We start from the raw sequence: 57,671 nt of genomic DNA, 5'->3' as shown, positions 1-57,671 counted from the left end.
ATCAACCACCTGGAAGGTGAGCTGCTGATTTTTAAGCACATCCTTCATCACGGTTTCAATACTGGCGTTTTGCAATTCAACATTAATTTTTTTATCAATGTTAACCTGGTCCAGCCGGTAAAAAACCGTGTACTTGCTGCTTTTTTCAATCTGCTTAAACATCTGTTTAACAGATATATTGTTTACATTAAAGTTGTAAACGTTTTGCGAAAAAGCAGCTGCGTGTATTTGCATTATTCCCGTCAAGAGTAAAACAGTTACAAGCTTCATAATTTTAATCGTTTTTTGCCACGCACGCGCAGCCATTACAGATTTTCTGTCAAAATTTATCATAAATTTGTTTGTTAATCAGTTAATACGATGCTTCCCCAAGCGTAGGGTATTAGCTATTGATTTTATTGAGGGCCCGGAGTGTTAGCGCACACCGGGTTCTATTTTGAAAGAGAGAGCGTTAGTTTATCGCCATAGGTTATTTTGTTTTTAAAGGGTTAACAGATTAGTTTTTATTGTTTTTTGTGATGTTTATTGTATTGCCTGCAATAGTGTAATTAATGGCTGTATTACCTTTTATAAGGTTTAAAACTTTATCTATACTGGATATACTTTTAAAACTGCCCGAATAGCGGATGTTTTGCAATTCGGCATCGTCCATAATAATTTTTACATTGTACCTGCGTTCCAATACTTTAGATATCTCGTCGAGCGTATTGCCATCAAATACCAGCAAATCATCCTTCCAGCCATCGTAGCGGTCCATTTTTGCCGAATCAACCTGCGATACTTGTATCTCGTTTAGGTTTTTCAATTCTTTATCATCTTGCTTTACCGCGTATTTTTCAGCACTGGGATAATATATCCTGAGCACCTGGTGCGGCTTAACATAGATGCGGTTCATCTCGCGCGTGTTGTTATCTATGTTACCTTCAACCGCTACCTCGCCCTTTACAACCGTGGTTTCAAAAAAGGAGTCGTTAGCATAAGCTTTCAGGTTAAATTTTGTGCCGATATCCCTGATGGTATAATTTTTAGTGTTAACCAAAAACGGGATAGTTTTGCTGCCAGGAGCAATGTCGAAAAAAGCCTCGCCCTCCAGATAAACAGTCCGGTTTGTTTTATTAAAGTCTGTATTATATTTAAGCTTGCTGCCCGCATTTAGCCAAACGGTGGTGCCATCGCTTAAAACTATTTTTTTTACGCCCCCATTATTAACAAATACCTGCCTTGTACTCTGCACATTTTTTGAATAATGGCTTACAAGCACTGCTGTCAGTAAACCAAACAGGGCTACGGCTGCAGCCACCTTACTCCATACAGCAAGCACCCGGTATTTTGGTACATGCGGAATAGTTGCTGCCGAAAATTTGGCGAATGCTTTCTCCTCATTAATAACATCGGGCTGCAGGTACAACATGTTTTGCCAGGTTTCATATAGCTGGGCAAAGTACTGCTCATTCTCGGGGTGTGCATTAATCCATTCCTTCACCTGCCCCACCTCTTTTTCATCGGCTTCGCGGGTTATATATTTTACCAGTAACAGTTTTATTTCCTCGTTGTCCATTCGTGTTCTTATTAGCAAGACAACTGAAAAACCGCGCACCCTCAAGCGGAGTTAAAATATTTTTTATTAAATTCGGATAAAGGCAAAATTTCACCCTGCTAATTGCGAATTATATTCGCGATACAAAATATTTGCAGGCATATTCATCAATATTTCCATATTAAATTTGATGCTTTCAAAATTTAATCGTTAACTTGTTAAAGTTTTTTAAAAAGTATTTCTTTTTACCCACGCTATGAATAAATGATTACCTCAAAAACCAACACGTCAATAACAAAACTAACACAGGGCGACGCCGGCGCGTTTGAAGTTTTATTTAAACTTCATTATACCCGCCTTACGCTTTTCGCCAATCGTTTTGTGAATGATTTGCCGGTGGCCGAGGAGATAGTAGCCGAAATATTTACCGATTTGTGGGAGAAAGGTCATGAGGTTACGTTTTCAACATCGGTAAGCTCATACTTGTATAAAATGGCGCAAAACCGCTGCCTCAATTATTTGAAGCACCAGAAAATAGAAAATCTTTACGTTGACTACCTGCAAAAAAACAACCTGCTTGATGAAGTACGAAGCGCAGTTGAAAACGGGTACGAAGAAAAAGAACTGGCCCATCAAATAAAAGCAGCCATAAACACCCTCCCCGAAAAATGCCGTGAAATTTTTGTATTGAGTCGCTTTAGCGATATGAAGTATAAGGAAATTGCCAGCAAACTCAACATTTCGCCCAAAACGGTTGAACGCCAGGTGAGCATTGCCTTAGAGAAGTTAAGGCAAACCCTGAAGCATGTGAGTTATTTGTTAATGTTTTAGTAATGATAGTGGGATTGATGGATATGAATTGATCCGTTGTCAATTTTGTATACAAGGCAATGTTCTAAATTTATCCGTCGACACCACAAACCCGCTAAATTATGCTTTAACGGCTCTGGTTTGCCAGAACCTTCAAATGGAGTTCTTTCTATATCTTTTACTAAAGCATTTATTTTTCTTAAAATGGATTTATCGGTAGTCTGCCAATATAGATAATCTTCCCAGGCCTGATCGGAAAAACCGATTCTCACTCTTCAATCAGTTTTCTTTCGGTACCTAAACCATTTTCCAAATCCTCTATGCTTTTCATCAGCCGGGCAGAATTTGCAGGACTTTTAAGCAAGTAAAATGTTTCTTCCATGCTTTCATAATCAGCTTTAGAAATAACTACAACATCCTCTGCATTCGTACTTTTAACCACTAAGGGTTTATGATCATTGCGAACTTTATCCAGATAGAATTTAAGTTGTTGCCTGAAGGTTGTATATGTGGTAACTTCCATTTGCTTAATTTTAAATAAAGATATCCTGCTTTTATCCGTCAGTAAAACATTATTTAGGTTCGGTTACCCCAATCATCACCCCAAAGTTCCCATCTGTTTGCCCCCAGTTTTTTTCGGGCAAATAAGCCCTCGAAACAAAACCATCCAGATATAAGGCATTTTTACAGCCCATATTTTTAAAATACGCTGCAAAATCATAAAAATTAACGGGCACTTTAGAAATTACGAAAACAACTTCGCCGGTTGGTAAAATACCAACGCCATTCCTGATATTCAGGTTTGCTGACCCCGCTTTAAATGATGGATGAATTTGCCCACCTATCACCAGCATCGGCCCTGATTGGGTGGCGTATTTAATATCACCATGATCTTTAAACGAGGCTGTGCTACAAATAACCGCCGTATTGGTTGTTGTAAGATAGAAAACCCCGTTGGGCTTCAGGTAAAAATTGCCATTACCCGATGATGTATCTAAGGGCGATAATGTTTTTCTATTTTCGATGTACAGCCCTTGTGGCGATCCATCCGGTTTGTACATCCCTGCGTTCATGGCAAATACCAGCTTACGCTTATTATTATCAAGCCAAAGCTTCAGGTTTTGGATACTGCCGAAATTCGAATTTCCATCGTCCTTCCAATAAAGTTTCAGTTCGTGTTTTTTGGGGTTTACCCAATAGCTAAGAAAACGGTCTTCATCCTGATGTGTCCGTGTAAAAGCCAGTGCTGCCACTGCAACAAGCAGGGCAAAAACTGTGAATAGAAAACCCCTGCTCTTTTTCATTTCAATAGGCATTAGTTTCTATCCACAATATATCGATATTTTATTTGATGTCCATTTCCTTTTTCAAAAACTGGCCGGTAAAGCTTTCCTTCACTTTGCATAAACCTTCGGGGGTACCGCTGAAAAGAATTTTACCGCCGCCAGAGCCACCTTCGGGGCCCAGATCGATAACATGGTCAACAACTTTAATTACATCCAGGTTATGCTCAATTACTAAAACAGTATTGCCTTTATCAACCAGTTGATAAAGCACGCCTAACAGCACGTTAATATCCTCAAAATGCAAACCTGTGGTAGGCTCATCTAAAATGTAAAAGGTATTACCGGTATCTTTTTTTGATAGCTCGGTAGCCAGCTTAACACGTTGAGCCTCGCCACCAGATAGCGTGGTTGACGCCTGGCCCAAAGTAATGTAACCTAAACCAACATCATTCAAGGTTTTTACCTTGCGGTATATGGATGGGATATGTTCAAAAAATGGCGTAGCATCTTCAATGCTCATATCCAGCACATCGCTGATGGATTTGCCACGATAGCGAACCTCCAGCGTTTCGCGGTTGTACCGGCGACCACCACATTCTTCGCATGGTACCTGCACATCAGGTAAAAAATTCATCTCGATAACCTTCATGCCTGCGCCCTGGCAGGTTTCGCAGCGGCCACCTTTTACGTTAAATGAGAAGCGGCCCGGCTTGTATCCCCTGATCCGCGACTCTGGCAAGGCTACATAAAGGTTCCGAATATCTGAAAACACACCGGTATAGGTAGCCGGGTTCGATCGCGGTGTACGGCCGATAGGCGTTTGATCTATTTCGATCACTTTATCGATATTCTCCAGCCCCTCAATTTTTTCGTAAGGCAACGGATGTTTCTTGGCCCTGAAAAAATGATGATTTAAAATAGGATATAACGTTTCGGTAATTAGGCTTGATTTACCGCTTCCGGATACCCCTGTAACACCAATTAATTTACCTAACGGAAAATCAACAGAAACCTTTTTTAAATTATGGCCGGTTGCCTTTTTAAGGCTTAGTGTTTTTCCGTTACCCTCTCTCCTTTTTTCAGGAATAGCGATAGAACGTTCGCCATTGATATAGGATGTAGTGAGTGTATGCTCTTTCATCAGCTGTGCAGGTGTTCCCTGCGCAACAATCTGCCCGCCGTGTACGCCCGCTGCCGGGCCCATGTCAATAACATGGTCGGCTTCCAGTATCATATCTTTATCGTGCTCAACCACCAAAACGGTATTACCCAGGTCGCGCAGGTTTTTAAGTGCGTTTATAAGTCGCTCGTTATCGCGTTGATGCAGGCCGATGCTCGGCTCATCTAAAATGTACATAACGTTCATCAACTGCGAGCCTATCTGTGTAGCCAATCGGATTCGCTGTGCTTCACCACCCGAAAGCGTTTTGGCCGTCCTATCCAGCGTTAAATAACTCAAACCCACATCAAGCAGGAATACAATACGTGCACGGATCTCTTTCAGGATCTCTTTGGCGATAACATTCTGGCGTTCGCTCAGCCTGTCTTCCAGGCCGTTAAACCATTCCTGCAGGTGATTGATATCCATGCAGGCCAGCTCGAATATATTTTTGTTATCTACCTTAAAATGCAGCGATTCTTTTTTTAATCTCGCACCATCACAAACCGGGCAGGTTTTAAGTACGCGATAATTTTCCATATCGTCCATCCCTTCGTCATTCCGGCGTTCCTGCTGCTCTTCCAGCATACGCACAATGCCGTCAAAAGTGATGGTATAACTTTGAACGTTCCATTTATTGTACTCAACAGAAACACTGATGGTATCTGGCGCTCCGTTAAGGATAATATCCAAATGATCGCGGCTTAACTTTTCTATAGGGGTAGTTAATGAAAACTCATACTTTTTAGCCAAGGCCTTCAGCACCTGGAAAATCCAGGTCTCCCGGTATTCACCTATCGGCGCGAGGCCACCATTCATAATGGTTAGCTTAGGATTAGGGATAACCGATGCTTCATCAACCTCAAAAATGTATCCTAAACCATTACATTTTTCGCAGGCACCATAAGGCGAGTTGAACGAGAACGTATTTGGCTGCGGCTCATCGTACGAGATACCCGAAACCGGATCCATCAAATACTTACTATAATAGGCTACGTTACCATCCTTATCACCCACGCGAATAATGCCTTTGGCTATTTTAAGCGCCGTTTGCACCGATGTGTATAAACGCTTGCTGTCTTTTTCTGTCACCACCAGCCTGTCAACCACAATATCAATATCATGAATCTTGTACCTGTCTACCTGCATCTTTGGCTCTACATCGGCCATGGCACCATCAATCCATACTTTAAGGTAACCTTGCTTACGGATAGATTCAAAAAGCTCGCGGTAATGACCCTTACGGGCCTTTACAACGGGGGCCAAGATGTTCACGGGCTGACCGTCGAATTTTTCGGTAATGGTTTTCAGGATCTGGTCTTCGCTCATCCGCTCCATTTTCTCACCTGTTGTGTAAGAATAGGCGTCCCCGGTACGGGCGAAAAGCAAACGCATAAAATCGTAAATCTCGGTAATAGTACCCACTGTTGATCGCGGGTTTTTGCTGGTTGTTTTTTGCTCAATAGCAATAACCGGGCTTAGGCCCGATACTTTATCAACATCCGGCCGCTCCATACCGCCCATAAACTGGCGCGAGTAGGCCGAAAATGTTTCCATATAACGGCGCTGCCCTTCGGCATAAATGGTATCAAATGCCAATGACGATTTGCCGCTGCCACTTAAACCGGTAATTACCACCAGCTGGTTGCGCGGAAAAGAAACATCAATATTTTTTAAATTATGTACCCTGGCCCCGTAAACTTCAACTTCGCTTTGTTCGCCCAGGTCGATGGTTTTTTCAATCATATGTATTTTTAAAAACAATACAGTTTGGCCGGTTAAAAAAAGCCCGCCAACTATACTAATATTTTTCGCAAATATATGTAAAAAGCTGATGCTTTATAAGATATGTAACAACCCGAAACGTTATTTGACTTAAAAATAACAGCCCTATTGTAACCGTAATTTTTTAAACTTGTTTTAATAGAGAGCTTAAGGCAGAAAGCCTAAAACAGAAAGCTCAATGATCAATTTACTATGGCATTTAGCTGTATATTATTGGATGGCAAAACATAAAAAAGCCGATCCTCCATCCAGGAAGATCGGCTTTCAAGTGCTCCGTAAAATTTTACTTTTTGAATTATTGAGTGTCTGAATTATTGATTAGAACGCTAAGCGATCCAATCCTTCATTAAATCATAATTAATTAAAGGCTAACAGTTGTGTTGTGGGTGGGATGACAATGTAATCCTTATACCCAAACTTTTTAGGCTGTTCGATAATTGCTTTCATGGCAATAAGCTTATAGATGTATGAACCGGTTTCGCGGTTCAGGCTCATGCGAAAGTAATTATCCTCGTTTTGCTTATTAATGGCGCGTTCCATTTTAATGGAGCCATTGTTGTAAGCTGCGGCAGCCAGTGTCCAGCTGTTAAACTCGGCGTATAGTTCTTTGATATACTTGCAGGCAGCGATTGTCGATTTGCGTACATTTTGACGCTCATCAACACCATGGCCAACCTTTAAGCCATAGGTACGCGCAGTGCCGGCCATAAACTGCCATAAGCCAGATGCTCCTTTTGAAGAAGTGCCGCTTTTAAGGCCCGATTCAACAAGCGGGATGTATTTAAAATCATCCGGAATACCGTAAAACTTTAAAATTGGCTCAATAATAGGGAACAGCACTTCGGCCTTGCGGTGCAGCAAGGTTGACTGAACACTTTTAAAAGAATGTTGGCTAAGCGATTTGTTGAGTTTTTTGGTAACCCTTGCATCGTTAACAGGTAAAGCTTCGTCGGCAAAATTATAGGCAGCCGTAGTGCTTTTAATAAAAATAAATTTCGAGGTCCGATGGCTTAATTTGGCCGGTTTTGCAACCGTTTCGGTAATCGTTGTACCGTAAATATTAAGCTTTGAAATGAGGGCCAGCACCAGGATTACGGAGCACGTAAGTAAGTGTTTTTTAATCATTTCTTTTTTTATCATTAACTATACATTAGGTAAAATGTGCTGCAAAGATATGTCATACAAATCACATAATCAAATACTTAGGATTTTGCCAACTTTTTTAGCATGGGTTTTCGGTTCAAAAACCGTGTTTAAAACCGTTTAAACCGTGATTTTGTTTGCCAACATTTTTTTATTTTTTTTGATTAAACTGTGCCAAAAAAGCGTAACTTTGACCCTCACGCTGCGAAAGCGCTAAACAAAAAAATATGGTATTTAAGAGACCAACAGGTAGTCGCGATGACAGGCCAGGAAAATCAACTGGCAGAAGCTCAAGAGGCGACGAAAAGCCAAAAAGACCGGCAACCGCAAAAGGCAAAGCCACTCCGGACGGAGAAAAGAAGAAACTATCCAGACCGGATAAACCATTCCAAAGCAACAGGTTCAGTGATGATAAGCCCAAAAGCAATTTCAGGGACAGCGCATCATCTGGCGACAAAAAATCGTCGGGCAGGTCAAAGCCGTATTCCGGCAGACCATCTGCAGGTGACGACAGGCCTAAAAGTAACTTTAGAGACGGTGCTTCATCTGGCGATAAAAAAACTTTTTCGCCACGCAGTAAGCCCTACTCCGGCAGGCCAACAGGTGGTGATTTTGAAGACAGGCCAAAAAGAAGCTTCGGCGCAGGCTCATCGGCCAGCGGCGAAAGAAAACCATACTCTGGCCGTCCAACTTCCGGCGAAGGTGAAGAAAGACCCAAAAGAAACTTTGGCGGCAGCAGTGCCGGCGAAAAGAAACCATACTCTTCTCCACTTACACGTACATCAAATACCGATTTTGGCGATAAACCCAAAAGAAGCTTTGGGACGGGTGCAGAAAGATCAACAGATAAAAAATTTGGCGAAAGGCCCGAAGGCGGATTTAAAAAACGCGAAGGCGGTTTTTCAAAAGATAAACCGGCTTACAATGCCGACAAGCCACAACGTAAACCTACTTACGACAAGATAACCAAAGATACCAGCGCGCCCGAAAGGACCATGCGTGGCCGTAAAAAACCAGCCGAAACCAAAACTAAGGATGATGGGCTGATCCGCCTTAACCGTTATATATCAAATGCAGGCATCTGCTCTCGCCGTAAGGCCGATGAACTGATCATTGCAGGTGTGGTATCGGTAAATGGTGTAGTGGTTGACGAATTAGGTGCCAAAATTGATCCCCGTAAGGATGAGATCAAATATAACGGCGAAACACTGCGTCGCGAAAAAATGGTTTACGTATTATTAAATAAACCAAAGGATTACATTACCACCACCGAAGACCCACAAGAGCGCCGTACTGTAATGCACCTGGTTGAAAAAGCAACCAAAGAGCGCATTTATCCAATTGGCCGTTTAGACAGGAACACCACCGGGTTATTATTAATGACCAACGATGGCGACCTTGCCGATAAATTATCGCACCCGCGCAGCAACATCAGCAAACTATACCAGGTTGAATTAAATAAAGCTTTATCTCAAGGCGATCTGAACAAGATTACTTATGGTATCGAGCTGGAAGATGGTTTAATTAAACCCGATTCGGTATCGTACGTTGCCGGTGCATCAAAAAGAGAAGTGGGCATCCAGATTCACAGCGGAAAAAACCGTGTGGTACGCCGCATTTTTGAAAGCCTTGGTTACGAAGTTGTAAAACTGGATAGGGTGGTTTACGCCAACCTCACCAAAAAAGACCTTCCACGCGGCCGTTATCGCCATTTAGAAGAAAGCGAGATCATCCAGCTTAAACACCTGATAAAATAATATAAAACGCCCCGCTAAACATCGGGGCGTTTTTTTGTCTATTTTGTTAACTTGCGCTCCATAATCAATTTGTACCCACATGAAAAAAGTTCTTTTGATCATAGCGATGCTATCGCCTTTGTTTAATTACGCCCAGGATAAAAAGCCAATTCCCAAATCATTTGACCTGGTTGTAGGTACGTATACAACAGGTACCAGTAAGGGTATTATGGTTTACCGTTTTTATACCCAGAGTGGCAAACTTGCTTATTTAAGCCAGATAGATGGTGTAACCAATCCATCGTACCTTACTATCAGCAAAAACAATAAATTTATTTACGCCGTAAACGAAGTTACCAAAGGCGAGGTGAGCGCATTTTCATTTGATGCCAAAACCGGTAAAATAGATTTCATCAACAAACAATCATCTTTAGGTGCCGATCCATGCTATATTGCTGTAGACAAAGCACAAAAAAATGTATTTGTAGCCAACTATTCAAGCGGCCAGGTTGCCGTGCTACCTGTTAATAAGGACGGTTCTTTAGGCAACGGCATTGAAACTGTACGTAATGAAGAGGGTAAAGGCCCCAACAAAGAACGCCAGGAAGGCCCGCATGCCCATATGAGCATATTGTCGCCCGATGAAAAATACCTGTTTTATAATGATTTGGGTACCGATAGGATAAACATCTATCGCTATCGCGCAGGTAAGGCATCTCCATTAACCGATCCTACCTTTGTAAGTGTTACTCCGGGAGAAGGCCCCCGCCACTTGGAGTATTCTTTGGATAAAAAGCATGTTTACCTGGCAACAGAAATGGGATCGAATGTATTTGTATTTGATTATGACAATGGTAAGTTTAAACAGAAACAGGTAATAACTTTGTTGCCGGATGGATTTACAGGCAAAACAGCTGCCGCAGCTATACACTTATCGCCTGATGGCCGTTTTCTGTACGTATCTAACCGTTTAGAGACCAACGAAATTATTTGTTATGCGGTGAACCAGGAAACAGGCGGGCTTACCTTTGTATCGCGCCAACCTACCTACGGCAAAAACCCACGCGATTTTGCCATCGACCCATGGGGCAATTACCTGGTGGTTGCCAACCAGGGCAGCGATAGTATGTTTGTATTTAAAATAGACCAAAATACAGGTAAGCTAACCCAAACAGGCATTAAAATAGATATTGGCAACCCGGTTTGTTTGAAATTTACAGCGGCAGAATAGTTTTGAGTTGAAAGGGTAAAAGCGAAAGGTAAAAGGCGAAAGGAGCCCATTGGTAAAAACAAAAAAGGGTAAGCACTACTACAAATTGTGCTTACCCTTTTTTTGAGGCAAAGGAAAACCTTTTACCTTTCGCCTTTACCCTTTCACCTAATTTTTAGTGAACGAATAAATAATATAACCGGTACTACCACCTACCTCAACAGGTGATTTAAGTACCATGGCATTGCCATCGTTGCTGGCAATATCCAAACGATAGCCTTCGGCTACGTTTTTCGGTTTATCTCCTTGATAAATTTTCTTGAACTGAAATTGGGTGCCCGTAGTGCCGCCGTTATAAACCGACCAGAAAATAGTTTGAGCGGTGCCGTTGCTTAAAGTGTAAATGCCGTTGCCGCTATTGGTTAATTTCCAGGTGCTGCCAACAAATGCTTCGGGAGCTGCCTGGTCAAACACATTTTGAACGGCACCTTGTACAAGGCCCTGGTAACTTACATTATTCAATGTCCAGGAGCCAGTGAATTTACCGCGGGATACGTTAGTTGTAGTTGCATTTTGCGGAGTTGAACAGGCCGCGAATAAAAAAATAAGGGATAGGATTACTACCGGGGTTTTTAATAAGTTTTTCATGACAGAAGTTATTTAATGCATATAAGCATAAACCCTGCCAAAAGCTTAACTGTATTTAACCACTTCTGATTTTAACTCCCTTTCAAGTTCAAATAAACGCCGGTTAATAGATGCAACTACCAGGTCGGCTTCTTTAACGTTTTTAAGGCTTTTGGCAAAACGGTGATCGGTATCCTTTGAAAATAACGAGCGGCTGATTTTATTAATAAGATTCATAGGTATATTCCTTATAGCACTATTTTACGAATAGTGTTCCATTAAGGTTACGAAAATTAACTGAGATTGTTCTTTTTAAGCAATGCTTAAAAAAGCAATGAGTTTTTCCATGGCTTTTGCCCGGTGGCTTATCTGGTTTTTCTCATTCATCGTCATTTCGGCAAAGGTTATAGCGTAGCCATCGGGCTCAAATATTGGGTCGTATCCAAAGCCGTCCGTTCCACTGGGGATAGTGCGGATAGTTCCTTCGACTGTTCCTTCAAAAAAATATTCTTCACCATTCCATATTAATGATATTACCGTACGAAACCTTGCTTTACGGTTAGTTTCGTCCTTTAATTTATCCAGTACCTGTTTAATATTAGCGGCATGGTTACCGTGCTCTCCAGCGTACCTGGCCGAGTAAACGCCCGGTTCGCCATTCAGGGCATCTATTTCAAGCCCGCTATCATCCCCAAAACAATTCAGTTTATACCTATTATAAATGTATTGGCTTTTAATTGAAGCATTTGCTTTAAAAGTAGTACCGGTTTCTTCAATATCATCATGGCATCCAATATCGTTAAGGGTAAGCAATTTGATTTTGCCCTGAAGTTTTGCTTCTACTTCTTCGAGTTTGTGGCGATTATTTGTGGCGAATACTAATTCGGTCATATTGAATCAATTTGAAAATTTGAGGATTAACTACATTGAGGGCTGCGCCGTTTGAGAATTTGAATATGATGTTTTATCAGGATGTCCTCATTTTCAAATCGCCCAATTATATTATAGTGTTTTCATTTGTTCCCAAAAAGCTTTCTTATGCTCTACGTTATCCATCATTTCGCCGAATGCAAAACTGTATAAGCCTGTAATATCTCCCAAAGCCCTGGTAGCATTTAACGCCAGTGGGGCTATACCTTGTGGCATAGCATTTTTACCCAGCACCAACAGCCGGGCGGGTTTAAAAAAATTAACAAGTTCATTATATTGTACGCTGGCATGCCTGGCCAGGTTTAAAATTACAATATCGTCTATACTTAAATCCTTCCGCTTAATAATATTGGTAAGCGCGGCTAAGTGGGCATCGTCAATAAACTCCAATTCGGGATAGTGTACCAGTACCAAAAAGCGTTTTAAGTTTTTACCTAAATAATTAAAACTTACTACAGGCGTTTTAACTTCTGGTACGGGTGATTGAACTGCTGGTTCCGGTTGTTTGGTTACTGGCGGCGGCGAGGCAGTTACGGTTACAGCGGGCGCAATATTTTCAATTTCAGGTTCGGCTATTGCAAGGTTTTCGTACATCGCCTTATCTGCTTTCAGCAAATAAAGTTCATCTTGTAAAATAAAGCGCAGGGCAACCGGGTTTTCAACTTTCACTTTAACAAATTTTAACCAAAAGTAGTTAAACCGTTTGAAGCATTATAACCATATTAGCACAATTATAGCATGTACTTAGTCTGAAGCCCGAAGTACTAAGTTTTAAGTCAAAAAAAGACGTGTTTCGACCTCTGACTTTAAACTAAAGACTACCGACTTAATACTCTGTTTTTTATTCAATTTAATTGTGCAGCTATAATTAATAAATTTTACCGAAATTTGAAGTTTTAACGGAATTGTTATTTCCGTTTTATTTAGTACATAAAGCATTACATGAGAAAGTTAGGGTTATTAGTTTTAGGGTTTATCTCCATAATATCAGTTGCAAAGGCACAAGTTACTTTAGACGCTACTGCAGCCAAACCAGATACCAACACTGCCAGAACACCAGGAAAAACATTAGATAAAATTGCCGCAATTGTTGGTAACAGCCCTATTTTATTGTCGGATATTGAACTATCATACGCCCGTTACCTGGTTGAAGGCATGCAGCCAAATCCGTCTGTAAAATGCCAGATACTGCAATCGTTATTAACGCAAAAGCTATTGGCACAACAGGCTATTATTGATAGTATTGATGTAAAGGATGATGACATTGATGCCAGTGTTGACCGCCGCATGCGCGAAATGATGCAGCGTGCTGGTGGCCAGGATAAACTGGAAGCATTTTTAGGCCGATCAATAATTCAGTATAAAGATGAGATTCGCCCGGACATGAAAGAGCAGATGATAGCTCAAAAAATGCAGCAAAAAATAACCGAAAAGCTAAATGTTACGCCACAGGATGTTAAAGATTATTTTAACAAAATGCCGAAGGATAGCTTGCCTTCATTTAACAAAGAGGTTGAGGTTGGCGAAATTGTTTTTCAGCCCAAACTAAGTAAAGAAGAAAAACAGCTGTATAAAGAAAAAGCTGAAGAACTGCTTGCCCGCGTAAAAAAAGGCGAGGACTTTGGAACTTTAGCACGTCTATACTCACAAGATCCGCAATCGGCAGTTGAAGGTGGCGACCTTGGTTTTGCCGATCGTACTACGTTTGTAAAAGAATTTACAGCCAATGCCTTTAAGCTTAAAGCCGGCGAGATTTCGCCAGTGTTTGAAACCGACTTTGGTTTTCACTTTTTGCAGGTTATTGAGCGCCGCGGCGAGCAGGTACATGTAAGGCACATCCTGATAGCGCCGGCCACTACGCAAGCCAGTTTGGATAGGGCTAAAGCAAAAGCCGACAGTATTTATACGCTGATGATGGCGCATAAAAAAGATCTTGATTTTTCTGCCGCCGCGAATTTTTATTCGGACGATAAAGAAACCAAATTTAACGGTGGTATGATGCTGAATGCCGAAAACGTACAAACCCGTACAACCTTTATCCCTACCGATAAGCTTGACCCTAAGGTTGCCCTGGTTGTTGATACCATGAAAGTTGGCAGCATATCTAAACCTGATGTATTTACCGGCGCCGATGGTAAAAAGAGTTATAAAATACTATTCCTTAAATCGGCAACCGATGCCCACAAGGCCAACCTGGCGCAGGATTTCCCTAAGCTGAAGGATTTTGCTTACCAGGATAAAAACACCAGGGTAGTAAACCAATGGTTTGATAAACGCCGTAAACAAACGTTCATCAAAATTGATCCTGAATACCAAACTTGCGACATATTAAAAAAGTGGTTAACTCCGCCCGTAACAACAACTGCCCAAGCTAAATAATATACAACCTATGCCACACCGCTCTGATGTTGAAGCCGCAGATGCTTTAAAGCTGGCCTACCAGCAAATACGTGCCGAAATTGGCAAAGTAATAATCGGGCAGGATGAGGTTGTTAAGTTTGTGCTGATATCTATTTTCAGCAACGGCCACTGTTTACTGGTAGGCGTACCCGGTTTGGCCAAAACACTATTGGTACAAACGGTATCGCAGGTATTAGACCTCGATTTTAAACGCATCCAGTTCACCCCCGATTTGATGCCATCTGACATCATAGGGTCTGAAATTTTAGGCGAGGACCGTAATTTTAAATTTATACCCGGCCCCGTTTTCAGCAACATTATCCTGGCCGATGAGATAAACCGTACCCCACCAAAAACGCAGGCTGCCTTATTAGAGGCTATGCAGGAAAAAGCGGTTACGGCCGCCGGGGTTACCCATAAACTGGCCCAGCCGTTTTTTGTGTTAGCCACCCAAAACCCAATTGAACAAGAAGGTACCTACCCCCTACCCGAAGCGCAACTGGACAGGTTTATGTTCAACGTAACATTAAACTACCCCTCATTTCAAGAAGAATTGCAAGTTGTTAAAAACACCACCAGCACCTTAAAGGCTGATGTTAATAAAATACTGAACGCCGAGCAAATCATTTATTTTCAGCAACTGGTACGCAACATCCCGGTTACCGATAATGTGATGGAATATGCGGTAAAGCTGGTATCAAAAACACGTCCCAATACCCAGTTTGCCACACCGCAGGTAAACCGTTTATTAACATGGGGAGCCGGCCCGCGGGCATCACAATTTTTGATACTCGGAGCAAAATGCCATGCTGTTATTAACGGAAAATATTCGCCCGATATTGAGGACGTACAAGCCGTTGCCAAACCCATTTTAACCCACCGCATTGTACGTAGTTACCACGCCGAAGCGGAGGGTTTATCTGCCGCCAATATCATTGAGGGGCTGTTTTAAGGAAACCCTGCCATGCAAACTTTATTACAATTACAAAACGGCGAACTAAAAGGCGCCACTTCGCTTACGCTTTCCGAGGGACTCTCACATTTCCCGGAAGAGATATTCGAACTGGCAGATACTTTAGAAAGGCTTGACCTATCCTATAACAACATCAGCGCACTACCTGCAGACTTTGGCAGGCTGAAAAAGCTGAAAATCTTTTTTTGTTCAGAAAATCCGTTTACCGTTCTACCCGAAGTTCTGGCCGACTGCCCCTTGCTGGATATTGCAGGCTTTAAATCAAACCAAATTGCCGCTGTTCCTTCAAAATCGCTTAATCCCAACCTGCGATGGCTAATACTCACCAACAACAGGATTGCGGATTTGCCTGCCACTATTGGCAACTGCAAAAGGATGCAAAAACTGATGCTTGCCGGTAATCAACTTACGACTTTACCGCCGGAGCTTAGCAATTGCAGCAACCTGGAGTTGCTGCGAATTTCTGCCAATAAGCTAAGCGAATTTCCCCAATGGCTTTTATATATGCCCAGGCTTTCCTGGCTGGCATTTTCGGGAAACCCTTTTTGTGAAATCCCTCCGGCACAGTCACTTGATCTCATCCATTGGGACCACCTGGAATTGAATGAGCACCTTGGTGAAGGTGCGTCAGGCGTTATACACAAAGCCACCTGGCGCAAAGTGACAAAAACGCCGGAAGTTGCCATAAAAATATTTAAAGGTGCTGTTACAAGCGATGGTTCGCCAGAGGATGAAATGAATACTTGTGTTGCCGCCGGTGCTCACCCCGGGTTGGTACAGCTCATCGGGCAAATAACAGCCCACCCCGAAGACAAAAAAGGCCTTGTAATGGGCTTAATTCCCCCGTCTTTTTATAACCTCGGCCTGCCCCCCAGCTTACAAAGCTGCACCCGGGATGTTTTTAAAGAAGACCTCTCGCTCACAACCCCGCAAATAGTAAAAATTGCCGTTACAATTGCATCCGTTGCGGTCCAGCTACATAACAGGGGCATAATGCACAGCGATATGTACGCCCATAACACCCTGGTTGATGATGATGCAAACACCCTGTTTGGCGATTTTGGAGCTGCTTGTTTTTATGACAAAAACAACAGCGACTTAGCCCCGGCACTTGAACGGCTTGAGGTAAGGGCTTTTGGTTGTTTACTGGACGACTTACTTAATCTGAGCAGCGAACAAAGCAACGATATCCAGGCAAAACTCGGCATTATCAGGGATGCATGTATGGTGCAGGATGTTTTATTGAGGCCGGATTTTCGCTATTTAAATGACGAGTTGCTAAAGTTACAATTGACCAATCCGCGATAATTATGGATCTTGGATTAAAATTATGCACTCCTTCATAAGTAGACCAGGAAGTGCATTTACTAAAAATAGTGGTTGCAAATGAATTGCCGTCTCTTACATAATAAATAGGGCGTATCAATTAAAATCTGATAAATTAAGGTGTCATTATTTCGTTATTGTAAATTTGTATATGCATCTGGCTTTGCTAACAAATTACACCTTTGAGTAAAAATCTGTAAGGATATCCCCGAAATCCCGACTACATGGTTACCAAACATCTGTTTTTTACGTTAGTAACATTAGCTGCAAAAACAAAAGCTGCACCGATCGATTAAAACATGAAAAAAATAACATTTCAATTACTGCTATTCATCATTACCGGGGCATCTGCGTTTGCCAAACCGGCCATCAATCCCAATAATTCAAACGCTCCAAAACTTGATACCGCCACTTTTGCCACCGGTTGTTTCTGGTGTACCGAGGCCAAGTTTCAACAGATTGAGGGTGTTGTAAAAGTTGTATCTGGTTTTGCAGGCGGCCACGTGGCCAACCCCAGCTATAAACTGGTTTGCACCGGCACAACCGGCCATGCCGAAACCTGTAACATTATTTACGACCCTGCTAAAGTAACTTATGATGCATTGTTAGCCGCTTTTTTTGTAGCCCATGACCCAACACAGCTTAACCGCCAGGGTAATGATGTAGGCACGCAATACCGGTCGGCCATATTTTATCACAACGCGGCCCAAAAGCAAAAAGCCGAGTATTATATCAATAAGCTGAATGCCGAAAAGGTTTATCCCAATAAAATAGTTACCCAGGTAAATCCCTTTACGGTATTTTACAAAGCCGAAGATTATCATCAAAACTATTTTAACCAAAATGGCGAGCAGCCTTATTGCAAATATGTGATACAGCCCGAGCTGGAAAAATTCAGGAGTGTATTTAAAGGAAAATTAAAAAAATGAGATTAGCACTAATAGTATTTGCCATTTTAACCGGCACAGCATGTGGCGCCAATGCCCAGCATCTAAAATCAACCAAAGGGCACGAGAACAACCCTTATTACTCCAATACCGATACCAAACATTTAGCGGTGAGTGATGCGGAGTGGAAAAAGATCCTGTCGCCTGCTTTATATGCCACAGCACGTGAACAAGCTACAGAAAGGCCATTTACAGGCCAATATTGGGACAAAAACGCCAGGGGTACGTACTATTGCGCCGTTTGCGGTAACGAGCTTTTCCGGTCGGACGCCAAGTTCGCCAGCAATTGTGGCTGGCCCAGTTTTTACCAGGCGGTACGTAAAAACAGCGTAATTTATAAAGAAGATAACTCGGTAGGTATGCAGCGTACCGAAGTAATTTGTGCCCGTTGCGATTCGCACCTGGGCCATATTTTTGATGACGGCCCACCACCTACCGGAAAACGCTTTTGCATGAATTCGATATCGCTGGATTTTCAGCCCGATGGCCTGGGCAAATAACCTTTTTAACCGGCCCGAAATGTTAAATCAAATAATTTAACATTTCGGGCCGGTTTCTTTTCATCCAATATTCATTTATTCGCCTTAACTTTATCAAATGTCGTCGCATCATATCGTTCGCGAGAAACAGGAGCCTGCTTTACTTGTATTGGGGATAGATAATTTTGAGGAGGAACTGCTGGGGCAATTATTGGAATGGAGTCCGACGGTGATAACAACACCCGACACCGCCGAAAAGCTGAACAGTTTTGGCATTAAAATAGATTGGATTATTACCGATGATGACGGAGCGGTTTTAGCCCAGTCTGATGTAAAGTTGATTGCTGCCGGAAACAGCAATATAACACAGGCAGCGCTAAATTTCCTTACTGTTAATAACTATCCTGCTGTTAACGTAATAGCCGACGAGCTGGAACTAAGTGATTTTTTGCCTTATGCTGATAAAATTAACCTGGTTATTTTTAATGCCCGGCAAAAAATTTATCCGGTAATCTCGGGGTTCAGCAAGTGGAAACCAGCAGGCGAGCAAATTGAAGTCTTGTCGAAAACAAAGGCGCTTAGATTTAGTGGTTTGAAGGACAATGGCGAAAATAACTATCAAACTATTGCAGATGGATTTTTCAGCCTGCAATTTGAGGAGCCATTTTTAGTGATTGCCGAGGCTTTAAATTAGTAAGCACAAAGCAATAAAAAGGCGGTTTTGAGGTTGTTGTGTAGGTAATTTTTTTATTGGTGCGTTTTTTGCATTATTATACAAAATAATATTAAAAATCAATTAAACCGTTTAAACATTTTTTAGTCTATATATTTATACAAGGCAGAGAAATCTGCCGAACAGTTAAAAATCTTTCAATCATGAAAAGGACATATAAAAATTTATTTTCATTCGCTTTAGCCGGCTTGTTAAGCTTGTCTTTAGCATTTACTGCCAACGCCCAACGTGGTGGCGGCGGTGGCGGCGGCCAAAGATCATCCGGTGGCGGTGGTGGTGGCGGTTCCCGTTCATCAGGCGGTGGTGGCGGTGGCAGCGTTAGCGTTTCACGTCCTTCGGGTGGTGGCGGTAGCATAGGTGTTGCGCGCCCATCATATAATGGCGGTGGCAATCAGGGCGTTTCTGTAGCACAGCCTTCACGTGGCTTCAGCGGAAACGGCAGTGTTAACCGTGGCAGCCAGGCAATTGCACCACAACGCGGCAACTATGGTTACGGCAACAGATCAAATAACGTGGCCATTGCTCCTCAACGCAGCAGCGTTAACGGCGCAGGTCAACGTGTATACAGCGGCACGCGCAGCTATAACAGCCTTGACAGGCGCGCCTATAATGGTGGCCGTGGCAATTACTATAGCGGCGGTACTGGTTATGGGCAAAGAGTTTACACAGGTGGATATCGTTACGGTGGCCGCGGTGGTTATTTTGGCAGCCACGTTTATTACCCATACCACAACTACTATAATTCATATTATTATCCACGTATCGGCTTTAGCATCGGCTTCCTGCCTTACGGATACTATCCGTTCTGGTTTGGTGATTATCAATACTTTTATAGCGATGGTTTATACTACCGTCAATATAATGATCAGTATACTGTGGTTGAACCGCCTGTTGGTGCCGAGGTTAAAAACCTACCATCAGATGCAAAATCAATCATGATTAATGGCGAACAATATTATGAATCAAACGGAGTGTACTATCAGCCTTACACAAAAGATGACGGCACGCAAGTGTATGTGATTGCGGGTAAAGATGGTGAGTTAAATACCGATAATGGCGGCAACGGCGATGTACAGCAAGGCCCGCAAATTGGCGATATTGTAACACAATTGCCTGATGATTGCCGTAAGATTAAAATTAACGGCGAAAAATTATTTGTTTCTCCTGACGGTTATTACTACCAGGAAAGCAGGAACAACAATGGCGATACCATTTACAAAATTGTTGGCACTCCATCTGACGAGCCAGATCAACAATAATAAAAATTCAAACTCTATAAAAACAGGCTGCTTCGGTAACGAGGGAGCCTGTTTTGTTTTAAAGCTCATCGGCTAGGCTTTGCGTGGTTTTTCCGGCGCATTTTAAATGCTTCAAAACATTTACCAACTATGGGGATTGTTATTAAGCACTATAACAAATACCGATATGGAAAATCACGATCGCAGCGCAATTATTCAACGGTTGTTGAATTGCGTAGCAGCATGCGAAAACCGTGCAACAGCGCGTTTAAGTGAAGACGATGTGCAAATGATGGCAGATTGAATCCGGCTCGACCGTGACTGTGTCGATATTTGCGCCCGGGGTGCACGCCTATTACAGCGGGACTTGTTAATAGCTCATCAGTACCTGGTGCTATGCGAAGAGATTTGCCGCCGTTGCGCAGCCGAATGTGGTAAACATAAACACGATCATTGTAAACAATGTGTCATGCCCTGCCAGGTTTGTGCCGAAACTTGTCATGAACACCATCAGCCAGTTACGCAGGCTTAATCAATAAAGGCGAACTACCTCGGTTTACCCGTATAGTTCGCCTTTGTTTTATAAATGCCTTTGTGTTTAAAACTATCTTACGATTTCTTACCTGTATTAAATCCGAACGGAACCACCACTTTAAAGCTAATGTTACGTCCCATATTAAAAATACCCGGGCGAACGCCTGCCGGCACGGTTGGGTTATCAAAATACTTTAGCCTGCTCATGTTTGATTGGTAATTAACATTGGCCAGGTTGGTACCCTCAATAAATAATTTAATTACCGGCTGGCCTGCTTTGTTCACAATATTGCCGCCAAAACCGGCGCTCAGCAAATTATAGCCGGGTGTATAAGTTTCTGTTCCATAAGCCGAAAAGAAACGATTTTGGGCGCTGTAGTGGTCGAACCCAACAAATACATATAGGTTCTTGAAATCACCAAAACCACCATTGAAGGTACCGCGCAGTTCAGAATGGGTATGCAACGGCGGTATAAATGGCAGGTATTTCAAACTATCTGCAACGGAGCCTCCGTTACCCTTGTTTTCGCCATACGTCAGGCTCATAGCATTTTCGAAATGCAGCCATGAAATAGGGTGCAAATCTACATTTACCTCGCCGCCATAAATACGGGCCTTGCTTTGTACATAGGTAAATGTGGTATATCCCTGGGTGTAAACGGGGCTGCCATCCGGATTCAAGATCTGTTGCTGGTAAATGTAATTGGAGATATCATTGTTAAACAATTCAATACTTGCCGTTACATTGGGTAGCGTTAAAAACGTGCCTATATCTTCCTGTAAGCTAAACTCCGGTTTAAAGTTTTTATCACCGATATGGTAGATCTGCGATCCGGGGTCTGGCCCGTTTGCCGATATCTCTGCAATACTTGGCGCCCTGAAACCACGCGATATATTTGCCTTCACCAAAAAAGCATCAGACACATTGTAAGTAGCGCCAAAACTGCCCGAAAAACCCCGGAATGTTTTGCTAAAAGCGTCAAACTGAGTTTTTACATTTGGCGCAGACGTTGGATTTGCACCGATATATAACTGAGGAAAACCATTTGACCCCAATGTATCCACATAAGCGGCGCTGCTGCTAAATGACCGGTTATCAAACCTTGCCCCTGCTGAAAGATCGAGTTTGCCATAACTTTTCTTTACCACGAAGAAAGGGCCTATATCGAACTGATGATATGCGGGGATAGGAAAATCAGTAGCATCACCAATAGTATTGTTTTGATACTGCCCGTTGATGCCCAACGTGGTTTCATAATCGTTACCCAGGTTAAAGTTGTATTTAACATCATAGGTGTAAGTTGTTAAATGCAGGTTAAGCCCGGCAACATCACCAGCTTCGGGGTGTGTATATTCGCGCCTGTGACTGTATTGGTAACCCAGGTTTACAATCAGGTTACCATCGCCCAGCCTAAAGTTACTGTTGTTGTAAATGCGGTATAGCTGCACATGCTGGTGCAGCGTAGGAATGGTATAACTATTTAGTACAGATTCTGGAACAATGGGTCTGAAGGCATCGTCCTCGGTTATCTGGCGGGTAAACTTACGGGTAAGGGAATCGCGGCTGCCATCGGGGATGGATTGCTCGTCGTCAAATAACGAAGCGTTCAGGTACGATGTTCCCCATGATTTATTTAAACCCACCATTACACGGGCATCCTTTTCTTTATAGTTGGTACCATAAACCCGACCATCGTGCTGATTTTGGTAGTTTTTGCCCTCTTTGGCCGATAGAACAGTTCCCCATACCAAGCCATTTTGGTTGCCCTGCAAGCGGAACGATCCGTTCAACAAACCCTGGTTGGTACCATAAACTCCCTGTACCGAACCTGCAATAGTGCCCTCTGGAACGGGTGGCGGCGAAATCAAATTCACCACCCCGCCAATGGCATCCGAGCCATAAGTTAAACTGGCCGGGCCTTTTATTACCTCCACCCGGTCAACCGAGTTTTGGTCAACCTCAATTCCGTGTTCATCTCCCCATTGCTGACCTTCCTGGCGTATGCCGTCCATCAGCGTAATTACCCGGTTATAACCCAGGCCATGAATAAAGGGTTTGGATACGTTTGGCCCCGTTGTAACGGCACTTACACCTGGCAGTGTGGCTATCTGGTCAATAATATTGCCCGATGCCGCACGCTGCTCTAAATAAGCCTTACCAACAGCCAGCATAGGCACTGGGCTGCGCTTTATTTCGGTAGCCTTGCTCACGCCGGTGATAACAACCTCGCCGGCCTCAACGGATGATGTTTGCATTTTTACATCATACACCTTGGTTTTCGAAAAATCAACACGTTGGTTAATAGTCAGGTAACCTATATAGCTTACCTGCACCAGGTAAATGCCTTTAGGGATGTTGTTAAAGGTATACTTACCATCGGCATCGGTAACGGCGCCTTTACGTAAATCGGGAATGGTGATAGTGGCGCCAATAATGGGTTTGCCATCAGCCTTATCGGTAATGGTGCCGGATAATGTTCCGACAACATCTTCGGACAAGTTTTTAAGAGTATGGGGGGCAATATGCGCCTGGACGCCAAAACCTACAAATAATAATATATAGAAGCTAATCAGCTTTAATTTCATAACAAGAATGGGGTGTAAATCAATAAATACCGCTTATAAAACGGCGTTCTTAATAAAAAATGATAACAGGGTGGAATTGTTACGAAAACACCGGCGGAGCACGACCGGCAGTCAGTACCAGCGAAAAACTTACAAAATCATAGTCGCAAGCCTTAAAAACATGCATCACCGCTGTTTGGTGCGTTGCATATAAAGCATTGTGAATTACCGCGAAATTGTGGTGCATAGCATCGCACATGTCGCATTTTTCTTTAACCGTTTGCTGTGGATGGGTATTGGATACAGATACCGATTTTGAAATACCTTTTAACAAATGGTGCTGATGCGTGTAAACCATGTACTGCCCTGCAATAAAGCAAACCAGTAACAGCCACGAGTAAATGATATTTACCTTGTTTTTCTTCACGTCAACACCTTTTTGCAGGATAAAGCAAAAGTAAGCATTTAAACGGGCAATTTAATGCAACATTGTAACAATACTGTTAGTTCATTGGTTCACGGGTTCATTGGTTCATTAGTGGATGGTAGGTTAGCTTAGCAAATTCCTATATAAAACAACCTTCAAAGCCAGCCCTTAAGCTAAGATAGAAGACCATTGAACTGCTCCGCCACCAAAGACCAATGAACTGATGAACCCGCGAACCAATGAACGCCAAAGAGAAAAGACCAATCAACTAATGAACCAGTGAACTAATGAACGTACCTTTGCCAATATGAAACCGGCAGAAATTAATATTAAGTGGGGTGCGTTGCAAAACCGTATTGCCGAAGATTTTGACAACGAGAAACCCGATATAAAAGTACTATTGTTTTTAATTGGCGTTCAGGAACTTGGCCAGGGGCCACGCAAATTCAGCAAACGCCAAAAAGAAGAACTGATGCATATTGCCAACTGCAAACTCATGAGCATGATGGGTTTTTACGAGTTGGAAGGCCTTGACCAGGATGGTTGGCCGCACTGGAAACTTGTTAAGGTTATTCCTAATTATACCATGTTGGAGCAGGAAATGCTCATAAAATCATTAATCATCACTTATTTTGAAGAGCTGGGGGTGATATAGGATGGTGAATGGTTTATTGGGTTTATTGAGTTGATTAGGTGAGTAGTTGGCTAAACCGTAGTATTTATTCAAATACAGCTCTTATACATTTCAATTAGGTTATTGTGATTATTATTCCAAAAATTCTGTAATTTCCTAAATTCGACAAATTCCGGTTCAGACAATATTCTGCTAATTCTTAAATTCTGTAAATTCTGATTTCAGACGATATATGAAAAAAATCCTTACCCTAACTTTACTCTTATTTATTACTGCCATTGCCTTTGCAAAGCCTCCCAAAAACCAGTATGTGCGCATCAGCACCAGTTACGGAAGCGTAATTATCCGGCTATACAACGAGACTCCTTTGCACCGCGACAATTTTATCAAACTGGCAAAAAAAGGTTTTTACAATGGTGTATTGTTTCACCGTGTGATACAGAATTTTATGATCCAGGGCGGCGACCCGGATTCGAAAGATCCGGCCAAAGCCAAACCGGGTGACGAATTGGGCAACGGTGATGTTGGCTACACCATCCCGGCCGAATTCAGGGACAGCCTGTTTCATAAACGTGGGGTACTGGCCGCCGCCCGCGATGATAACCCCAAGAAAGCATCAAGCGGTTGCCAGTTTTATATTGTAGAAGGTAAACGCCTTAGCGATGCCAAAATGGATTCGCTGGAAAACGGACGGCTAAAAGGTTATAAAATACCTGCCTGGCAGCGCGAATATTATAAAACAGTTGGCGGCACAGCCCAATTGGATCATAGTTATACCGTTTACGGCGAAGTTGTAACAGGTTTTGATATGGTTGACCACATTGCCGCGGTGAAGAAAGATGAAAGGGACCGCCCGCTTACCGATATCCCGATGAAAGTAGATGTACTTAGTAAAAAGGAGTGCAAGCAACTGGATAAGCTGCTGAGCCGGGGTTCTTGATTTCGGATTTGGGATGTTCGATTTCGGATTTTTATTTTTTAAATTATCATTAGATGTGAACGATTGATAAAATAAAAAATCTAAAATTGTACGCTTTACTAATCTTAATTTTAAATCCGAAATCGAACATCCCAAATCCGACATGAAAATAATCACTTATAACGTTAACGGTATCCGGTCGGCAATAAGCAAGAACTGGTTGGCCTGGCTACAGGCTACTGATGCCGATGTAGTTTGCCTGCAGGAAATTAAAGCTACGCCCGATGTACTTACTGACCTTGGACTGGTTGACCAGATGGGCTACCAGCACTACTGGTTCCCGGCCGAAAAGAAGGGTTACAGCGGTACTGCGATATTTACCAAACAATTGCCCAAACATGTTGAGTACGGTTGTGGCATCCCCGATTTTGACCGTGAGGGCCGCTGCATCCGGGTTGATTTTGACGAGGTATCGGTCATGAGCGCCTACTTCCCATCCGGCTCAAGCGGCGATGAACGGCAGATTTTTAAATACCGTTTCCTTGACGAATTTGGCAAGTATTTGACCCTCTTAAAGTCAGAAATCCCCAACCTGGTAGTTTGCGGCGATTATAACATTTGCCACCGCCCTATTGATATCCACAACCCAAAATCAAACGCCAACTCATCCGGCTTTTTACCCGAAGAGCGGGAGTGGATGGAGAAATTCATTGAAGGTGGTTTTATAGATACCTTCCGCCATGTAAATAAAGAGCCTCATAACTACACCTGGTGGAGTTTCAGGGCCGGCGCACGCGGCAAAAATTTAGGATGGCGCATTGATTACGCCATGGCCAGTACAGAACTGGAAGCCAACATCAAACGGGCCGCCATTTTACCAGAAGCCAAGCATTCCGATCATTGCCCGGTGTTATTGGAGCTGGAGTTTTAGCCCCCTAACCCCCTGAAGGGGGAACTCATTTACTTAAAGCTTTTAGCTAATCAAAAACCTCCCCCTTTAGCGGGCCGGAGGGCCTGCCGACAAATAATAATGCCATAGCAACATGCTCGCCACGGTTTTATAGGGTGCCCATTGCTCTGCTACGGCAAGCACCTCTTCCCTACTGGTATCTTTGGGTAATTTTTTCACCCGCTTTAAGGCATTTACAGCGGCCAGGTCGCCAATGGGGAATATATTGGCGTGCTGTAGTACAAACATCAGGTATACATCGGCTGTCCAGTTGCCGATGCCTTTCAGGGCGGTAAGTTCGGCGCGGATTACATCATCAGGTAATTCTTCAAGCGCTGTTAAATCGATCTGGCCGCTTAGGATGGCCTCGGCCAGGTATTTGGTATAGCTGGTCTTTTGCCGGCTAAAGTAACAGGCTTTAAATTCCTCGTCGGTAAGTAACAGCACCCTCGCTGGGGTAATTTCCTGTACCCGCTCACGCATTTTATTTAAGGCTGATAATGCCGAGGCCAACGAAACTTGCTGCTCCAGGATAATATGCACCAGGGTTTCGAAAGTATTGGGCCGTGACCAAAGCGGCGGATAGCCGTATGCGCTGATGATATCAGCCAGATCTGGATCGGCTAATGCAAGTTTATCACAAATCTGGTGATAGTTGGAATGATTTATCCGGCCAAACATGGGTTTTATTCGGCTTGTTTTACAATGATCTTATCCAGGTTATGCAAATACCTCCGGCCGGTTTTAAAATCGGCTGCCGAGCTCATTTGCAGGCTCTCGGGCATTTTATCTGCTTTTATGCCATTCTTTTCTGTCAGTACAAAAACATGGTTGCCAACTTCAGTATTGTACAACTCGTTCCATGAGTAAACCACTTTGTAGCCATCGTTACCCTGGCAAACAAAATAAAAAGTACTCAACAGCTTGGGGCTGGTAGTTTTAAAAATGGTATGGCTTAAAATATCTTTCAGTAAAACGCCTTTTAGCTTGTCGTCCTTGTGTTTAAATTCACCTAAGTGGTTGGTCACGTTCATTTCGCCAATATCCTGCACTTTGTATTGCATTATTGAATCAATGGTGATAACCGATTCTTTTACAACCTGCCCGGTAATGCTAAACTTTTGTGTTTGATTAAGCTTTTCCTGGGCAAAGGCTGCAGTACTATATAGCAGTGCAATTAGTAGTAGTTTTTTCATGGTTTGGTAAATATAGGGAGCCTTATCGGAAAATTAAACAGGGCTCCCCTATTACACCAGGTACACACAGCTAATTGGGTTAACATAACTTAACACATTTCAGATAAAATATTTACAAACGCATGATAATCAATGTTTTATAAAAAACCATGGTTAACACTAAAACTGTGTGCGCCTTTTAGGTGCATCCAAATATTTGTGCCTTTTGTTGGCCCAATAAATTCCCTTCGGTACTAAATAAAATGCCTTGTAGTTACAAAGCCCGCATAATATCACTTATTGATGCCCGCCTGGTATAATCTTTATTAAAATGCACGAAAGCAATTTTTCCTGATTGATTAATTACGTAAGTGGCCGGCACCGGCAGTACATGGTCGGTATTGCCGTTGCTTACATTCAAATCGAGGCCAAAACCTTTGTATTTAGCTACCGTAGCATCATCAAGTACATAGTTTACCTTATAATCTTTCATAATGGTATACCCTTTGTCCTGCACTATCGAAAATGACGCATGCGTTTTCCGGATGGTTTTATCGATGCCTTCCTTAGTTTCCGGGGTTACCGCAATTACGTAGGCTCCCTTTGCACTCAGCAATTGTAATGAGTCCTGCAATTGGGCAATGTGCTTATTACAATAAGGGCACCATTCGCCGCGGTAAAAAAACAGCACTACAGATTTATGCGCCTTTAATAATGTTTTCAAATCAACCGCTTTGCCTGCATTATCGGTAGCACTAAAAACAGGGGCATCATCGCCTTTTTTAAGCCCTGTTTGCGCCGAAAGTTGTAAGCCTGTAAAAGCAAGCATTAAAATTAAAAGGTATTTTTTCATCATTGAATTAATTAAGATTTATGAAATAGGATTAAAAAAGAAGAGGGAGCATCACCTCCCTCTAAACGATCAACAAACCAAAAACCAGGTTACATTTTACCTGCTGTGTCTTTTTTCATTTTATCCATCTTCCCTTTTTCCATTTTGGCCATTTTTTTCTTTTCCATTTTAGCCATTTTCATTTTGCCCTTGGCCATTTTGCCGGTGTCGCTTACTGCGGTAACCGATACTTTTAAATTTGCGGGCGTTAATGATTTAGCCTGCACGTTAAGGGTTAAACATAGTGCAACTACTGTTGCTGCCAATGCGCCTGAAATAATTGTTTTCATACTTTGATTTTTAGTTTTTATGTTGTTTTATACTAACATTTCAACCTTAGTCGGGCAGCTTAATGATACCTTACAAAGTATTTTAATTTTTATTCAATTCCTCTTCAATGCGGTGTTGCAGTTCTTTTTTAAAGCTTTCGTCAAGGTGCGCTCCTTCGGCTTTCATCGAGTCATGAAAAAGTTGCTGCACCATTTGGTTAATAACACGGCTTTGCTTGTTATACAATGTACAAACCGAGCATCCCGCCAGGTGGATGCGCAGTTCGATAAATTCGCGGAAGCTTAATTTTTTGTATTGCTTTTTTTCAATCAAAAATGTAGCCTGCCTGCAATTGTATATAATATGTTTTAGTGGACTCATGTTGCTAAATTTTTAGGCCCAGTTTTTTTGGAGGCAAGCCCTTAGGTTAAGCTTGGCCCTGTGGATAATTACCCAAAAGTTGGCCTGTGTAACTTTAAGCTCGCTGCAAATAATATCTGTAGTGGCATCATCAATATGTTTCATGGTAAAAACGGCCATCCAAAGGGCGGGCAGTTTTTGCATGCACTTTTGCAATATGCTGTTAAACTCTTTGCCTGCCAGCGGGTCATGGTCTTCAATACCAAAAGGCTTTGGCTGGTAGGCTTTGTTCCAATGCCCGTTGTCTTCGTCAAAAAAATCCTGCTGCTCCTCTTCCGCCTGTTTTACATCGGTATTTTTTAAGCCCGATGATTTTTTCCGGTAAACATCAATGATCTTATTTTTAAGGATTGCTGTTAGCCAGGTACGTTCGGAGCTTTTGCCCTCAAATTTATCGGCCCTTTGCAAAGCCGCCAAAAAAGTTTCCTGCACCAGGTCTTTAGCCAGTTCTTCGTCGTTCAATCGCGACAGCGTATAGCCATACAGATAATCGGCATGGGTTTCAACCCAAAGCCTGGGGTTTAAAAGTTGGTTATCAGCAGCCATTAAATAAGTATTTTCATAAAACCTTTATGCTGTTAGTCGTTTATGCCGTCCAATCCTTACAATAAAATATTGCTTTTTTTACTTGCCCGAAACCGGTTTTTAATTGCTTAAATTTACATATATCCTGCTGATTATATTTCAATTACGCATTTATTTGCCTGCTACCGGCCTGCCAAATAAAAAAAAATTTTTGTAAGGATATCCAAAACAAGCCGACTAAGCCATAAAAACGTATATCAAACTGATAAAAATTATGAAACGATTTAAAATATTGGCTGTTGCTGCAGGCCTTACAGTAGCCGTTTTGGCAACATCCGCATTTACTGTCACTGGTAGCGCTGCAAACAAAAACCACAGCAAAGTTTCGGTTAGCGGTTTTGCAGTAGTTGAACTGTTTACATCCGAGGGTTGCTCCAGCTGCCCGCCGGCCGATGAGCTGGTGTCACGTATACAGAAAGAAGACGCCGACAAACCGGTATATATTTTGGCTTTCCACGTTGATTACTGGAACCGCCTGGGCTGGAAAGACCCTTTTAGCAGTGCCGATTATTCGAAACGCCAAAACCAATATGCTAACTGGCTAAACCTGCAATCGGTTTATACGCCGCAGATAGTAGTTAACGGGCATAAGGAATTTGTAGGATCGGAAGAAGGTACTTTGCGTAATGCTATTACCGCCGGCTTACGCGCCGCCCCAGCGGGCGGGCTAACTCTTAACGCGCAGAATACCGCAGGCCATATTGCCGTGCAGTACAAGGCCGAAGGCGCCGGTAAAAACACAACTTTACTATTGGCCCTGGTTCAAAAAAACGGGCAAACCAAAGTGCAGCGCGGCGAAAACGGCGGCCGCACACTATCGCACGTGCAAATAGTACGTAACCTACAAAGCGTGGCATTAAACACAGGTGGCACCGGCACAGCAAATATTGCTTTGCCAAATGGTTTTAGCGCCGCCGGTTGTGAGGTTATTGGCTTTGTACAAAACAACGGCACTGGCGCCATATTGGCCGCGGCAAAATCGGGGTTTGATATAGGTACGAGTAAATAATAAAAAGGCTGGTTTGCTGCTGACAATAGATAATAAAGAGTTTGAAATCCAGGCGTATCGCATGGCGGCGATTCGACTCACCCCGACGAGGCTACGCCAGTCTCCCCCTCTCTCCGACTGTGTCGCATAGAGGGGTGGGATACGAAAAGTTGCCAAAGAAAAAAATGAAGTTAACCCTCTTTGCGGCGAAGCCGGAGAGAGGGTCGGCCAGCGTAGCGTAGCCGGGGTGAGTCGTAACCAGCGTTCAAAACGATGTTTATATAACATCAACAATTCATTAGTAACAGATCCTATAAGACTTTGTGCTTTGAACATTCACTATTCGATTCATTAATATGAAACCTTTAAACCAACACTAAATGAAAATAATAAAAGAAAAACACCCGCTGGCCATGCGGTGGACGCATTGGGTAAATTTCCCTATCCTTACAATTATGATATGGAGCGGGATGCTTATTTACTGGGCCAATGATGAGTACAGCATCACCCTGTTTGGGCATACCTTTTTTAGTTTTTTTCCCCAGGGGTTCTACCACGCCTTTAACATAACCCACCGGTTATCTGAGGGGATGGCATTCCATTTCCTGTTTATGTGGGCCTTTGCCCTTAACGGCCTGGTTTACGTATTGTACACCATCATATCGGGCGAATGGCGCGAACTGGTGCCGCAAAAAAAATCGTTTAAAGAAGCCTGGCTGGTACTGCTGCATGACCTGCACATCCGCAAAATGGCGCCGCCTCAAAATAAATACAACGCGGCCCAGCGCATTGCCTACACCGCAATTATTATAATGGGTTTTGGCTCGCTGATAACCGGGCTGGCTATTTACAAACCGGTGCAGTTTTATTATTTAACCTGGCTATGCGGCGGTTACCATTTTGCACGCATCCTTCACTTTGCTTTAACCATTGGCTATGTGTTTTTCTTCCTGATCCATATTGTACAGGTGGTACTTGCCGGCTGGAATAATTTCCGTTCGGTGATATCCGGATTTGAAGTTATCACCGTAAAAGATCCTGAACCTATTACCGAAACCCCAACCCCCACTACCGATGAAAACCCCGTTCAATAAAAAAAATAAAGGCCCTAAAAAACTCCTTACGGTTGAGCAAAAGATCAGCCGCCGCAATTTTATATCATTTGGCACCTTTTTTATAGCTGCCGGGGCTGCCTATGGTGGCTGGAAATGGCTTTATAATTCGCCTGAGGAAACGGCAACCGTAACCGCCGGGGCACGGGCTCCTTTACGCCGGGCTTTAAACAAAACCGAGCTTGCTTTCCGCAGGGTATTCAGCAATAATAACCTGGTTAAAACTTATCCCAAAGAAATGGCGGCCAAAAATGTACGCCATAATGAAGATATTGGCAGCGAAGGCAAAATAGATGTTGTCGCCTGGCGCTTGCAGGTAAAAAAACACTCGGGCGAGGTGCTGAGCATCTCTATTGATGATATTAAAGCCCTGCCCAAAACAGATATTGTTTATGATTTTAAATGTGTGGAAGGCTGGGACCAGATATCGCATTGGGGCGGCGTAAAATTCAGCGATTTTATAAGCCATTTCAAATTAGACGATCAGGCAAAATTACAATACGTAGGCCTGGCAACACCCGATAAAGGATATTACGTGGGCATTGATATGCCAAGCGCCATGCACCCGCAAACCCTGCTGGCCTATGAGGTAAATGAACAGCCCCTGCCGCCTAAACATGGCGCACCTTTAAGGCTCATTATCCCGGTTAAATATGGCATCAAAAACCTGAAACGCATAGGCACCATGACTTTTAGCAATAACCGCCCGCCCGATTACTGGGCCGAGCAGGGCTATGATTATTACTCGGGACTTTAGAAAGGGGAAAGGTAAAAGGGGAAAGGTAAAAGGGGAAAGGTAAAAGGTAAAAGGGGAAAGGTAAAAGGTTAAAGGGGAAAGGGTGAATGATTCGCCTTTATCCCTCAAACAACCTTTCTCCGGTAGCTTATCCCGCTCAGCCGCGGCTACCTTTTACCTTTCGCCTTTTACCTTTCGCCTCTCACCTTTGCGGCATTGAGTTAATATTTGCATATTGCATTACATGCCGGCAGCTAAACTTCCACTTTCAAAACAATTTGCTTATGCCTGCGGGATGATAGGTTGGAGCGTAATGACTAATATCATTATTGTGATGCTACCCTATTTTTACCTGCCTCCATCCAACTCGGGGTTAATTCCGCTGGTGCCGCAGTTGCTGGTGTTTGGTGTGCTCAATATCATGTCAATCATCGTGGCCTCGGGCAGGTTTGTTGACGCCGTTTTTGACCCTTTTATAGGTTCATTGAGCGATAAAAGCGAAAACCCGGCCGGTCGGCGCATCCCCTTCATGAAATGGGCCATTTTACCCGCAATTGTTTTTTGCGCGCTTACTTTTCACCCGGTAACCCGATTGGAAAGCATGAAAAATGCAGCCTGGATTACGTTTACCCTTGTTTGCTTTTTTATGGCTGCCACCAGCTACATTATCCCTTATAATGCGTTATTGCCAGAGATGGCCGATACGGCCGCCGAAAAAGTAAAGCTCTCCTCGTTTCAACAGGTGGGTTTTGTTATCGGCATCATCATATCGGCCATGGTAAATAATTTTGCCGATTTGGTGCAGCATAGCTTCCACATATTCGACCGCAATTCGGCTGTACAGTATACCATCTGGGGCTTGTGCGGCTTTGCAGGGTTAATAATGCTGGTGCCCGTTTTAAGTATCGATGAAAAAAAATACTCCAGCAGCAAGCCAACGCATTTACGGCTGATTCCGGCCATCAGAAAAACGTTTGAAAACCGAAATTTCAAGTATTACCTCATATCCGATTTTTCGTACTACATGTCGCTCAGTATCATATCAAGCGGTTTGTTATATTTTTTAACTGTACTGCTTAACCTGCCCGAATCAATGGGCGGCATATTGATGGGATCGATGGTCCTGTTTTCGCTGGTATTTTATCCTCTTGTTAATTTCCTATCTAAAAAAATCGGCAAAAAAACAATTGTATTGTTTTCATTTGGCCTGTTGAGCCTCATTTTTGTCGCTATATTCTTCCTGGGTAAGTTCCCGTTTGCGCCCCAGGTGCAAATTTACATCCTTGTTTTAAGCGCTTCTTTTCCGCTGGCATCATTAGGAATCCTCCCGAACGCGATACTTGCCGAGATTGCCCAAAGCGAGGCCCTGCGTACGGGTGAAAACCGCGAAGGGATGTTTTTTGCCGTTAAATACCTGTTTGTAAAATTAGGCCAAACGCTGGGTATAGCCCTGTTTGCTTTTTTAACTGTATACGGTAAAGATCCGGGCCACGATTATGGCCTGCGCCTTAACGGTATTTGCGGTGCTGTACTTTGCCTGCTGGCTATTGTGTTTTTTAGCAGGTTCAGGGAGCAGAGGGTGAATGGATGAGTGAATTTGAGGATTTGAAAATTTGAAAATGTAATGAAGCGAGGTTAGCGCCAATCCCTCAAGAGGGGTCGAAGAAACGCTTCTAAAGAGTAAACCGGGGGGTTGTCTGCATGTCTGTCAGCCGGTTTTAGGAGCGGCGGGCTACATGTTATAGTATTTTTGCAATGAATTTAAAAAACCTATTCCTGCTACTGCCTTGCGTATTAGTTATTACAGTTACAGCCTGCTATCAAAATGGCCCCAAAGTTATTGCCATCCCAAACACGGCGGTACATAAGCTTACTGTTAAAAACATGCAGGCTGACATGGGCGTACTTTGGGCTGCCATTAAAGAAATGCATCCCGCTTACGGCATTTATACCCCGCCCGATAGTTTACAAGTGGCATATAACCAGGCTTATTCGGCTATTAACAGGCCGCTCAGCGAAACCGAATTTATCAGCAGTGTTTACCCATTTTTGTGCCGGCTAAAATGCGGGCATACGCAACTAAGGCATTCCGAAGGATACAAAAAAACAGCCGCCGATAAAGAACCGCGTTTACCGTTTGAAGTACTCGTCCGCGACCATCGGGCATGGATTACAACCCATCAAAACGAGCTATTAAATACCGGCGACGAGGTTTTAAGCATCAATAACATACCTGTAACACAAATAATTAACCACGGGGCCGATTTGTATTGTGCCGATGGCGACGGCCAAACATTTAAAGAATTATTTTTAAGCGAATACGATGGCTTTGAAGATGCCTGTTATAAATATTACCGCTGGAAAGGGCCCTATCATCTCAACATTAAAACACAGGCAGGGGTAAAAAACTTAGTATTGGATACGGCCGGCAACCCTTCAATTACCCCACCAAAACCCGTTGACAATTTTGCAGGCTGGACCGAGGCAAAAAACACCGGCAACCTTCCCCTGCTTTTTTTAAAAAACAAATCCACCGCGTACTTTAAGGCAACAACATTTCGGTACGGCGATACTACGCTTTATCAGGAGGTATTTAAACAAATCCATCAACAGGGCACAAAAAACCTGGTGCTTGATTTAAGGCACAATACCGGCGGCGATATCAGGATAGCGATGCAGCTATTAGCTTACCTTGCCGATGGCCCTTTTCATATTGTTAAAGAAATAAAGTCGAGGATTCCCGATCCATCTGTAAACAGCTTTGAAAAATATTTTGACACAACACGGACAGCGAGTTTTAAATCAGGCTTTGAGCCGGGCAATAAAGCAGGTTCGTGGTATCACATTGGCGTTAAACCCGTATTCGGCAAGTTGTATGGGGCTTTGCCGCTTGCAAAGGCTAACCATTACAGCGGCAATTTATTGGTTTTAATTGATGGAGCTACATTTTCGTCTGCCGCCCTTTTTACTGCAGCGCTAAAATCGCAATGTAAAAATGCAACATTCATTGGCCGCGAAACAGCCGGCGCAGAGGAAGGTTGCAACGGGGGCACGCTACAACATTTAACGCTGCCAAATACCCATATAATTGTTGAATTTCCGTGGATGCGATTAGATGCTTTTACTAAAAACCCGGTACATGCAAGGGGTATTATTCCAAAGTATACCGTGCTGTATACCCCGCTGGATGTAGTAACAAAAAACGACCCCGACCTGGTAAAAGCATTAAGCCTTATTACAAATTAAAAACCACTTAACCACTCACCCAATCAACTCAATCAACCATTCACCAAAAACTACCTCCCAATATTATTAGGCCGTGTATAAACCAAATGCATTACGTTGATGTTGCGCATTTCAAAGGCGGCTTCGCAATAGCAGAGGTAATAATTCCATTTGCGGATAAATTTATCATCAAAGCCCAGCGATTTTACTTTAATCAGGTTGGCGTTAAAAGCTTCGTGCCATAATTTTAATGTTTGGGCATAATCCAGCCCGATATCTTTCAAATCAACCATCGTCATATCGCCGGTGCGGTTAATAGATTGGTTGATGGCGCCTACCGATGGCAACAGCGAACCGGGAAAAATATGTTTCTGAATCCAATCAACCCCCTTACGCAGGGCTTTGTAGCGTGAATCGGGCGAGGTTATTACCTGGATAGCCAGGATGCCGTCTTTCTTTAACAGTTCGTGACATTTTTGGAAGTAAACATCCATATAATTAAAGCCTACGGCTTCCAGCATTTCAACAGATACTATCTTGTCAAAAGTGCCATGCATCTGGCGGTAATCTTTTACCAGGATGCTTACGCTATCGCTTAACCCGGCGGCCTCAACACGCTCAACGGCCAGTTTGTGCTGCTCTTCGGATATGGTTAATGAGGTTACTTTACAGCCATATTTTTGAGCCATGTAAATGGCATTGCCCCCCCAGCCGCTGCCAATTTCAAGCACATGATCGGTTGGTTTTAAATGCAGCTGGCGGCACAGCCTATCATATTTGGCTATTTGCGCTTCTTCCAGGCTTAAGCCATCTTTATAAAAGTAAGCAGCCGAGTAAGTCATGGTAGGATCAAGAAAACTGGCAAAGAAATCGTTGTTCAGATCGTAGTGTTCCGAGATGTTCCTTCGCGAGCCTTCAACCGTATTGGCCCTTTTAAAATGATATATTTTATTAAACCACTTCATGACGTTAAGCGACAGCGTTTGAACTTTGCTACCCGAAAGCCCCGGTGTATTTTCAATATTCAGCAGGAACCATTTTATTACATTAGTGATATTATCGGTATCCCAAAGTCCATCAACATAGGCCTCGCCAAAGCCAATATCGCCAAATAAAATAATACGCTTATAAAATTCGCTGTGATTTATGGTAACGCTTGCCGTCACATTACCCGTGCCGTTGCCCAAAACCATTTGTCCGCCATCGGGCAAAGTAAGGTAAAGGGTTCCCTTATCCATTTTGGATAGGATATTCAAAACGATATCCTGGTAAAAGCTATTGGTTTTTGTGATTGTAAGCGTGCTGGCCATGGTTCAGAAAACTATTATGCTGGTATGGTTATTTGTAATAGTTACGTAATTTAATTGGTGCAAGGTTTTATACAATTTACAAAAAGTTGCAATAAGGCAAATGAAAGAGTCAAGAAATTAGATTCAAGAATCAAGAAAGACAAAAACAACGATCTATTTTTATATTTAATTTCGATCGGGAAAAAGCTACTAAACTGATAGCTTTTATATTCAAGCACTTTTTATTGTCTTAACTCTTGATTCTTGCCTCTTGGTTCTCTTCCAAAAGGTCTGAACACTTCTTTTTGCAGTTCTTTTTGATCTTCTTTTTTATGAAAGGGGATTTTTTTTAGCCAAAGCTTCAAAGCCTGCCAATGTATAAGCGTAATTACTTTTAGGGTGATGAGCGGGAAACTGATAAAATAAAGCAGCAGGTTTGCATCGGTAAGGGGTTTTCTTACTCCTTTTAACGTACTGATAAAAAAACGGTTGCCTTGTTTATCATAATCATCAATTCTCACGTCCAGTTTTTCGCCGGGGATGTGCAGGTCGAAATCAAAATTGGTATCCATATCGATGAACGGCGATACATAAAAGTATTTTTCGGTGTTCACTTTAAACTGATCGCCTTGCATAGTAGCAGCGCTTAAAAAGTATGGCTTCATCTCCAGAAAGGTATTGCAAACCTCCACTATTGAACAGGCAATTTGCCCGTTTTCGTGATAGCAAAAATAAAACGATACCGGGTTAAACTGGTAGCCCATGGTGCTCAAGTTGGTAAGCACCATGATACGGCCGGCGCCAATATCCACGCCGTTTTGTTGCAGATAAGCGGTAATATGCTGGCGGATGTTTTTGGAGGTATCCGGATTTTCGCGCGGCAGTTGCAAATGGTCTTTATCTTTAAAATTAAACAGATTGAACCTGTTGCGGCTCATCAGCTTCAGGCTTTTGCTTAGGCTATCAATCTCATCAAGGTCGAGGTAAAACATAAACACCTCATAGTGGAAGCTATGCACCTTTGGCGCAAGCCGGTGGTGCATCACTTTTGCCTTGTATAAGCAGGAATTGATAGCAGTGTTTGTCATGTTTGAATATACGGAATAAATGGGCGGTCGGTTGATGGACGGTCCACCTAATAATCAACTTTCGAAAAACTGTCCCGGTAGCCATATGTAGTAAATACGACCGAATTTAATTTACCGTTCTTGAAAGTATATGTGTGTGTTATTCCATCAACACATGAGCTAAACTGTATGACCTTGTAGTGATTCTTTAATTCGCCAGGGAAGTAGTCAAAAAACACTCTATAAAACCCTTCAAAATCAATTCCTATTTTTATGTTATTAGAAAAACTGACATCCGCATCGTATATCTCTCCTTTGAAAATATCTGTGTGGGTTTCTCCATCAGAATTGTCAAAAAAGAAAATCAGTTTACTTGATGCATGTTTTAATACCTGAAAAACAGCTGGGCCGCCAGGCATTTTATAAGTTTTATTAACAACCTTAAAGTTATTCAGAAGACTCGAACTAAATTTTAATTGATCTTTTATTTTTCCAAAAGGCCAGTAAACGTAATCTGCACAAACAACAAGGTGAATTGTATCGCTTCCGGCTTCCCGTAACGAATTAAACTTAAACTCTTTTTTAGGAGTGACCCACAGATTGCCTATCTTAAATGAATTTGTAGTATCTACAGGAACAGATTTAGTTTTAACAGCCTTATGCGTCGAGTCGCTACATCCCGATAATAATGTAGAAATGGTAATAATGTAAAATATCGACTTCATTATTGATAAGGCATTAAGCGGTTCCTAAAATAGCTATTCAAAACCTCATAAAGTTTATTGAAAATGAAATTTATACCGCCGGCTGTATCACCACACTTTCATCATACACCGGCCTGCCCAGCAACTGCGAGCAAAGTTTAACCGCACTGGCAAAGGCATCCTCGTGGAAGCCGTATTTAAAATAGCTGCCGCAAAAATAAACCGGCCCATCAAGGTTTAGCTTATACAACTGCTGCTGGGCGTTTATGGCAGGCACGTCAAACAAAGGGTGATGGTAATCAATCTCGCGGATGATCTTTTTAGGGTCTATGTTATCGTGCGGGTTGATGGATACAAAATAGTTCTTTTTATCTGATACGCCCTGCAGCATGTTCATCCAGTAAATGGTACTGGGGTTTAGCTTGCCGTCCTGGTTTTGGATGCGGTAGTTCCAGCTTGCCCATGCCAGTTTGGTTTTGGGCATAATGCTTTCGTCGGTATGCAGGGTGGCTTTATTGTACTGGTATTTAAAGCATGATAGCAGGCTGTGCTCGCGCGGTGTAGGCGTATCCAACAAGGCAAGGGCCTCATCGCCATGGGTTGCTATAATCACCCTGTCGAATGTTTCCTGCGAGCCGTCGGCTGCATGCACTGTTACTTTACCGTTGGGGGTACGCACAACCTGGGTAGCTTTGCGGTTTATATGAATACGGTCTTTAAACGGCCTGATCAGGATTTCCCGGTACGATTGACTCCCGTTCTCTAACGTATACCACTGGTGCTGGGTATCCAGCCCTAAAAAGCCATGATTCTGAAAAAAACGGATAAGCGTTACAGCTGGAAAATCCAGCATCTGCTCCATCGGGGTAGACCATACAGCCGAGCTCATGGGCACCAAATATTTCCACAGCATTTCTTCGCCAAAACCAAACTCTTTTACATACCGGCCTATCGAATAATTGGCATACTTTGGGTCGTCAACAATTTTAACGCTATCTTTATTAAACCTGCCAATCTGCATCAGCATTTTAATGTATTTAATATTAAAGATGTTTTTGCGCTGTGCAAATAGGTGGTTTACACTCGAACCCGAATACTCCAACCCGGTAGGCACGTGCTGCACACTGAACGACATATCGGTTTTTTTAACCGGTGCGCCAATCTCGGCAAACAGTCGGCACAAGTTGGGGTAAGTATGGTAGTTAAAAACCATAAAGCCGGTATCTACATACACGGGCTTACCCTCTTCGTCTACCGTTACAGTATTGGTATGGCCGCCAACATAGTCGTTTTGCTCGTAAAAAGTAAGGTCGCTGTTGGGGTGCAGGAAATGGCCGCAGCCCATACCGGCAATACCGGTGCCTATAATAGCCGTTTTTAACATGTTATTTTGTTACCGTATTTAAAAAACGTTCAACCGTATAAGTAGCCAGCTGCCCGCCAGGCCCGTTTAAATTAAAATCGAAGCCGTGCGTAGCCCAGGGCAGTTTTAAGTAAAAATGTTTGATGCCGTTTTGTTCCAGCTTCAGGGTTAACCTCCGGCTGTGCTCGGGCGATACCAATACATCGTTTTCGCCGTGGATGATCAGTGTAGGCAAGGCTTGCTTACCCACAAACTCCAGTGGCGAGCAAGCCGCAAACTTTTGCGGCACCTGCTGATAAGCGCCCCCTATGTAATCGCGCATCACTTTACGCGAGTCCATGATCAACCGGCTTGATGGGATGGAATATCCCCAAACCATATCTGCCGGCCCATAATAATCAATTACGGCTTTTAATCCCTGATCGTGCAAGGTGTAAGCAGCCAACAAAGCTATCTGCGCCCCGGCCGACCGGCCCAGCAAAATAAAATTATTGGTATCGATATGTAACTCCGCAGCATGTGCACGCAGGTAGGCAAAAGCGGCATGCACATCCTCTACCGGCGCAGGCGTTTGGTATTTGGGCGCCAGGCGATAAGTTATGGCCGCTACGTTATAACCTATGGTTGCCAAATAGCTGTTTAATTCGGGTAGTTGTTTATTATCGCCCTTATTCCATGAACCACCGTGTACAACAACTACGCAGGGCCTGTTACCCACTTTTTGTGAGGGGAAATAATCCATAGTAAGGTTTAAATCCGGGTACTTGTTGTAGATGTAAGTTTTATAGGCAACCTCCTTGCTTCCTCTGAACATATTAAAAAAACTATAGGGCGATTGTGTATTGGCACCGTCAACAATAGTGCTGCCCGGGCCAAACGCAGCGGTAAAATTCTGCTTAAGATTTGCGGCTACATTATAGGCTCTGATTATTGGTGTGGTAAATAAAATAAGTGCCAAAACACCCGTAATCGTTCCGGCCAGCTGGTATTTTGCAGAAAAAAAGCCCGACAAAAGCGCGGCCAAACTAAACAGGATAAACACCCAGCAAAACTCCGTGGCGATGATGGATACCATCCACATGGTGTATTCAAACGCTTTAAAAATAGTGAGTAAGGATATCAGCAATAGTATAATGCAGATTACAAAACGGATCATGCTGCTTTTTTATGAAATAAATAGTGACTTACAATCCATTCGTTTCCGTTATTATAGTTCCACAGCTCGGCACAAGCCATGTAAAATATACGCCAGTACACCCACCATTTTATGGCCTGGTCCTTCCCATAGGTTTGCTCAAACAATGGCATAATTTCGGCTTTGTGTTTATCCATATTGCTTAGCCATGCTTCGGATGTTTTGCCGTAATGGCTGCCGCTTACGTGCCAGTGTTTTTCAACCAGCAGGTGGTCGTTAAAATAAAACATCAGGTCGTCGCTGGGCATAATGCCTCCGGTAAAAAAGTATTTGCTCATCCAGTCGGTTTCGTCAATTACCTCAAACAGGTAAGCGTATTCCTTGTGCGTAAATATATGAATGAACAGCTTTCCATCTGGCTTTAAAAACGACGCTACTTTGGCCATCAGCAACTGGTAGTTACGCATGTGCTCAAACATCTCTACCGATACCACGCGGTCGAATTTGTCGGCTATCGTAAAAGTGTTCATATCGGCGGTAAGCACAATAAGGTTGCTTATTCTACGCTTGGCGGCCTGTTCATCAATATATTTTTTTTGCGTGCGCGAATTTGATACTACCGTAAAGTTACTCTGCGGAAAGTTAGCTGCCATGTACAAGGATAACGAACCCCAGCCACAACCCAGTTCCAAAATATTCATGCCATTGGCTAATGCTGCCCGTTGGCAGGTAATTTCCAGCATGTCATCTTCGGATGTATCAATATCGGTAACGCCGGGTTTCCAGTAGCCGCTTGAGTATTTTAAATTTTTGCCCAGGCAGTACTGGTAAAATTGGGTTGGTACTTCATAATGCTGTTCATTGGCATCGGCAGTATTAACCGCAATAGGCGATGCCTTTAACTGGGCAATTAATGCCATTAAATGTTCCTGCTGAGCCTCAACATCGCCTTTATTTTCATCGGCAAGGCGTTGCTTTAATAACTTACGGATCCCCTGCCTTAAAAGCAGGTCCGGGACTTTATTTTGTTCAATTAATTTATCGTACCACATATTTTAGGTTGTACGTTTAACGCGTTAAGTTATACGTTTTTGTTGAGTTGATTTTCAGAGGTATACGTTGTACGTTATAACTTGGATTTCGGCCCAGCTATTTTTATTCCGGAAGAATAAAAGCCCGGCTTTTTATATGATTTTGGCATCGATATTTTACTAAATATTAGCCCGTTTTTGTCCGCACCCAACGCTGGCTATTCTTGGTTCAGGTATTCAGCACTGTGGCTATCCTAAAGCAAACCGGCTAAATACTCCTTATTTCAGAAAAAACCGATCAAAATTTATTTTTCCCCAATTAAACAACCCGCTTAAACACGACTGTTTTAAAATACTATTAATCAATTACTTACAAAGCATTAAAGACCTTTTCATAACAATAAAATTGCATTGCTAAGTTTTATTACACAAAAAATATTTATACACCATTGTAACGTAACAGATATTTTACACGTCATTGGCTTCAAAACGCGGCAAACGGAGGCGCCCCGGATGCCGGTTTAATAAATAAATATTTACCATAAAAACGATCGGAAAACGGTCACGAATTAATTTACGAAAATGAAAAGGACACTTTTAACCTTAACCACCCTGCTAATTTTATTTTTTGGTGCCTGCAAAAAAGACAACAGCAACACTCCCGGCGGTAACACCGGTAACGATACCTATCAACCGGTAAGTGCCGGCTCTACCTGGAAATACCGCACCACCGCCGTATCGCCAATACCCGGGGATAATACCGAAACACTGGACACCACCGAGAACACGATGACTGCCGAGATTAAAAAGATAGGGACAAAAAACTATCATGTATTAAGCTCGGTTGATAACGATGGCACCACCAAAACCTATCTCAATTTTGAAAATCATGTGTACAGCACCATCCAGCTTGACGATGAAACCGACAAGCAGTTTGACCTTCCTTATCTGAACGATAATGTTGAGGCCGGTACAAGCTGGACAACCGCTCTTGATTTAAGCGACGCTGAAAACCAGGTTGACGCCCGCCTAAAGACTACCATTGCCGAAAAAGGTATCTCGCGCGTTATTCTCGGGAAAAACTACACAAACTTAATTCATAGTAATGTGGAGCTGCAGGTTAAAATTAACGGCGTATACACCACGCAGTTTACCCAGGAGTTTTATGTAGCAAAAGGAATTGGAGTGGTTGCTGTTTATGCAAATACAGGCGGCAAGGTGATTTTAAAATCAGAGATTTTTAGCTACAAAATAAAATAGCTAAACTGCTGTGTCCTGTTATCGGGCACGGTTGCAGATTTCCATTTACCTATGAAAATCATTTCTTAATGTTAAACTTAACAAAAGAGGGCGGCCCGCCATAAAGCAAAGCCGCTCTCTTTTTTTTAGCATTGGAGTCTCTTTTAAAACGCCTGTCAATCTTTAGAAAATCAAACAAAATCCCGCTTAACATGCGCACTTTCAAAATGATAAGTTTATATTAGCCTTTACTAATTAATGCCCTAAATTGATTTCACTTATTTGCAAATTTGCCCTTGCGCTATTTTTTCTTATCCTAACCACAACCGCCATTCACGCGCAAAACAGGGTTAGTTTAGAGGATTCGCTAAAAACCCAAAGTGATGCCAATGGCCTTTTAAATTCAATTTTCAGCAGCAGGAAGCCGGCTACAGCCGATACCAGCCGGCATGAAAAAAACTTTTTTTGGGCGGTATTGCCATCAGCCGCTTACAACCCAAGCGTTGGTTTTGCCATAGGCGCAACATCTGCTGCGGGTAAGTATTTTGGCGATAGGCGTAATACCATATTATCGGTAATGAACGCGGGGGCTTATATATCTACAAACGGCCTCTCCACACTTGAATTTAAACACAATGCCTTTACTTCAAAAAATACCTGGAACCTGCAGGGCACTCTACAGGTAGGCAAAACCATAGCCAAAGATAATGGGCTGGGTACCGGCAGGCGCAGCGTTGGCGACGGCCCCTTTCATATGGGCGACAGGCATTTTGATGATAACCCCGACGAGTTTCCGATCAGGTACACCTATTTAAAAATCAACGAGCGCATTTACCGCAAAATAACCGACCACATTTACATAGGGGCTGGTCTTAGTTTTAATTTTTATGATAACATTGATGATAACCGAAAAAACATCCCGGTTGAAGAAACGCACAACTACCGTTATAGTATACGCAAAGGTTATTATCCGTTTAAATACAATGCCAACGGCATCCTGTTAAATTTTCAGTATAACAGCCGCGATCAGCCCAACCGTGCGTTTAAGGGTATTTATGCCGATATAATTTTGCGAACCAACCAGGGCTGGCTGGGCAGCAACCATAATGCCGTGCAGCTGAAAGCCGAATTCAGGAAGTATTGGAGCCTGAGCGATACCGACCCAGAAAACGTTTTTGCTTTTTGGCACTGGGCCAACTACCTCCTGAGCGGATCGTTACCTTACCTTGAGCTGCCAGGCACAGCAAGTGATGCTTACGGACGTATTGGCCGGGCGTTTATAATAGGACGGTTTAAAGGGCCATCCTTTGTTTATAACGAGGCTGAATACCGTTTTCCACTCACTAAAAACAAATTGCTAAGTGGCGTTACTTTTGTAAATATCGAATCGGCCAATAACCAGCGTGATATCAAATTATTCAGGTACTGGGAGCCCGGTGCCGGTTTTGGGCTAAGGTTGCTGTTTAATAAATACACCCGATCAAACATGTGTTTTGATTACGCCCGCGGCAGTTATGGCTCCAATGGCTTTTTTTTAGGGCTTAACGAAGTATTTTAGATACTTTATTTACACATAAAATCATCCTGTTACCTATAAAGCACAAATGGTTTCATTTTTGCGAGGGAAAAGCGAACAGTTTTAACCTTAACAAAAATGCGCGTTCCATTTACCCCTGAGCTGCTTGGCAACCTGATAGAAAAAGGATACAGCTATCTTTTAGTAAATATTAACAGCCAGCTTACCGACGAAGCTGTTACCATTACCATGATGCCTGTAAAGCAAAAACCAGCACTAAACAACCTGCCCGATGGCTACGAAACCTTTTATAAAATTACCCGCGAACCGATGCAACTGGCCTGCGGTGTAGATAGCAGCAATATTTTTATTGAATATCAAACTATTGATAACACCATTACCCAGGACGAATTATTTGACGACCGTTATTTCAGGATGAGCGAAGATTTTTTCAGGCAGGTATTGGAAAGCTTGGAAGATTACGCGGTAATTACTACTGACACCAATGGCGATATCAACAGCTGGAATACTGGCGCCGAAAAGGTGTTGGGCTATAAAGAGCCTGAGATTTTAGGCAAATGCGCCGATGTGTTTTTTACCCCGGAGGACGTTGCAGCAGGCGTACCGGAACAGGAGTTAAAAACTGCCTTGAAAGAAGGCCGCGCTATTGACGAACGCTACCATATGCGTAAAGATGGCACCCGTTTTTGGGGCAGCGGGCTGGTATTCCCGCTACATGATGATCAGCACCGGCATCGCGGATATACCAAGATTATGCGTAACCTGCGCGAAAGGGAACAAGCGCAGGAACAAAAAGTTCCTGAATAAAAAAGGAGCGCAAATTGCGCTCCTTTTTTATTATGTCATGATCTAAGCAGTCCCAAATTACAATGAATCGGTTGAAGTAATACCGCCTTGTTGTAAGGTATGCTCTTTATTAATCAGCGGCGAGCCCTGGGTGAAGATGCCCATTATAAATAACGCGCCACCAAAAAGTACCTGCGGAATCCAGATTTTTGAATGAAAATCGTATACCCATGGTGAGCACATTAAAAACGAACCCATAATTACATCGTTTACATTATGCATGCTCATCGGGAATACTTTTAAAAAGCCCAGTTTGTTATTAGCAAAAATAGCCATGATCAGTTGCAGCCATCCTATAATTAACGGTAAAAATAACGCCGCGCCACCAATGTGCAAGGTATCAAATGTCCACAGTGTCGAAATTAGTAAAAGGGCAATTACATAATTTAAAACTGCATAAGTAGTTGTAGGAATGAAGCTTTTCATTGTTGTAGCTATTGTGTGTTGTAATTATATTAATGTACGTATGTTAAAAACCGTTTCAAAGTTAAACATTTATACAGTTTTTTGATATTTAAAATAAGCTGTAACGTTTTATATTACTTAAAACATTACCTTTAATTAATTGCTTTAGTAATTCGATTCAAAGATAAGCGTTTTAAAAAATAAAGCAATTCCTTTTCTTCCTTTAATGGCGGGGCAAAAGAAACTCCCGGCTAAATACCATTTTTAATACAAATTAAACAAGGCTGCCAAATTTGCTGGCCTATTATTAACATCTATAAAACAGAAATCATCATGAGCAAGGACAGACAAGCCGTAAAAGAAAAAAAGAAACCTGCCGCCGAGGGCGGTAAAAAAGCACCGTCTGATTATCAATCGGGCAAAGCCAATGTGGTAAAACCCATTAATGCCGATAAGAAAAAGTAGTTTTTTAGCGGGCAAAGATTTTCGGACGATTTATCTCCGAAAATAAAAAGTGTGGAGGGTCTCGGAACAATTTATCCGCAACCATTAGCACGACCATTATATTATGTCATTGCGAGCGGTAGCGTGGCACTCCCGTCGGATGCATAGGGAATTTGCATAGTTTGCGATTGCTTTGTTCCTTATAATGAGGCATTTGTAAGTTACTGATTGCCACCATAAAATATCCGTCATTGAGGCACGAAGCAATCCCCGACATGCTAAGTCCTACATAGTTCGGGATTGCTTCGTGCCTCGCAATGACGGTGGTTTGAACCATTTTTTACCAAATCCGTTGCACGTCATTACTATTTTTTTCAGCCTGGCCGGTGGTTACTCGCAATGACATGGTTTATTTCTCGTTTCCGTATCTGTTGGTTCAATCCCCGGAGCCAACTTTTTATTTCCTCTCGCCCTGCAAGGTTGATGCAATCTGTAATGCTTTATAGGCGTTTACAATGCCGCCGGTTTTGCTTAGGGTGGTAAAATCAACCTTTTCGGTTTTGCTGCCGGGTTTGTAAACCATGGTGCCGGTTAATGGCGTTGCCGATGCCAGGATCACCTGTTTTAGCTGTTTGGCGCTTAATGTTGGGTAGTATTCCAACAAAAGAGCCGCAATACCCGATGTTATAGGTGCCGAAAAACTGGTACCATCCTCGGTGTTAAACTCCGCATCAGTATCAACAGTGGTAACCTTTACACCTGGGGCAAAAACATCAACCATTTTTTTGCCGTAGTTGCTAAAGTCGCCGGCCAGGTGATCGCCCAATTTGGCAGATGAAGCGCCTACGTTAATCAGGTTATCTGCATCTGTTGATGAACCATCGGCAAATAAATCATTCGGATAATCGGGGTTCTTATCCATATCGTCGTTATCATTTCCGGCGGCCAGCACCAGCAGCACATCTTTTGAGGCGGCGTACTTAAACGCGTCATCAACCCATTGCTTATGTGGCGATAGTTTTTTGCCAAAGCTCATGTTAATGATTTTGGCCCCGTTATCAACCGCGTAGCGGATGGCGTTGGCCACATCTTTATCGTACTCATCGCCATTGGGTACCGTTTTAACGGCCATAATACGCACATTATCGGCCACACCATTAATTCCGTAACCGTTATTGCGTACAGCGCCAATAAGCCCGGCCACGCCTGTACCGTGCGATGCATCGGCAAATTTCAACAGGTTATTACCGTAAGGCTTATGATCCATACTATCTACATTGTCGCCAACAATTCTTTTGCGGGCTTCCAGGTCGGGCGCAAGGTCATTGTTCAGTTTGGCCAGATATTCGCTCAAATCCTTAATAATTTCGGCATTGGTTTTATTGCCGCCTTCCTGTGAAAATATGGTTGTCCAAACATATTTACTCTGGCTTAAGGTGTCGTTGGCGGTTTTCATGTTCACCAAATCCGTTTCCCTAAAAGTGCCGTTTGCCCCTATTTTAAGTGCTTGTTTAATATATCCGCTGGTTGCCATCAGCGCGTTCATGATAGGCTGTAGCTGCGTGGTTTCGGTAGTTGCCTTGTTCAGGGTTGTATCATAAACAGTTTTAACGCGCTGCCAATAAGCAAATTCTTTCTTGTTGGTAGCGGTGCTATCGGTAGCATTTGCGTACTTGCCTTTCAGCTTATTATACTCGCGCACCTCCTCGGTAGTCTCGTTAAAATCGGCTTTACCGCCGGCGCCACCCAAAAAATTCCAGCCATGTATATCATCCACGTAACCATTATGGTCGTCATCAATACCGTTACCCGGAATTTCCTTTTTATTTACCCATAAAATACTTTTCAGGTCTTTTTGCAAGGTGTCAATACCACTATCCAGCGTGGCCACCACCACTGTTTTACTCTGCTTGCCCTTTACAAAAAGATAAGCCTGTTTTAAGCTTATACCAAAGTAGCCCTCGGTTTTAAGATCCATCAGGTGCCAGAACTTTGGCGGTTCGGGCTCGGACTTTTTCACGGCCTCCTGAGCCGATACCGATATGGTTATTGTTAGTGACGAAAATAAAAAAGCGCTTAAAATAAGTGGACGAAAATTGAACATGTACAAGTATTAGAAAATAAAAAAATTAGAGATCGAATTTGATCCCCTGAGCTAATGGCAACGTTTTTGAATAATTAATAGTATTGGTTTGCCTCCTCATGTAAACTTTCCATGCATCAGATCCCGATTCGCGGCCGCCGCCGGTTTCTTTTTCGCCGCCAAAGGCGCCGCCTATCTCGGCACCCGATGTACCAATGTTTACGTTGGCAATTCCACAATCAGAACCAGCGTAGGATAAAAATTGTTCTGCCTCGCGTAAATTATTGGTCATAATGGCCGATGACAGGCCCTGTGGCACCCCATTTTGCAATTCAACAGCCTCTTCGATGGTTGAATATTTAATCAGGTATAGTATTGGGGCAAAGGTTTCGTGTTGTACAATTTTATAGTGGTTTTCTACCTCGGCAATACAAGGCTTTACATAACAGCCCGATGCATAAGCATCGCCTTCCAGCTTGCCGCCTTCTACCACAAAGTTTCCGCCTTCGGCTTTACATTTCTCAATCGAATCAAGGTAAAGCGCAACAGCGTCGGTATCAATAAGCGGCCCCATGTGGTTGTGCTCATCCAGCGGGTTGCCAATACGTATCTGGCCATAAGCGCTTACCAGCTTTTGTTTAAAGGCATCGTAAACACTTTCGTGAATAATGAGCCTGCGTGTGCTGGTACAGCGCTGTCCGGCAGTGCCCACCGCGCCAAATACGGCGCCGATTAACGACATATCCAGGTCGGCATTTTCGGTAATAATGATGGAGTTGTTACCACCAAGCTCCAGCAGGCTTTTGCCAAGCCGCGCGCCAACTGCCGCGCCAACTGCTTTACCCATACGGGTTGATCCGGTGGCCGATACCAGCGGTATCCGGGTATCATTGGCCATCAGTTCGCCAATGTTACGGTCGCCGTTAATTAAATTCAAAACGCCATCGGCTATGTCGTTCCTTTTTAAAACCTCCTGCGCTATGTGCTGGCACGCAATAGCGGTTAAAGGTGTTTTTTCGGATGGTTTCCATATACTTACATCGCCGCAAACCATGGCCAGCAGCGAGTTCCAGCTCCAAACGGCCACCGGAAAATTAAAAGCCGATATAATACCAACAATACCCAGCGGGTGGTATTGCTCATACATGCGGTGCTCCGGCCTTTCGCTGTGCATGGTTAGCCCGTATAGCTGGCGGCTCAGGCCAACGGCAAAATCGGCAATGTCAATCATTTCCTGCACTTCGCCCAGCCCTTCCTGCAGGCTTTTGCCCATCTCGTATGATACCAGGGTACCCAAGTCCTGTTTATTGGCACGCAGGGCCTCGCCTATCTGGCGTACTACCTCGCCGCGCTTGGGAGCCGGCGTTGTACGCCAGGTTTTAAACGCAGTGGCTGCCTGCTCAACTACCTGATTATAATCGGCTTCGGTAGCAAATTTAACCGACGCTATTTTTTGGCCGTCAACCGGCGATGTAATATTTTTTATTGCTGCACCAGCGCTGCTGCCCCAGTTGCTGCCTGTACTAAAAGCATCATTTACATCGTTTATATGTAAACGTTTTAGAATGTCTGTTATATCAAGGCCCATAATTGTTACTTTTGCCAAAGGTAGAAATCTTTGAAGCAATTTTTTGAATTGCGGGTTTTAATGATTACTGTTAATTATCAATGCTTTGTAATTAACGGTTGTTAACAATGTTTGAATGTTGAAAACTTATTTGCAAATTGGTTGCTTAGTTATTTGTATTTTGACTTCAATAAGTCTTTACAAGACAATTACAATTGTTAACCTAAAGCGGATGTTCTGCAAACAAAATTGAATGGAAGAAGAATTTGAATTTGGTTTTACTGAAGATCCCAAATTTTCGGTAGAACGGTACGAGGAAATGATTCGAAATCAAGACCAGTACTTTTTTGATGCCCAGGCGTTTGAGAACATTATCGACTATTACATCGAAAAGAATGATCCGGCCAGGGCGCTACAGGTAGCAGAGTATGCGCGCAATCAGCATCCATTTGCAGCGGTATTTTTAATTAAACAGGCCCAGTTACTGGTGGTAGGCAATAAAGTGCCCGAAGCATTTGCCGCGCTTGAAAAAGCAGCCATGCTTGAGGCCTCGGATGCCGATATTTATATCATTCGCGGCAACCTGTACGAGAGTATGGAGCGTTTTAGCGAGGCCCTGGAAAATTATGAAAAAGCCCTTGGCCTGGCCGAAGAAACCGACGAAATACTGCTGCATATAGCCTACGTTTACCAAAACATGGGCGATTATGATACCGCCATAAGCTATCTTAAGCTATGCCTTAAGCAAAATATGGAAAACCAGGACGCCCTTTACGAACTGGCATTTTGCTACGATGTAATGGATAACCAGCAGGAAAGCGTACAGTTTTATCAGCAATATATCGATAACGAACCATATAGCTATGCCGCCTGGTACAACCTGGGCAATGCCTATACCAAACTGAGTTTGTTTGAAAAAGCTATTGATGCTTATGACTATGCCATCCTGATTAAAGATAGTTTTGCATCGGCCTACTTTAACAAGGGTAATGCCCTGGTTAACCTGGAAAAATATGCCGAAGCTATTGAAGTATATCGCCACACCTTTGAGTATGAGCAACCCAATGCCGATACTTATTGCGCTATAGGCGAGTGCTACGAGAAACTGGAGCAGATGGATGACGCCCGTGCATTCTATAAAAAATCGGTGAAAATGGATCCTAAACTGGCCGATGCCTGGTTTGGTATCGGGGTTACGCTTGATTTTGAGGAGCGCTATTTTGAGGCGCTGCATTTTTACAAAAAAGCCCTTGATTTGGATATTGCCAATGCCGACTACTGGTTTGCCATTGCCGATGCCGAATATAAACTGGGCCACATGACCGAAGCCGAACAAGCTTACGAAAAAGTGGTTGAACTAAACCCGCTGGATATTGATGCCTGGCTGGATTACTCATCTATATTGTATGAGCAGCAACGCTTGGTAGGCGCTATAGAAATCATATCACAAGCCATAAAAAACAACCCCGAAGCTGCCGAGCTTTATTACCGGATGGTTGCCTACCTGTTTGCCAAAGGCGAATACAATGAAGCACTAAACCACCTGGAAATGGCCCTCACCAGCGATCCGGAAAAGCACTATATTTTATTTGATTACCTGCCCCAATTACAAAAAAACAAAGTGATTGTGGATATTATTAACAGGTATACAAAGTAGATCGATGTGCAGATATGCAGATTTCAGATGTGCAAATGAAAAAAAAAGAAAAGGGGATAATGATTTGATTGGCAAATCGTTATCCCCTTCTTCATTATGGCTTTCCATGTTTGACAAACCAATTTATCTGCACATTGTATTGTTTGCATCTTGATTAAGCAGGTTAATAGATTTGTAAGATTTTTTTAATCCAAAGAATCTGATAAATTCAAAAAATCCCAGTTCAGAAAAAGTCATTTGCATATCTGCACATTTGAAACGGCGAAGCCCTCAACGAAGTTGACCTGCACATCTACTTCTTAGTCGTAATTTTTACCACGCCATTGATGCCTTTGTCGCCATATATGTCTATCGCTGACCTGTCTTTTAATATATCAATACTTTGAATGCAGTTTACGGCTATGTTTTTTACACCGGCAGCGGCTATCTCTTTACCATCAAGCAAATAAAGTGGCTCGTTGGTCTTACTGTCTCTTCTCATCGTGAAATAGCCCTTGTAATCGGCATCCCCAGCAATATGGCCTTTAAATGTATCTTGGGAGGTTACAGTCCCCGTGTAGGATGGGGTATTATCTTTTAATGGCATTACTTTGCCGGTTTTGTTTTCAGTGGCCTTGGCTGGCTTGTTATCATCAGCCAGTTTAAAGCTGATGGGGACAGAATACTGTACCCGCACAGCCTTGCCTTTTTGGGTACCCGGCGACCAATTGGGCGACATTGCCAGTACCCGGAGTGCTTCGGCATCAATATCGGGGCTTACGCTCCTGACAATTTTGTTGCCCGAAAGCGAGCCGTCCTTTTCAACCACAAATGTAATGATCACCCGCCCTTGTATTCCTTTTTCGCGGGCATCTTTTGGATAACGAATATTTGCTCCGAGGAATTTGATAAATGCCCCAACCCCTCCGGGGAATTCAGGTAAGTGCTCAACCGAGGCAAACACGCTATTGGTTGAATTTGGCGGTAATTGCTCAACTACAGGTGGCGGATCGCCTTGCTGGCCTGCGTCTGCTGTTTTATCAGACTTGTCTAACGTAAAAGCTATAGGGACAGAAAACCGTGTACGTACTTTATGGTGATTTTGTATCCCTGCTTTCCAGGTGGGCGACAGTTTTAAAACCCTTATCGATTCTTCATCAATATCGGGGCTTACACCACGCACTACTTTAATGTTCGACAGGCTGCCATCCTTCTCTACTATAAAGGTACAAATTGCTTTTCCCTGGATGTGCTGCTCCCTGGCTGTTGCAGGATACCGGATATTTGATGCTATAAATTTACCAAAAGCCCCAATACCTCCCGGAAACTCAGGCAATGTTTCTACCGATGAAAACACATCATCGCTTGTAGTATCGGCCAGGCTTTTAATTTCGCCCCCTTTTATCGGTTCGTTTTTACCAAGTACGGTTGATAGATCGACCTCTGTTGCCGGCGTAATAAAAATCTCCTGAGCTTTACTATTGATAGCCGTAACGGCCTGGCTATTATTGATGGTAGCAGATGACAAGATCAACATTAAAATGAACAGCGGTGCAGATAAACCATACTTAATAAGTCTGATACGCTGCGACTTATTTTTTTGCAGCATCATGATGCGCTGTTTTAATAAGCTATGATTAAAAAAAGGATTCACCAGCCGGTGGGTTGGCGTATTAAACGTTTGGCTTAATAGTAATAGGGCGTATTCGGCTTTGCTTGTACCGGCCTGCACGGCCTGCCTGTCGGCAATGTATTCGTGAATATGCTTAATAGCAATACGATACAGGTAAACAACCGGGTTAAACCAGTTAATAATCATCACCATTTCTACAAGAAGCACATCGGCCGAATGCCATTGTTGTGCGTGTACCTGTTCATGAGCTTCAATAACGGCATTATCCGGGCTCTCTTCATTTAACTTTACCGTTTTAAAAAAAGAATAAGGCACCTCGGCTTTAGGCATCCGCATAACCCGGCGCAATTTAAACAGCTGCAGGGTAAGCTTTGCCGATAAAATCAAAATACCCAGTAAATACAGGGAGGCCAATATTTCGCCCATTTTAATGTGGCTGTTTTCGGTTGCACTAAGCTGGTATTGAATTGCGGGAAGGTTATAAATGGTATATTTTACCTGCTGGGTTATAAAAAGGTTTTGCACCCAATCGGCCTGTATAACGGGTATAAAAAATGAAAGAAGGGCAGCCGTGACAAGATAAATCCTGTTTAATTGAAAAAAGGTTTCTTTACGCAGCAACAAAACATAAAACGCGTAAAATAAAACCAGGTAAATGTTTACCAGTAATAAATATTGCCACCAGCTCATAACTATTTGTCTTTAAGTTTTTCAATCAGTTTCATGATCTCATCAGCCTCTTTAAGGTCAATTTTCTCTTTCTTCACAAAAAAGGAAAGCATCCGGTTAACCGAATTATCAAAATATCCGCTCAGTAATTTATCCGATGCAAAATCCTGGTATTGGTCTTTACTTACTATGGGATGGTACTGGTGGCTTTTGCCAAATGCAGTGTGCCCCACAAAGCCTTTTGTTTCAAGTATCCGGATAATGGTTGATACCGTATTATAAGCCGGCTTTGGCTCGGGCAGCATATCAATAACATCTTTTACGTAAGCTTTTTCAAGCTGCCATAATACCTGCATTAATTGTTCTTCGGCGCGGGTTAATTCTTTAATTTCCATGTGCGTTGTGTAAAAAAATGCCAATGTTTGTTTAAAATCACATTGGCTATCAAATTGGTTAATCTAAGTTAAAAACTATAAACCAAAATAACAACTAAAAGCTTAGTTTTGTTTTATTAAACATTAAATCCTCATCTTCGTTATGTTACTTTATACCCAATTATAAATGAATATAACCTTTCACGGCGCTGCACGTAATGTTACCGGCAGCAAACATCTTATCCGCCTAAAAGATGACACCTCTATATTATTAGATTGCGGCATGTTCCAGGGCATGGGCGATCAGTCTGACAACCTGAATGAGCATTTCGGGTTTAATCCTAAAAAGGTTGATCACATGGTATTATCGCACGCGCACATAGATCACTGCGGATTAATACCCCGGCTGGTGGCCGAAGGTTTTAATGGCCCCATTTATTGTACACCTGCCACTATGGATCTTGCCCGTATCCTCCTCATGGATTCGGCACATATCCAGATGCAGGATGCCGAGTATAGCAACAAGCACCGCGCACGCAAAGGTTTGCCGCTGCTTGAGCCACTTTACACTGATAAAGAGGCCATGGATGCACTAAGGCTTTTTAAACTTGTTGAATACAACGAAGAGTTTGAGATTACGCCGCACGTAAAACTAAAGCTTACCGATGCCGGGCATATTTTGGGCAGTGCGGCAGTACACTTGGCAATTACCGAGGATGGCAAAGTTACCCATATTACCTTTAGCGGCGATGTTGGCCGTTATGATGATATGTTGCTGAATGATCCACAGCCGTTTGACCAGGCCGATTATGTTTTACTCGAATCCACCTACGGCGATTCGTTACACAAGGACCAGGGCCCGATTGAGGAAGCTTTATTGGAAATTATTAAACAAACCTGCGAGGTTAAGGGTGGCAAAGTTATTATACCAGCTTTTAGCGTTGGCCGCACGCAGGAACTGTTGTATGCATTAAACTCCCTGGAATTGAAAGGAACGCTGCCCGATTTGCATTATTATGTAGATAGCCCTTTATCAGAAAAAGCGACGGAGGTTTTAATGAACCATCCCGAAGTGTATAATAAACAGGTTAAAGCGGTACTAAAGGTTGACGCCAATCCTTTCGGTTTTAAGGGCTTGCGTTTTATCCAGTCAACAGAAGAATCCAAGGCGCTGAATGATGACCCGAGACCTTGTGTTATCATTTCCTCATCGGGCATGGCCGAGGCCGGGCGTGTTAAGCACCATATTAAAAACAACATCAACAATAATAAAAACACCATCTTGATGGTAGGCTACTGTGAACCAAGTTCCCTTGGCGGGCACCTGCTTGCCGGCGACCATGAGGTACGTATTTTTGGCGAAATGTACCAGGTGAATGCCGAAGTACGCTCGATAAGATCAATGAGCGCCCATGGTGATTACGATGACCTGCTGCACTTTTTGGCCTGCCAGGATCCGGCGAAAGTAAAAGAAGTTTTTCTTGTTCATGGCGAATATGAGGTTCAACAACATTTTAGCAGCAAGTTAAAAGACAAAGGTTTTACACGGGTCGAAATACCTTACCAGCACCAAAAGATTGAGTTAAAATAACTGGAAAAAATTCTTTTATTTTTAGAAAATTTTCTATATTTGGATTTGATATTAAAAACAATGGCAAAAGATAAACCACAAACCGGCAAAAAAAAATCTCCTGTAATTTATAAGGATACCGAAATGGTAAGCGTTGTAAATGATTTTGAAGGGGTCTATATCCGCCAGCCAAAGTATACAGATGCCATCAGCTTACTCAATACTTCAAAAAAAGGCCTGGAAGCAAAAACCGCACTTGATTTTTTGGCATTATCGGGTTTTACACAAGATGAGTTCCAGGAAACCTTTAAAACCACAGTTAAAACTATCCAAAACCATGTTAATAAGGATTTAAAACTGGATGCTTCCTTAAGCGAAAAACTACTTAAATCATTTGCATTGTTTGATACCGGTATTGAAATATTTGGCTCTGCTCAGGCTTTTCATAAATGGCTTACTACTCCGGCTTATGGGCTTGGTAACCGGTTGCCTTTTGATATGATGGATACAATCACCGGTATCCAACTTATCGAAGAAGAGCTTATCCGCTTACAATTCGGCGATCTGGCTTAAGATGCTGGTTTATCGTATCGCCCTCGAAAAGTCTGCGTACAAACTTGTCGCCTCGGGCAGGGCAGCCCGCTGGAATCCCAATGATGTGGAAATGATATATACCGCATCGTCCCGCTCACTTGCCTGCCTCGAGAATGTTGTTCACAGGAGCCAGGCCGGGCTTACCCTTGTTTTTAATGTGATGACAATCGCAGTGCCGGATGGGTTAACCATAGTCAGTATAAAAAAGGAGGATTTACCACTTAATTGGCTGGAATACGACCAAATGTTGTACACCCAGCAACTGGGAGAAAAGTGGATCAACGAAAAACAATCGGCTATATTAGCCGTACCATCCTCGATAATTGAAGAAGAAATAAACTACCTGATCAACCCAAAACACGACGACTTTAAAGCTATCCGCCTGGTTAAAACAGAACCATTTGCATTTGATAAACGGATAAAGCAATAAAAAAGCGATGAGATAACCCATCGCTTTTTTTATTGTGGCTTGATATAATTCAATCAATTAAAATCCCCGCGCCGGTTGTGGCTTAGGCAATTCTTTACGTGGTATCATTTCTGCACGCTGGCTGGTATTGTATACAAACGACGCTATGATGGTGGCCGCCTGTTTCAAATCATCTTCAACCAGGCGGTCAAAGGTGTCCTGGTTACTGTGGTGCGTGCGCGAGCCATAGTCAATGGCGTCCTGGATAAACTGAAAGCCAGGAATACCCACTGCATCAAACGATTGGTGATCGGTACCGCCTGTAT

57 protein-coding genes (2 of these 57 cut by a window edge) are annotated in these 57,671 nt (G+C 42.9%); 26 read left to right on the top strand and 31 right to left on the bottom strand.

Features of this window, described 5'->3' with window-relative positions:
* On the bottom strand, positions 1-234 hold the 5' end (the start) of the coding sequence (locus FSB76_RS14950; RefSeq protein WP_158642904.1) for a TonB-dependent receptor. 3,204 nt of this gene lie to the left of the window's left edge; 234 of the gene's 3,438 nt are visible here — the first part of the coding sequence; its start codon is at positions 232-234; its stop codon lies beyond the left edge, outside the window.
* 262 nt (positions 235-496) lie between these two features.
* The gene (locus tag FSB76_RS14945) at positions 497-1,558 is read right to left on the bottom strand and encodes a FecR family protein (protein WP_147054635.1); all 1,062 of its coding nucleotides are present in this window, start codon (positions 1,556-1,558) and stop codon (positions 497-499) included.
* Between the two features lie 243 nt (positions 1,559-1,801).
* Between FSB76_RS14945 and FSB76_RS14940 the strand changes: the two genes are divergently transcribed.
* The gene (locus tag FSB76_RS14940) at positions 1,802-2,368 is read left to right on the top strand and encodes an RNA polymerase sigma-70 factor (protein WP_147054633.1); all 567 of its coding nucleotides are present in this window, start codon (positions 1,802-1,804) and stop codon (positions 2,366-2,368) included.
* Here FSB76_RS14940 and FSB76_RS14935 read toward each other — a convergent pair.
* From FSB76_RS14935 to FSB76_RS14915, 5 genes are all read right to left on the bottom strand, one after another.
* On the bottom strand, positions 2,365-2,619 hold the full coding sequence (locus tag FSB76_RS14935; RefSeq protein ID WP_147054631.1) for a Txe/YoeB family addiction module toxin: 255 nt from the start codon (positions 2,617-2,619) through the stop codon (positions 2,365-2,367). The genes FSB76_RS14940 and FSB76_RS14935 overlap by 4 nt on opposite strands.
* Positions 2,616-2,870, bottom strand: coding sequence for a type II toxin-antitoxin system Phd/YefM family antitoxin (locus FSB76_RS14930; protein WP_147054629.1), 255 nt, complete (start codon positions 2,868-2,870; stop codon positions 2,616-2,618). Before FSB76_RS14930 ends, FSB76_RS14935 begins: the two co-directional genes overlap by 4 nt.
* Positions 2,871-2,919: 49 nt before the next feature.
* Positions 2,920-3,651 (bottom strand): phosphodiester glycosidase family protein, encoded by a 732-nt coding sequence (locus FSB76_RS14925; protein ID WP_147054627.1) that lies wholly within the window; start codon positions 3,649-3,651, stop codon positions 2,920-2,922.
* Between the two features lie 40 nt (positions 3,652-3,691).
* Positions 3,692-6,538: an excinuclease ABC subunit UvrA gene (gene uvrA / locus FSB76_RS14920; protein WP_147054625.1), complete on the bottom strand. Its 2,847-nt coding sequence runs from the start codon at positions 6,536-6,538 to the stop codon at positions 3,692-3,694.
* 396 nt (positions 6,539-6,934) lie between these two features.
* Positions 6,935-7,717, bottom strand: coding sequence for a lytic transglycosylase domain-containing protein (locus FSB76_RS14915; RefSeq protein ID WP_225976518.1), 783 nt, complete (start codon positions 7,715-7,717; stop codon positions 6,935-6,937).
* Between the two features lie 230 nt (positions 7,718-7,947).
* Between FSB76_RS14915 and FSB76_RS14910 the strand changes: the two genes are divergently transcribed.
* Together FSB76_RS14910 and FSB76_RS14905 are read left to right on the top strand one after the other, a co-directional pair.
* Positions 7,948-9,477, top strand: coding sequence for a pseudouridine synthase (locus FSB76_RS14910; protein ID WP_147054623.1), 1,530 nt, complete (start codon positions 7,948-7,950; stop codon positions 9,475-9,477).
* A 79-nt stretch (positions 9,478-9,556) separates the two neighbouring features.
* A complete protein-coding gene (locus FSB76_RS14905; protein WP_147054621.1) occupies positions 9,557-10,687 on the top strand; it encodes a lactonase family protein in 1,131 nt (376 codons plus the stop codon).
* A gap of 147 nt (positions 10,688-10,834) precedes the next feature.
* Here FSB76_RS14905 and FSB76_RS14900 read toward each other — a convergent pair whose 3' ends face one another.
* The 4 genes from FSB76_RS14900 to FSB76_RS14890 form a co-directional block, all read right to left on the bottom strand.
* On the bottom strand, positions 10,835-11,314 hold the full coding sequence (locus FSB76_RS14900; RefSeq protein ID WP_147054619.1) for a hypothetical protein: 480 nt from the start codon (positions 11,312-11,314) through the stop codon (positions 10,835-10,837).
* A 45-nt stretch (positions 11,315-11,359) separates the two neighbouring features.
* On the bottom strand, positions 11,360-11,530 hold the full coding sequence (locus FSB76_RS32135) for a hypothetical protein (RefSeq protein ID WP_158642903.1): 171 nt from the start codon (positions 11,528-11,530) through the stop codon (positions 11,360-11,362).
* A 75-nt stretch (positions 11,531-11,605) separates the two neighbouring features.
* Complete coding sequence (locus FSB76_RS14895) at positions 11,606-12,184, bottom strand: non-canonical purine NTP diphosphatase (protein ID WP_147054617.1); 579 nt, start codon at positions 12,182-12,184, stop codon at positions 11,606-11,608.
* Positions 12,185-12,295: 111 nt separating this feature from the next.
* Entirely contained in the window at positions 12,296-12,892 is a 597-nt protein-coding gene (locus FSB76_RS14890) for a hypothetical protein (RefSeq protein WP_147054615.1), read from the bottom strand.
* A 273-nt stretch (positions 12,893-13,165) separates the two neighbouring features.
* Here FSB76_RS14890 and FSB76_RS14885 point away from each other — a divergent pair, with 273 nt between their 5' ends.
* From FSB76_RS14885 to FSB76_RS14850, 7 genes are all read left to right on the top strand, one after another.
* Positions 13,166-14,602, top strand: coding sequence for a peptidylprolyl isomerase (locus FSB76_RS14885; protein WP_147054613.1), 1,437 nt, complete (start codon positions 13,166-13,168; stop codon positions 14,600-14,602).
* A gap of 10 nt (positions 14,603-14,612) precedes the next feature.
* Entirely contained in the window at positions 14,613-15,575 is a 963-nt protein-coding gene (locus FSB76_RS14880) for an AAA family ATPase (RefSeq protein WP_147054611.1), read from the top strand.
* A gap of 12 nt (positions 15,576-15,587) precedes the next feature.
* Positions 15,588-16,904, top strand: a complete 1,317-nt coding sequence (locus FSB76_RS14875) for a leucine-rich repeat-containing protein kinase family protein (RefSeq protein WP_147054609.1) — start codon at positions 15,588-15,590, stop codon at positions 16,902-16,904.
* Positions 16,905-17,221: 317 nt separating this feature from the next.
* Positions 17,222-17,851 carry a peptide-methionine (S)-S-oxide reductase MsrA gene (gene msrA / locus FSB76_RS14870; protein ID WP_147054607.1) on the top strand — a complete coding sequence of 210 codons (630 nt, stop codon included), beginning with the start codon at positions 17,222-17,224 and terminating at the stop codon, positions 17,849-17,851.
* The gene (gene msrB, locus FSB76_RS14865) at positions 17,848-18,369 is read left to right on the top strand and encodes a peptide-methionine (R)-S-oxide reductase MsrB (RefSeq protein WP_147054605.1); all 522 of its coding nucleotides are present in this window, start codon (positions 17,848-17,850) and stop codon (positions 18,367-18,369) included. The genes msrA and msrB overlap by 4 nt, the downstream gene beginning before the upstream one ends.
* 97 nt (positions 18,370-18,466) lie before the next feature.
* Positions 18,467-19,042, top strand: a complete 576-nt coding sequence (locus tag FSB76_RS14860) for a thiamine pyrophosphokinase (RefSeq protein WP_147054603.1) — start codon at positions 18,467-18,469, stop codon at positions 19,040-19,042.
* 182 nt (positions 19,043-19,224) lie between these two features.
* Positions 19,225-20,340: a DUF6515 family protein gene (locus tag FSB76_RS14850; protein ID WP_158642902.1), complete on the top strand. Its 1,116-nt coding sequence runs from the start codon at positions 19,225-19,227 to the stop codon at positions 20,338-20,340.
* A gap of 588 nt (positions 20,341-20,928) precedes the next feature.
* Here the strand turns inward: FSB76_RS14850 and FSB76_RS14840 are convergent.
* Positions 20,929-23,439 carry a TonB-dependent receptor gene (locus FSB76_RS14840; protein WP_147054599.1) on the bottom strand — a complete coding sequence of 837 codons (2,511 nt, stop codon included), beginning with the start codon at positions 23,437-23,439 and terminating at the stop codon, positions 20,929-20,931.
* A 79-nt stretch (positions 23,440-23,518) separates the two neighbouring features.
* Entirely contained in the window at positions 23,519-23,845 is a 327-nt protein-coding gene (locus FSB76_RS14835; RefSeq protein ID WP_147054598.1) for a hypothetical protein, read from the bottom strand.
* Positions 23,846-24,152: 307 nt separating this feature from the next.
* On the opposite strand from FSB76_RS14835, the gene FSB76_RS14830 reads away from it, so the two are divergent.
* The 3 genes from FSB76_RS14830 (at position 24,153) to FSB76_RS14820 (ending at position 26,329) form a co-directional block, all read left to right on the top strand.
* Entirely contained in the window at positions 24,153-24,500 is a 348-nt protein-coding gene (locus FSB76_RS14830) for a hypothetical protein (protein ID WP_090638594.1), read from the top strand.
* 211 nt (positions 24,501-24,711) lie between these two features.
* Positions 24,712-25,419, top strand: coding sequence for a peptidylprolyl isomerase (locus tag FSB76_RS14825; protein ID WP_147054595.1), 708 nt, complete (start codon positions 24,712-24,714; stop codon positions 25,417-25,419).
* Positions 25,420-25,561: 142 nt separating this feature from the next.
* Positions 25,562-26,329, top strand: coding sequence for an exodeoxyribonuclease III (locus FSB76_RS14820; protein ID WP_147054594.1), 768 nt, complete (start codon positions 25,562-25,564; stop codon positions 26,327-26,329).
* A 66-nt stretch (positions 26,330-26,395) separates the two neighbouring features.
* Here FSB76_RS14820 and FSB76_RS14815 read toward each other — a convergent pair whose 3' ends face one another.
* The 6 genes from FSB76_RS14815 to FSB76_RS14790 form a co-directional block, all read right to left on the bottom strand.
* Positions 26,396-27,028: a DNA-3-methyladenine glycosylase family protein gene (locus tag FSB76_RS14815; protein ID WP_147054592.1), complete on the bottom strand. Its 633-nt coding sequence runs from the start codon at positions 27,026-27,028 to the stop codon at positions 26,396-26,398.
* Between the two features lie 5 nt (positions 27,029-27,033).
* On the bottom strand, positions 27,034-27,543 hold the full coding sequence (locus FSB76_RS14810) for a molybdopterin-binding protein (RefSeq protein ID WP_147054590.1): 510 nt from the start codon (positions 27,541-27,543) through the stop codon (positions 27,034-27,036).
* Between the two features lie 253 nt (positions 27,544-27,796).
* Positions 27,797-28,378 (bottom strand): peroxiredoxin-like family protein, encoded by a 582-nt coding sequence (locus FSB76_RS14805; RefSeq protein ID WP_147054588.1) that lies wholly within the window; start codon positions 28,376-28,378, stop codon positions 27,797-27,799.
* 86 nt (positions 28,379-28,464) lie between these two features.
* On the bottom strand, positions 28,465-28,704 hold the full coding sequence (locus FSB76_RS14800; protein WP_147054586.1) for a hypothetical protein: 240 nt from the start codon (positions 28,702-28,704) through the stop codon (positions 28,465-28,467).
* Positions 28,705-28,786: 82 nt separating this feature from the next.
* Positions 28,787-29,065, bottom strand: coding sequence for a hypothetical protein (locus FSB76_RS14795; RefSeq protein WP_147054584.1), 279 nt, complete (start codon positions 29,063-29,065; stop codon positions 28,787-28,789).
* Positions 29,066-29,077: 12 nt separating this feature from the next.
* Complete coding sequence (locus FSB76_RS14790; protein WP_147054582.1) at positions 29,078-29,650, bottom strand: sigma-70 family RNA polymerase sigma factor; 573 nt, start codon at positions 29,648-29,650, stop codon at positions 29,078-29,080.
* 253 nt (positions 29,651-29,903) lie between these two features.
* Between FSB76_RS14790 and FSB76_RS14785 the strand changes: the two genes are divergently transcribed.
* The 5 genes from FSB76_RS14785 to FSB76_RS14765 all read left to right on the top strand — a co-directional run bounded on the left by FSB76_RS14785 (position 29,904) and on the right by FSB76_RS14765 (position 35,771).
* Entirely contained in the window at positions 29,904-30,698 is a 795-nt protein-coding gene (locus FSB76_RS14785) for a DUF1223 domain-containing protein (protein ID WP_147054580.1), read from the top strand.
* 359 nt (positions 30,699-31,057) lie between these two features.
* On the top strand, positions 31,058-31,771 hold the full coding sequence (locus FSB76_RS14780) for a cytochrome b/b6 domain-containing protein (RefSeq protein ID WP_225976517.1): 714 nt from the start codon (positions 31,058-31,060) through the stop codon (positions 31,769-31,771).
* Positions 31,752-32,546: a molybdopterin-dependent oxidoreductase gene (locus tag FSB76_RS14775; protein WP_147054578.1), complete on the top strand. Its 795-nt coding sequence runs from the start codon at positions 31,752-31,754 to the stop codon at positions 32,544-32,546. Before FSB76_RS14780 ends, FSB76_RS14775 begins: the two co-directional genes overlap by 20 nt.
* Before the next feature lie 223 nt (positions 32,547-32,769).
* Positions 32,770-34,116 (top strand): MFS transporter, encoded by a 1,347-nt coding sequence (locus FSB76_RS14770; RefSeq protein WP_147054576.1) that lies wholly within the window; start codon positions 32,770-32,772, stop codon positions 34,114-34,116.
* Positions 34,117-34,280: 164 nt separating this feature from the next.
* Entirely contained in the window at positions 34,281-35,771 is a 1,491-nt protein-coding gene (locus FSB76_RS14765) for a S41 family peptidase (RefSeq protein ID WP_147054574.1), read from the top strand.
* Between the two features lie 50 nt (positions 35,772-35,821).
* On the opposite strand, the gene FSB76_RS14760 is transcribed toward FSB76_RS14765, so the two are convergent.
* From FSB76_RS14760 to FSB76_RS14735, 6 genes are all read right to left on the bottom strand, one after another.
* A complete protein-coding gene (locus FSB76_RS14760; protein WP_147054572.1) occupies positions 35,822-37,060 on the bottom strand; it encodes an SAM-dependent methyltransferase in 1,239 nt (412 codons plus the stop codon).
* A 221-nt stretch (positions 37,061-37,281) separates the two neighbouring features.
* On the bottom strand, positions 37,282-38,127 hold the full coding sequence (locus FSB76_RS14755; RefSeq protein WP_147054570.1) for a DUF1365 domain-containing protein: 846 nt from the start codon (positions 38,125-38,127) through the stop codon (positions 37,282-37,284).
* A 47-nt stretch (positions 38,128-38,174) separates the two neighbouring features.
* Positions 38,175-38,831, bottom strand: coding sequence for a hypothetical protein (locus FSB76_RS14750; protein ID WP_147054568.1), 657 nt, complete (start codon positions 38,829-38,831; stop codon positions 38,175-38,177).
* Between the two features lie 70 nt (positions 38,832-38,901).
* Entirely contained in the window at positions 38,902-40,194 is a 1,293-nt protein-coding gene (locus tag FSB76_RS14745) for an NAD(P)/FAD-dependent oxidoreductase (protein ID WP_147054566.1), read from the bottom strand.
* A 1-nt stretch (position 40,195) separates the two neighbouring features.
* On the bottom strand, positions 40,196-41,329 hold the full coding sequence (locus FSB76_RS14740) for an alpha/beta hydrolase (RefSeq protein ID WP_147054564.1): 1,134 nt from the start codon (positions 41,327-41,329) through the stop codon (positions 40,196-40,198).
* Positions 41,326-42,360, bottom strand: a complete 1,035-nt coding sequence (locus tag FSB76_RS14735; protein ID WP_147054562.1) for an SAM-dependent methyltransferase — start codon at positions 42,358-42,360, stop codon at positions 41,326-41,328. Before FSB76_RS14735 ends, FSB76_RS14740 begins: the two co-directional genes overlap by 4 nt.
* A gap of 561 nt (positions 42,361-42,921) precedes the next feature.
* Between FSB76_RS14735 and FSB76_RS14730 the strand changes: the two genes are divergently transcribed.
* The 3 genes from FSB76_RS14730 (at position 42,922) to FSB76_RS14720 (ending at position 45,922) form a co-directional block, all read left to right on the top strand.
* A complete protein-coding gene (locus FSB76_RS14730; RefSeq protein ID WP_147054560.1) occupies positions 42,922-43,599 on the top strand; it encodes a hypothetical protein in 678 nt (225 codons plus the stop codon).
* Positions 43,600-43,846: 247 nt separating this feature from the next.
* Positions 43,847-45,136 (top strand): BamA/TamA family outer membrane protein, encoded by a 1,290-nt coding sequence (locus FSB76_RS14725; protein WP_147054558.1) that lies wholly within the window; start codon positions 43,847-43,849, stop codon positions 45,134-45,136.
* 96 nt (positions 45,137-45,232) lie between these two features.
* Positions 45,233-45,922, top strand: coding sequence for a PAS domain-containing protein (locus FSB76_RS14720; protein WP_147054556.1), 690 nt, complete (start codon positions 45,233-45,235; stop codon positions 45,920-45,922).
* A 57-nt stretch (positions 45,923-45,979) separates the two neighbouring features.
* Here FSB76_RS14720 and FSB76_RS14715 read toward each other — a convergent pair whose 3' ends face one another.
* The gene (locus tag FSB76_RS14715) at positions 45,980-46,387 is read right to left on the bottom strand and encodes an SPW repeat domain-containing protein (protein WP_147054555.1); all 408 of its coding nucleotides are present in this window, start codon (positions 46,385-46,387) and stop codon (positions 45,980-45,982) included.
* A gap of 312 nt (positions 46,388-46,699) precedes the next feature.
* Here FSB76_RS14715 and FSB76_RS32710 point away from each other — a divergent pair, with 312 nt between their 5' ends.
* Positions 46,700-46,831 (top strand): hypothetical protein, encoded by a 132-nt coding sequence (locus FSB76_RS32710; protein ID WP_262713510.1) that lies wholly within the window; start codon positions 46,700-46,702, stop codon positions 46,829-46,831.
* A 436-nt stretch (positions 46,832-47,267) separates the two neighbouring features.
* On the opposite strand, the gene FSB76_RS14710 is transcribed toward FSB76_RS32710, so the two are convergent.
* The gene (locus tag FSB76_RS14710; RefSeq protein ID WP_147054553.1) at positions 47,268-48,914 is read right to left on the bottom strand and encodes a S8 family serine peptidase; all 1,647 of its coding nucleotides are present in this window, start codon (positions 48,912-48,914) and stop codon (positions 47,268-47,270) included.
* Positions 48,915-48,939: 25 nt separating this feature from the next.
* Positions 48,940-50,481: an L-piperidine-6-carboxylate dehydrogenase gene (amaB, locus tag FSB76_RS14705; protein WP_147060986.1), complete on the bottom strand. Its 1,542-nt coding sequence runs from the start codon at positions 50,479-50,481 to the stop codon at positions 48,940-48,942.
* Between the two features lie 232 nt (positions 50,482-50,713).
* Here amaB and FSB76_RS14700 point away from each other — a divergent pair, with 232 nt between their 5' ends.
* Positions 50,714-52,117 (top strand): tetratricopeptide repeat protein, encoded by a 1,404-nt coding sequence (locus FSB76_RS14700; protein ID WP_090638257.1) that lies wholly within the window; start codon positions 50,714-50,716, stop codon positions 52,115-52,117.
* A gap of 292 nt (positions 52,118-52,409) precedes the next feature.
* On the opposite strand, the gene FSB76_RS14695 is transcribed toward FSB76_RS14700, so the two are convergent.
* Together FSB76_RS14695 and FSB76_RS14690 are read right to left on the bottom strand one after the other, a co-directional pair.
* Positions 52,410-54,419 (bottom strand): M56 family metallopeptidase, encoded by a 2,010-nt coding sequence (locus FSB76_RS14695; RefSeq protein WP_147054551.1) that lies wholly within the window; start codon positions 54,417-54,419, stop codon positions 52,410-52,412.
* A 2-nt stretch (positions 54,420-54,421) separates the two neighbouring features.
* On the bottom strand, positions 54,422-54,793 hold the full coding sequence (locus tag FSB76_RS14690) for a BlaI/MecI/CopY family transcriptional regulator (RefSeq protein WP_090638409.1): 372 nt from the start codon (positions 54,791-54,793) through the stop codon (positions 54,422-54,424).
* A 166-nt stretch (positions 54,794-54,959) separates the two neighbouring features.
* Here FSB76_RS14690 and FSB76_RS14685 point away from each other — a divergent pair, with 166 nt between their 5' ends.
* The 3 genes from FSB76_RS14685 to FSB76_RS14675 are packed head-to-tail and all read left to right on the top strand — an operon-like array spanning position 54,960 to position 57,366.
* Entirely contained in the window at positions 54,960-56,363 is a 1,404-nt protein-coding gene (locus FSB76_RS14685; RefSeq protein ID WP_147054549.1) for an MBL fold metallo-hydrolase RNA specificity domain-containing protein, read from the top strand.
* Positions 56,364-56,423: 60 nt separating this feature from the next.
* A complete protein-coding gene (gene parS, locus FSB76_RS14680) occupies positions 56,424-56,915 on the top strand; it encodes a type II RES/Xre toxin-antitoxin system antitoxin (protein WP_225976516.1) in 492 nt (163 codons plus the stop codon).
* Between the two features lies 1 nt (position 56,916).
* Positions 56,917-57,366 (top strand): RES family NAD+ phosphorylase, encoded by a 450-nt coding sequence (locus FSB76_RS14675; RefSeq protein WP_147054547.1) that lies wholly within the window; start codon positions 56,917-56,919, stop codon positions 57,364-57,366.
* Between the two features lie 57 nt (positions 57,367-57,423).
* Here FSB76_RS14675 and FSB76_RS14670 read toward each other — a convergent pair whose 3' ends face one another.
* On the bottom strand, positions 57,424-57,671 hold the 3' portion of the coding sequence (locus FSB76_RS14670) for a M28 family metallopeptidase (RefSeq protein WP_147054545.1). It continues 1,321 nt past the right edge of the window; 248 of the gene's 1,569 nt are visible here — the last part of the coding sequence; the start codon falls outside the window, past its right edge; the stop codon is at positions 57,424-57,426.

Source organism: Mucilaginibacter ginsenosidivorax (genome assembly GCF_007971525.1).
Lineage (GTDB): Bacteria > Bacteroidota > Bacteroidia > Sphingobacteriales > Sphingobacteriaceae > Mucilaginibacter > Mucilaginibacter ginsenosidivorax.
This window is presented reverse-complemented; position numbering and strand designations above follow the sequence as displayed.

What these genes read in the sequence shown, in the direction of transcription:
- FSB76_RS14805 (WP_147054588.1), bottom strand. Translation starts at nt 28,378, where the DNA reads ATGATGAAAAAATACCTTTTAATTTTAATGCTTGCTTTTACAGGCTTA.
- FSB76_RS14860 (WP_147054603.1), top strand. Translation starts at nt 18,467, where the DNA reads ATGTCGTCGCATCATATCGTTCGCGAGAAACAGGAGCCTGCTTTACTT.
- FSB76_RS14850 (WP_158642902.1), top strand. Translation starts at nt 19,225, where the DNA reads ATGAAAAGGACATATAAAAATTTATTTTCATTCGCTTTAGCCGGCTTG.
- FSB76_RS14735 (WP_147054562.1), bottom strand. Translation starts at nt 42,360, where the DNA reads ATGTGGTACGATAAATTAATTGAACAAAATAAAGTCCCGGACCTGCTT.
- parS (WP_225976516.1), top strand. Translation starts at nt 56,424, where the DNA reads ATGGCAAAAGATAAACCACAAACCGGCAAAAAAAAATCTCCTGTAATT.
- FSB76_RS14700 (WP_090638257.1), top strand. Translation starts at nt 50,714, where the DNA reads ATGGAAGAAGAATTTGAATTTGGTTTTACTGAAGATCCCAAATTTTCG.
- FSB76_RS14820 (WP_147054594.1), top strand. Translation starts at nt 25,562, where the DNA reads ATGAAAATAATCACTTATAACGTTAACGGTATCCGGTCGGCAATAAGC.
- FSB76_RS14810 (WP_147054590.1), bottom strand. Translation starts at nt 27,543, where the DNA reads ATGAAAAAACTACTACTAATTGCACTGCTATATAGTACTGCAGCCTTT.
- FSB76_RS32710 (WP_262713510.1), top strand. Translation starts at nt 46,700, where the DNA reads ATGAGCAAGGACAGACAAGCCGTAAAAGAAAAAAAGAAACCTGCCGCC.
- FSB76_RS14730 (WP_147054560.1), top strand. Translation starts at nt 42,922, where the DNA reads ATGAAAAGGACACTTTTAACCTTAACCACCCTGCTAATTTTATTTTTT.
- FSB76_RS14905 (WP_147054621.1), top strand. Translation starts at nt 9,557, where the DNA reads ATGAAAAAAGTTCTTTTGATCATAGCGATGCTATCGCCTTTGTTTAAT.
- FSB76_RS14830 (WP_090638594.1), top strand. Translation starts at nt 24,153, where the DNA reads ATGAAACCGGCAGAAATTAATATTAAGTGGGGTGCGTTGCAAAACCGT.
- FSB76_RS14785 (WP_147054580.1), top strand. Translation starts at nt 29,904, where the DNA reads ATGAAACGATTTAAAATATTGGCTGTTGCTGCAGGCCTTACAGTAGCC.
- FSB76_RS14815 (WP_147054592.1), bottom strand. Translation starts at nt 27,028, where the DNA reads ATGTTTGGCCGGATAAATCATTCCAACTATCACCAGATTTGTGATAAA.
- amaB (WP_147060986.1), bottom strand. Translation starts at nt 50,481, where the DNA reads ATGGGCCTTGATATAACAGACATTCTAAAACGTTTACATATAAACGAT.
- FSB76_RS14880 (WP_147054611.1), top strand. Translation starts at nt 14,613, where the DNA reads ATGCCACACCGCTCTGATGTTGAAGCCGCAGATGCTTTAAAGCTGGCC.
- FSB76_RS14675 (WP_147054547.1), top strand. Translation starts at nt 56,917, where the DNA reads ATGCTGGTTTATCGTATCGCCCTCGAAAAGTCTGCGTACAAACTTGTC.
- FSB76_RS14715 (WP_147054555.1), bottom strand. Translation starts at nt 46,387, where the DNA reads ATGAAAAGCTTCATTCCTACAACTACTTATGCAGTTTTAAATTATGTA.
- FSB76_RS14885 (WP_147054613.1), top strand. Translation starts at nt 13,166, where the DNA reads ATGAGAAAGTTAGGGTTATTAGTTTTAGGGTTTATCTCCATAATATCA.
- FSB76_RS14840 (WP_147054599.1), bottom strand. Translation starts at nt 23,439, where the DNA reads ATGAAATTAAAGCTGATTAGCTTCTATATATTATTATTTGTAGGTTTT.
- FSB76_RS14910 (WP_147054623.1), top strand. Translation starts at nt 7,948, where the DNA reads ATGGTATTTAAGAGACCAACAGGTAGTCGCGATGACAGGCCAGGAAAA.
- FSB76_RS14760 (WP_147054572.1), bottom strand. Translation starts at nt 37,060, where the DNA reads ATGGCCAGCACGCTTACAATCACAAAAACCAATAGCTTTTACCAGGAT.
- FSB76_RS14745 (WP_147054566.1), bottom strand. Translation starts at nt 40,194, where the DNA reads ATGTTAAAAACGGCTATTATAGGCACCGGTATTGCCGGTATGGGCTGC.
- FSB76_RS14690 (WP_090638409.1), bottom strand. Translation starts at nt 54,793, where the DNA reads ATGGAAATTAAAGAATTAACCCGCGCCGAAGAACAATTAATGCAGGTA.
- FSB76_RS14780 (WP_225976517.1), top strand. Translation starts at nt 31,058, where the DNA reads ATGAAAATAATAAAAGAAAAACACCCGCTGGCCATGCGGTGGACGCAT.
- FSB76_RS14770 (WP_147054576.1), top strand. Translation starts at nt 32,770, where the DNA reads ATGCCGGCAGCTAAACTTCCACTTTCAAAACAATTTGCTTATGCCTGC.
- FSB76_RS14790 (WP_147054582.1), bottom strand. Translation starts at nt 29,650, where the DNA reads ATGGCTGCTGATAACCAACTTTTAAACCCCAGGCTTTGGGTTGAAACC.
- FSB76_RS14795 (WP_147054584.1), bottom strand. Translation starts at nt 29,065, where the DNA reads ATGAGTCCACTAAAACATATTATATACAATTGCAGGCAGGCTACATTT.
- FSB76_RS14900 (WP_147054619.1), bottom strand. Translation starts at nt 11,314, where the DNA reads ATGAAAAACTTATTAAAAACCCCGGTAGTAATCCTATCCCTTATTTTT.
- FSB76_RS14895 (WP_147054617.1), bottom strand. Translation starts at nt 12,184, where the DNA reads ATGACCGAATTAGTATTCGCCACAAATAATCGCCACAAACTCGAAGAA.
- FSB76_RS14720 (WP_147054556.1), top strand. Translation starts at nt 45,233, where the DNA reads ATGCGCGTTCCATTTACCCCTGAGCTGCTTGGCAACCTGATAGAAAAA.
- msrB (WP_147054605.1), top strand. Translation starts at nt 17,848, where the DNA reads ATGAGATTAGCACTAATAGTATTTGCCATTTTAACCGGCACAGCATGT.
- uvrA (WP_147054625.1), bottom strand. Translation starts at nt 6,538, where the DNA reads ATGATTGAAAAAACCATCGACCTGGGCGAACAAAGCGAAGTTGAAGTT.
- FSB76_RS14940 (WP_147054633.1), top strand. Translation starts at nt 1,802, where the DNA reads ATGATTACCTCAAAAACCAACACGTCAATAACAAAACTAACACAGGGC.
- msrA (WP_147054607.1), top strand. Translation starts at nt 17,222, where the DNA reads ATGAAAAAAATAACATTTCAATTACTGCTATTCATCATTACCGGGGCA.
- FSB76_RS14915 (WP_225976518.1), bottom strand. Translation starts at nt 7,717, where the DNA reads ATGATAAAAAAAGAAATGATTAAAAAACACTTACTTACGTGCTCCGTA.
- FSB76_RS32135 (WP_158642903.1), bottom strand. Translation starts at nt 11,530, where the DNA reads ATGAATCTTATTAATAAAATCAGCCGCTCGTTATTTTCAAAGGATACC.
- FSB76_RS14875 (WP_147054609.1), top strand. Translation starts at nt 15,588, where the DNA reads ATGCAAACTTTATTACAATTACAAAACGGCGAACTAAAAGGCGCCACT.
- FSB76_RS14930 (WP_147054629.1), bottom strand. Translation starts at nt 2,870, where the DNA reads ATGGAAGTTACCACATATACAACCTTCAGGCAACAACTTAAATTCTAT.
- FSB76_RS14945 (WP_147054635.1), bottom strand. Translation starts at nt 1,558, where the DNA reads ATGGACAACGAGGAAATAAAACTGTTACTGGTAAAATATATAACCCGC.
- FSB76_RS14695 (WP_147054551.1), bottom strand. Translation starts at nt 54,419, where the DNA reads ATGAGCTGGTGGCAATATTTATTACTGGTAAACATTTACCTGGTTTTA.
- FSB76_RS14765 (WP_147054574.1), top strand. Translation starts at nt 34,281, where the DNA reads ATGAATTTAAAAAACCTATTCCTGCTACTGCCTTGCGTATTAGTTATT.
- FSB76_RS14740 (WP_147054564.1), bottom strand. Translation starts at nt 41,329, where the DNA reads ATGATCCGTTTTGTAATCTGCATTATACTATTGCTGATATCCTTACTC.
- FSB76_RS14755 (WP_147054570.1), bottom strand. Translation starts at nt 38,127, where the DNA reads ATGACAAACACTGCTATCAATTCCTGCTTATACAAGGCAAAAGTGATG.
- FSB76_RS14775 (WP_147054578.1), top strand. Translation starts at nt 31,752, where the DNA reads ATGAAAACCCCGTTCAATAAAAAAAATAAAGGCCCTAAAAAACTCCTT.
- FSB76_RS14825 (WP_147054595.1), top strand. Translation starts at nt 24,712, where the DNA reads ATGAAAAAAATCCTTACCCTAACTTTACTCTTATTTATTACTGCCATT.
- FSB76_RS14925 (WP_147054627.1), bottom strand. Translation starts at nt 3,651, where the DNA reads ATGAAAAAGAGCAGGGGTTTTCTATTCACAGTTTTTGCCCTGCTTGTT.
- FSB76_RS14800 (WP_147054586.1), bottom strand. Translation starts at nt 28,704, where the DNA reads ATGAAAACAATTATTTCAGGCGCATTGGCAGCAACAGTAGTTGCACTA.
- FSB76_RS14750 (WP_147054568.1), bottom strand. Translation starts at nt 38,831, where the DNA reads ATGAAGTCGATATTTTACATTATTACCATTTCTACATTATTATCGGGA.
- FSB76_RS14685 (WP_147054549.1), top strand. Translation starts at nt 54,960, where the DNA reads ATGAATATAACCTTTCACGGCGCTGCACGTAATGTTACCGGCAGCAAA.
- FSB76_RS14710 (WP_147054553.1), bottom strand. Translation starts at nt 48,914, where the DNA reads ATGTTCAATTTTCGTCCACTTATTTTAAGCGCTTTTTTATTTTCGTCA.